Origin of the sequence: Desulfovibrio cuneatus DSM 11391 (assembly GCF_000430005.1) — a bacterium.
GTDB classification, from domain to species: domain Bacteria; phylum Desulfobacterota; class Desulfovibrionia; order Desulfovibrionales; family Desulfovibrionaceae; genus Frigididesulfovibrio; species Frigididesulfovibrio cuneatus.
In genome coordinates, this window is sequence record NZ_AUCY01000017.1 from 1 (window position 1) to 57,108 (window position 57,108).

63 protein-coding genes and 1 pseudogene (1 of these 64 only partly in view) are annotated in these 57,108 nt (G+C 52.1%); 14 read left to right on the forward strand and 50 right to left on the reverse strand.

Going from position 1 to position 57,108, the window contains the following annotated elements; all coding sequences use genetic code 11:
• Positions 1–808 precede the first annotated feature (808 nt).
• Positions 809–3,292, forward strand: a complete 2,484-nt coding sequence (locus tag G497_RS18980; RefSeq protein ID WP_169726970.1) for an ATP-binding protein — start codon at positions 809–811, stop codon at positions 3,290–3,292.
• 142 nt (positions 3,293–3,434) lie between these two features.
• Here G497_RS18980 and zupT read toward each other — a convergent pair whose 3' ends face one another.
• Entirely contained in the window at positions 3,435–4,268 is an 834-nt protein-coding gene (gene zupT, locus G497_RS0104760) for a zinc transporter ZupT (protein ID WP_027187292.1), read from the reverse strand.
• Positions 4,269–4,678: 410 nt separating this feature from the next.
• On the opposite strand from zupT, the gene G497_RS0104765 reads away from it, so the two are divergent.
• The 5 genes from G497_RS0104765 (at position 4,679) to polA (ending at position 11,048) form a co-directional block, all read left to right on the forward strand.
• Complete coding sequence (locus G497_RS0104765) at positions 4,679–6,190, forward strand: histidine kinase N-terminal 7TM domain-containing diguanylate cyclase (RefSeq protein WP_027187293.1); 1,512 nt, start codon at positions 4,679–4,681, stop codon at positions 6,188–6,190.
• A gap of 264 nt (positions 6,191–6,454) precedes the next feature.
• Entirely contained in the window at positions 6,455–6,700 is a 246-nt protein-coding gene (locus tag G497_RS16780) for a hypothetical protein (protein WP_034636695.1), read from the forward strand.
• A gap of 196 nt (positions 6,701–6,896) precedes the next feature.
• Positions 6,897–7,493, forward strand: coding sequence for an N-acetylmuramidase family protein (locus G497_RS16785; RefSeq protein WP_051257847.1), 597 nt, complete (start codon positions 6,897–6,899; stop codon positions 7,491–7,493).
• Between the two features lie 123 nt (positions 7,494–7,616).
• Entirely contained in the window at positions 7,617–8,120 is a 504-nt protein-coding gene (locus G497_RS0104785; protein WP_027187296.1) for a phage holin family protein, read from the forward strand.
• 123 nt (positions 8,121–8,243) lie between these two features.
• On the forward strand, positions 8,244–11,048 hold the full coding sequence (polA, locus tag G497_RS0104790) for a DNA polymerase I (RefSeq protein ID WP_027187297.1): 2,805 nt from the start codon (positions 8,244–8,246) through the stop codon (positions 11,046–11,048).
• Between the two features lie 141 nt (positions 11,049–11,189).
• Here the strand turns inward: polA and G497_RS16790 are convergent, their stop codons facing one another.
• The 34 genes from G497_RS16790 to sat all read right to left on the reverse strand — a co-directional run bounded on the left by G497_RS16790 (position 11,190) and on the right by sat (position 31,955).
• Positions 11,190–12,362 (reverse strand): class I SAM-dependent methyltransferase, encoded by a 1,173-nt coding sequence (locus tag G497_RS16790; protein ID WP_051257848.1) that lies wholly within the window; start codon positions 12,360–12,362, stop codon positions 11,190–11,192.
• A 210-nt stretch (positions 12,363–12,572) separates the two neighbouring features.
• Complete coding sequence (gene fusA / locus G497_RS0104800; RefSeq protein WP_439328858.1) at positions 12,573–14,603, reverse strand: elongation factor G; 2,031 nt, start codon at positions 14,601–14,603, stop codon at positions 12,573–12,575.
• 59 nt (positions 14,604–14,662) lie between these two features.
• Entirely contained in the window at positions 14,663–15,133 is a 471-nt protein-coding gene (gene rpsG, locus G497_RS0104805; RefSeq protein ID WP_027187299.1) for a 30S ribosomal protein S7, read from the reverse strand.
• 11 nt (positions 15,134–15,144) lie between these two features.
• The gene (rpsL, locus tag G497_RS0104810) at positions 15,145–15,516 is read right to left on the reverse strand and encodes a 30S ribosomal protein S12 (RefSeq protein ID WP_027187300.1); all 372 of its coding nucleotides are present in this window, start codon (positions 15,514–15,516) and stop codon (positions 15,145–15,147) included.
• Between the two features lie 174 nt (positions 15,517–15,690).
• Complete coding sequence (gene rplQ / locus G497_RS0104815; RefSeq protein ID WP_027187301.1) at positions 15,691–16,092, reverse strand: 50S ribosomal protein L17; 402 nt, start codon at positions 16,090–16,092, stop codon at positions 15,691–15,693.
• Positions 16,082–17,125 carry a DNA-directed RNA polymerase subunit alpha gene (locus G497_RS0104820; RefSeq protein ID WP_027187302.1) on the reverse strand — a complete coding sequence of 348 codons (1,044 nt, stop codon included), beginning with the start codon at positions 17,123–17,125 and terminating at the stop codon, positions 16,082–16,084. Before G497_RS0104820 ends, rplQ begins: the two co-directional genes overlap by 11 nt.
• Before the next feature lie 10 nt (positions 17,126–17,135).
• Positions 17,136–17,762: a 30S ribosomal protein S4 gene (gene rpsD, locus G497_RS0104825; protein ID WP_027187303.1), complete on the reverse strand. Its 627-nt coding sequence runs from the start codon at positions 17,760–17,762 to the stop codon at positions 17,136–17,138.
• A gap of 17 nt (positions 17,763–17,779) precedes the next feature.
• Positions 17,780–18,169: a 30S ribosomal protein S11 gene (gene rpsK, locus G497_RS0104830; RefSeq protein WP_027187304.1), complete on the reverse strand. Its 390-nt coding sequence runs from the start codon at positions 18,167–18,169 to the stop codon at positions 17,780–17,782.
• 72 nt (positions 18,170–18,241) lie between these two features.
• The gene (gene rpsM / locus G497_RS0104835; protein WP_027187305.1) at positions 18,242–18,610 is read right to left on the reverse strand and encodes a 30S ribosomal protein S13; all 369 of its coding nucleotides are present in this window, start codon (positions 18,608–18,610) and stop codon (positions 18,242–18,244) included.
• A 17-nt stretch (positions 18,611–18,627) separates the two neighbouring features.
• Positions 18,628–18,741 carry a 50S ribosomal protein L36 gene (rpmJ, locus tag G497_RS19765; RefSeq protein WP_084515990.1) on the reverse strand — a complete coding sequence of 38 codons (114 nt, stop codon included), beginning with the start codon at positions 18,739–18,741 and terminating at the stop codon, positions 18,628–18,630.
• Positions 18,742–18,862: 121 nt separating this feature from the next.
• Entirely contained in the window at positions 18,863–19,627 is a 765-nt protein-coding gene (gene map, locus G497_RS0104840; RefSeq protein ID WP_027187306.1) for a type I methionyl aminopeptidase, read from the reverse strand.
• The gene (gene secY, locus G497_RS0104845; RefSeq protein ID WP_027187307.1) at positions 19,627–20,946 is read right to left on the reverse strand and encodes a preprotein translocase subunit SecY; all 1,320 of its coding nucleotides are present in this window, start codon (positions 20,944–20,946) and stop codon (positions 19,627–19,629) included. Before secY ends, map begins: the two co-directional genes overlap by 1 nt.
• Positions 20,947–20,949: 3 nt before the next feature.
• Positions 20,950–21,399: a 50S ribosomal protein L15 gene (gene rplO / locus G497_RS0104850; protein WP_027187308.1), complete on the reverse strand. Its 450-nt coding sequence runs from the start codon at positions 21,397–21,399 to the stop codon at positions 20,950–20,952.
• Positions 21,399–21,569, reverse strand: coding sequence for a 50S ribosomal protein L30 (gene rpmD / locus G497_RS0104855; protein WP_027187309.1), 171 nt, complete (start codon positions 21,567–21,569; stop codon positions 21,399–21,401). Before rpmD ends, rplO begins: the two co-directional genes overlap by 1 nt.
• A gap of 45 nt (positions 21,570–21,614) precedes the next feature.
• Entirely contained in the window at positions 21,615–22,106 is a 492-nt protein-coding gene (gene rpsE, locus G497_RS0104860) for a 30S ribosomal protein S5 (RefSeq protein WP_027187310.1), read from the reverse strand.
• 17 nt (positions 22,107–22,123) lie between these two features.
• A complete protein-coding gene (gene rplR, locus G497_RS0104865) occupies positions 22,124–22,486 on the reverse strand; it encodes a 50S ribosomal protein L18 (protein ID WP_027187311.1) in 363 nt (120 codons plus the stop codon).
• An 11-nt stretch (positions 22,487–22,497) separates the two neighbouring features.
• Positions 22,498–23,037 carry a 50S ribosomal protein L6 gene (gene rplF / locus G497_RS0104870; protein WP_027187312.1) on the reverse strand — a complete coding sequence of 180 codons (540 nt, stop codon included), beginning with the start codon at positions 23,035–23,037 and terminating at the stop codon, positions 22,498–22,500.
• Positions 23,038–23,046: 9 nt separating this feature from the next.
• Positions 23,047–23,427, reverse strand: a complete 381-nt coding sequence (rpsH, locus tag G497_RS0104875) for a 30S ribosomal protein S8 (protein ID WP_027187313.1) — start codon at positions 23,425–23,427, stop codon at positions 23,047–23,049.
• 21 nt (positions 23,428–23,448) lie between these two features.
• Positions 23,449–23,634, reverse strand: coding sequence for a type Z 30S ribosomal protein S14 (locus G497_RS19770; RefSeq protein ID WP_084515992.1), 186 nt, complete (start codon positions 23,632–23,634; stop codon positions 23,449–23,451).
• A 12-nt stretch (positions 23,635–23,646) separates the two neighbouring features.
• Positions 23,647–24,186, reverse strand: coding sequence for a 50S ribosomal protein L5 (rplE, locus tag G497_RS0104880; RefSeq protein WP_027187314.1), 540 nt, complete (start codon positions 24,184–24,186; stop codon positions 23,647–23,649).
• On the reverse strand, positions 24,183–24,548 hold the full coding sequence (gene rplX, locus G497_RS0104885) for a 50S ribosomal protein L24 (RefSeq protein ID WP_027187315.1): 366 nt from the start codon (positions 24,546–24,548) through the stop codon (positions 24,183–24,185). Before rplX ends, rplE begins: the two co-directional genes overlap by 4 nt.
• A 10-nt stretch (positions 24,549–24,558) precedes the next feature.
• Positions 24,559–24,927 carry a 50S ribosomal protein L14 gene (gene rplN, locus G497_RS0104890; protein WP_027187316.1) on the reverse strand — a complete coding sequence of 123 codons (369 nt, stop codon included), beginning with the start codon at positions 24,925–24,927 and terminating at the stop codon, positions 24,559–24,561.
• Positions 24,928–24,936: 9 nt separating this feature from the next.
• Positions 24,937–25,203, reverse strand: coding sequence for a 30S ribosomal protein S17 (rpsQ, locus tag G497_RS0104895; RefSeq protein WP_027187317.1), 267 nt, complete (start codon positions 25,201–25,203; stop codon positions 24,937–24,939).
• Between the two features lie 2 nt (positions 25,204–25,205).
• Entirely contained in the window at positions 25,206–25,424 is a 219-nt protein-coding gene (rpmC, locus tag G497_RS20550) for a 50S ribosomal protein L29 (protein ID WP_439328859.1), read from the reverse strand.
• 130 nt (positions 25,425–25,554) lie between these two features.
• Complete coding sequence (rplP, locus tag G497_RS0104905) at positions 25,555–25,968, reverse strand: 50S ribosomal protein L16 (protein WP_027187319.1); 414 nt, start codon at positions 25,966–25,968, stop codon at positions 25,555–25,557.
• On the reverse strand, positions 25,968–26,609 hold the full coding sequence (gene rpsC, locus G497_RS0104910) for a 30S ribosomal protein S3 (RefSeq protein WP_027187320.1): 642 nt from the start codon (positions 26,607–26,609) through the stop codon (positions 25,968–25,970). Before rpsC ends, rplP begins: the two co-directional genes overlap by 1 nt.
• Positions 26,610–26,617: 8 nt before the next feature.
• Positions 26,618–26,965, reverse strand: coding sequence for a 50S ribosomal protein L22 (gene rplV / locus G497_RS0104915; protein WP_156907945.1), 348 nt, complete (start codon positions 26,963–26,965; stop codon positions 26,618–26,620).
• A 71-nt stretch (positions 26,966–27,036) separates the two neighbouring features.
• Complete coding sequence (gene rpsS, locus G497_RS0104920) at positions 27,037–27,318, reverse strand: 30S ribosomal protein S19 (RefSeq protein WP_027187322.1); 282 nt, start codon at positions 27,316–27,318, stop codon at positions 27,037–27,039.
• Between the two features lie 14 nt (positions 27,319–27,332).
• Positions 27,333–28,157 (reverse strand): 50S ribosomal protein L2, encoded by an 825-nt coding sequence (rplB, locus tag G497_RS0104925; protein WP_027187323.1) that lies wholly within the window; start codon positions 28,155–28,157, stop codon positions 27,333–27,335.
• A gap of 3 nt (positions 28,158–28,160) precedes the next feature.
• Positions 28,161–28,460: a 50S ribosomal protein L23 gene (gene rplW, locus G497_RS0104930; protein WP_027187324.1), complete on the reverse strand. Its 300-nt coding sequence runs from the start codon at positions 28,458–28,460 to the stop codon at positions 28,161–28,163.
• 11 nt (positions 28,461–28,471) lie between these two features.
• Entirely contained in the window at positions 28,472–29,095 is a 624-nt protein-coding gene (rplD, locus tag G497_RS0104935; RefSeq protein WP_027187325.1) for a 50S ribosomal protein L4, read from the reverse strand.
• Positions 29,096–29,110: 15 nt separating this feature from the next.
• The gene (gene rplC, locus G497_RS0104940; RefSeq protein ID WP_027187326.1) at positions 29,111–29,740 is read right to left on the reverse strand and encodes a 50S ribosomal protein L3; all 630 of its coding nucleotides are present in this window, start codon (positions 29,738–29,740) and stop codon (positions 29,111–29,113) included.
• A 10-nt stretch (positions 29,741–29,750) separates the two neighbouring features.
• Positions 29,751–30,068 carry a 30S ribosomal protein S10 gene (gene rpsJ / locus G497_RS0104945; protein ID WP_027187327.1) on the reverse strand — a complete coding sequence of 106 codons (318 nt, stop codon included), beginning with the start codon at positions 30,066–30,068 and terminating at the stop codon, positions 29,751–29,753.
• 609 nt (positions 30,069–30,677) lie between these two features.
• Positions 30,678–31,955, reverse strand: coding sequence for a sulfate adenylyltransferase (gene sat, locus G497_RS0104950; RefSeq protein WP_027187328.1), 1,278 nt, complete (start codon positions 31,953–31,955; stop codon positions 30,678–30,680).
• Positions 31,956–32,576: 621 nt separating this feature from the next.
• Here sat and G497_RS0104955 point away from each other — a divergent pair.
• Positions 32,577–33,053 carry a MarR family winged helix-turn-helix transcriptional regulator gene (locus G497_RS0104955; protein ID WP_027187329.1) on the forward strand — a complete coding sequence of 159 codons (477 nt, stop codon included), beginning with the start codon at positions 32,577–32,579 and terminating at the stop codon, positions 33,051–33,053.
• Positions 33,054–33,271: 218 nt separating this feature from the next.
• Positions 33,272–33,415 (forward strand): hypothetical protein, encoded by a 144-nt coding sequence (locus G497_RS20075; protein ID WP_156907939.1) that lies wholly within the window; start codon positions 33,272–33,274, stop codon positions 33,413–33,415.
• 60 nt (positions 33,416–33,475) lie between these two features.
• Here G497_RS20075 and ftsZ read toward each other — a convergent pair whose 3' ends face one another.
• From ftsZ to G497_RS0105035, 15 genes and pseudogenes are all read right to left on the reverse strand, one after another.
• Positions 33,476–34,744: a cell division protein FtsZ gene (gene ftsZ, locus G497_RS0104965; RefSeq protein ID WP_439328857.1), complete on the reverse strand. Its 1,269-nt coding sequence runs from the start codon at positions 34,742–34,744 to the stop codon at positions 33,476–33,478.
• Between the two features lie 124 nt (positions 34,745–34,868).
• On the reverse strand, positions 34,869–36,095 hold the full coding sequence (gene ftsA / locus G497_RS0104970) for a cell division protein FtsA (RefSeq protein WP_027187331.1): 1,227 nt from the start codon (positions 36,093–36,095) through the stop codon (positions 34,869–34,871).
• Between the two features lie 51 nt (positions 36,096–36,146).
• Positions 36,147–37,031: a cell division protein FtsQ/DivIB gene (locus G497_RS19775; RefSeq protein WP_084515994.1), complete on the reverse strand. Its 885-nt coding sequence runs from the start codon at positions 37,029–37,031 to the stop codon at positions 36,147–36,149.
• A complete protein-coding gene (murB, locus tag G497_RS0104980; protein ID WP_027187332.1) occupies positions 37,022–37,918 on the reverse strand; it encodes a UDP-N-acetylmuramate dehydrogenase in 897 nt (298 codons plus the stop codon). The genes G497_RS19775 and murB overlap by 10 nt, the downstream gene beginning before the upstream one ends.
• A 2-nt stretch (positions 37,919–37,920) precedes the next feature.
• Positions 37,921–39,282 (reverse strand): UDP-N-acetylmuramate--L-alanine ligase, encoded by a 1,362-nt coding sequence (murC, locus tag G497_RS0104985; RefSeq protein ID WP_027187333.1) that lies wholly within the window; start codon positions 39,280–39,282, stop codon positions 37,921–37,923.
• 421 nt (positions 39,283–39,703) lie between these two features.
• On the reverse strand, positions 39,704–40,837 hold the full coding sequence (gene murG / locus G497_RS0104990; RefSeq protein ID WP_027187334.1) for an undecaprenyldiphospho-muramoylpentapeptide beta-N-acetylglucosaminyltransferase: 1,134 nt from the start codon (positions 40,835–40,837) through the stop codon (positions 39,704–39,706).
• A gap of 2 nt (positions 40,838–40,839) precedes the next feature.
• A complete protein-coding gene (gene ftsW / locus G497_RS0104995) occupies positions 40,840–41,955 on the reverse strand; it encodes a putative lipid II flippase FtsW (protein ID WP_027187335.1) in 1,116 nt (371 codons plus the stop codon).
• Positions 41,955–43,237, reverse strand: a pseudogene (murD, locus tag G497_RS0105000) (UDP-N-acetylmuramoyl-L-alanine--D-glutamate ligase); the annotation flags it as partial. The pseudogene murD and the gene ftsW, both read right to left, overlap by 1 nt.
• Positions 43,238–43,272: 35 nt before the next feature.
• Positions 43,273–44,349, reverse strand: coding sequence for a phospho-N-acetylmuramoyl-pentapeptide-transferase (gene mraY / locus G497_RS0105005; RefSeq protein ID WP_027187337.1), 1,077 nt, complete (start codon positions 44,347–44,349; stop codon positions 43,273–43,275).
• Between the two features lie 233 nt (positions 44,350–44,582).
• The gene (locus G497_RS0105010; RefSeq protein WP_027187338.1) at positions 44,583–46,067 is read right to left on the reverse strand and encodes a UDP-N-acetylmuramoyl-tripeptide--D-alanyl-D-alanine ligase; all 1,485 of its coding nucleotides are present in this window, start codon (positions 46,065–46,067) and stop codon (positions 44,583–44,585) included.
• Positions 46,064–47,584 carry a UDP-N-acetylmuramoyl-L-alanyl-D-glutamate--2,6-diaminopimelate ligase gene (locus G497_RS0105015; protein ID WP_245576345.1) on the reverse strand — a complete coding sequence of 507 codons (1,521 nt, stop codon included), beginning with the start codon at positions 47,582–47,584 and terminating at the stop codon, positions 46,064–46,066. The genes G497_RS0105010 and G497_RS0105015 overlap by 4 nt, the downstream gene beginning before the upstream one ends.
• Positions 47,581–49,578, reverse strand: a complete 1,998-nt coding sequence (locus G497_RS16800; RefSeq protein WP_245576346.1) for a penicillin-binding transpeptidase domain-containing protein — start codon at positions 49,576–49,578, stop codon at positions 47,581–47,583. The genes G497_RS0105015 and G497_RS16800 overlap by 4 nt, the downstream gene beginning before the upstream one ends.
• Positions 49,579–49,791: 213 nt before the next feature.
• A complete protein-coding gene (locus G497_RS0105025; protein WP_051257851.1) occupies positions 49,792–50,139 on the reverse strand; it encodes a hypothetical protein in 348 nt (115 codons plus the stop codon).
• Between the two features lies 1 nt (position 50,140).
• Positions 50,141–51,184, reverse strand: a complete 1,044-nt coding sequence (gene rsmH, locus G497_RS0105030; RefSeq protein ID WP_084515998.1) for a 16S rRNA (cytosine(1402)-N(4))-methyltransferase RsmH — start codon at positions 51,182–51,184, stop codon at positions 50,141–50,143.
• Between the two features lie 2 nt (positions 51,185–51,186).
• Positions 51,187–51,636, reverse strand: coding sequence for a division/cell wall cluster transcriptional repressor MraZ (locus G497_RS0105035; RefSeq protein ID WP_027187342.1), 450 nt, complete (start codon positions 51,634–51,636; stop codon positions 51,187–51,189).
• A gap of 682 nt (positions 51,637–52,318) precedes the next feature.
• On the opposite strand from G497_RS0105035, the gene G497_RS18995 reads away from it, so the two are divergent.
• From G497_RS18995 to G497_RS0105075, 6 genes are all read left to right on the forward strand, one after another.
• Positions 52,319–52,879 (forward strand): cytochrome c3 family protein, encoded by a 561-nt coding sequence (locus G497_RS18995; protein WP_027187343.1) that lies wholly within the window; start codon positions 52,319–52,321, stop codon positions 52,877–52,879.
• Positions 52,880–52,891: 12 nt separating this feature from the next.
• On the forward strand, positions 52,892–54,055 hold the full coding sequence (locus G497_RS16810; RefSeq protein ID WP_051257852.1) for a 4Fe-4S dicluster domain-containing protein: 1,164 nt from the start codon (positions 52,892–52,894) through the stop codon (positions 54,053–54,055).
• Between the two features lie 108 nt (positions 54,056–54,163).
• On the forward strand, positions 54,164–55,129 hold the full coding sequence (locus tag G497_RS0105060; RefSeq protein ID WP_027187344.1) for an RnfABCDGE type electron transport complex subunit D: 966 nt from the start codon (positions 54,164–54,166) through the stop codon (positions 55,127–55,129).
• A gap of 1 nt (position 55,130) precedes the next feature.
• Positions 55,131–55,703: an RnfABCDGE type electron transport complex subunit G gene (gene rnfG / locus G497_RS0105065; protein ID WP_027187345.1), complete on the forward strand. Its 573-nt coding sequence runs from the start codon at positions 55,131–55,133 to the stop codon at positions 55,701–55,703.
• Positions 55,704–55,860: 157 nt separating this feature from the next.
• Entirely contained in the window at positions 55,861–56,532 is a 672-nt protein-coding gene (gene rsxE / locus G497_RS0105070) for an electron transport complex subunit RsxE (RefSeq protein ID WP_027187346.1), read from the forward strand.
• Between the two features lie 34 nt (positions 56,533–56,566).
• Positions 56,567–57,108: the 5' portion of an electron transport complex protein RnfA gene (locus G497_RS0105075; RefSeq protein ID WP_027187347.1), read on the forward strand. 31 nt of this gene lie beyond the right edge of the window; 542 of the gene's 573 nt are visible here — the first part of the coding sequence; the start codon lies at positions 56,567–56,569; its stop codon lies beyond the right edge, outside the window.

Consider the following 57,108-nt stretch of genomic DNA (forward strand, 5'->3'; position numbering starts at 1 on the left):
GAAGATGTTAACATAAGCCTCCATGGCAATACTCCCGACTCCATATTGGTCCCCTGTCTGCCAAACGCGGCCAGGGGGCTTTTTTATTGGCCATAAAGGAAGGGAGTTGCCTTCACCCTAGGTTATTCATTACGTACGCTAGCATTAATTGCCAAGTTTATATACATTTCAGACAATAGTACTCCATAACCATTCACGTTTTCACAATGTTGTCACCTTGCTTTATATCTATTTATTGAGTAAGTTACAGCCAAGAACAGCATTATTGTTTTTGTCTCAAGCTCTTCTATGTCAAATCCAGTATTGCTTCTTTCTCGAGTGACTATTCCACTCAACTCCATGCGGTTTTTCTGCTTCACGGAGGAGCAACATTATGTATAGCTGGGCCCCACTTTTTCAGGCATCCAATGCTCACTGCATCATGAACACTCTGGCAGGACTTTACTCACTGCACACAACAGAGGGTATTTTTCTTTCCTGTACAGAAGATATGGCAAGTCTGTTCATGAAAAAACGAAGCAGTATCATTGGATCGAATTTATTTTCAGCATTGCCTTCAGCTATTGCCACAGAGTATAAAGCGGTATTTGCACAATGTATTGCCCAGAAACAGCCTATCTCGTTCAACAATCAAGCTGAATTTCCTGTAGGAGCGAGGCAGCTCACCCTAACAGCGCACCCATTACTGAATGAACAGCAAGAAGTTACTGCGATTTTTCTCTCCCAAAGCACACAAGACTCTGCAAAACTTGTTGAAGATTTGGCCCGGCGCGATGTTCTGCTCCAAGTAACAAGCAAAGCCGCACAGTTGCTTCTTTCTGAAGAAGATAATTTTGATGTAGTTATTAATCAGGTTTTGGGCTTGCTTGGCGAAGCAACCAACGTTGACAGAGTGTATATATGGAGCATCCACCCCAGCCCAAACCCATCAGTGAACCCTGAACTGCACACCACGCAACTTTATGAGTGGTCCGTGGGCGCAGAACCACAACAAGACAGCGAAATTTGCACCAACAGGCCCGTTTCTGAAGCTATCCCCACATGGATTCCCACTTTTATTGCAGGACACTGTGTAAACAACCTGGTGCGAAACATGCCCTGGGAAGAACAGGAACAGCTTTCTCCACAGGGCATCATTTCCATTCTTACAGCACCCATTTTTTTTCATGGTGAACTGTGGGGATTTATTGGTTTTGACAACTGCCATTCAGAACACATGTGGAGCGAACCTGAAGAAAGTATTTTGCGTGCAGCAGGTACCCTGGTGGGAACAGCCATTCACAAACGCCTTGTCAACCAGGCGCTTTTGCAATCACAACAGCGATTTTACAATGTTGCAGAAGCCACGGGCGAAGTTTTATGGACACTGGATAGCCAACATCGTATCGCCTACATTTCTGAAAGGGTTCAATCCGTTCTTGGTTATGCCCCTCAGGAACTGATTGGCAAAGACTGGCGTGTGCTTTTGGCCAATGCTTCCCAATATACTCATAATCCTTTCCTGCAAAACGCTTCTCCCGTGTTCAAGGAAATCAGCATCCAAATGCTGCACAAAAACGGTAGCCTGCGCTGGATGCGTACCTCAGCAAAGTCTGTATTTGATCTTGCCGGCAACATTATTGAAACCAATGGGACCAGCCTGGATATTACTGAAGTTCATGAAGCAAATGATCGTTTACGGCAAGCCAACGAAGCCCTTGAAGAAGCCAACACAAATTTTGCCATGGCAGCCTCCAAGGCCAGCACCCTTGCCCTGGAGGCACAGCAAGCGAACAAAGCAAAGGGCGACTTTATAGCCAACATGAGCCATGAAATTAGAACACCCATGAATGCCATTATGGGTATTATGCACCTTGTGCTGCGTACCGAGCTTTCGGAAAAGCAACGCAACTATCTTGATAAAATTGATTTTGCCTCCAAGGCCCTGCTCCACACCATCAACGATATTCTCGACTTTTCCAAGGTGGATTCCGGCAAGCTTGAAATGGAGCATATTCCCTTTAGCGTTGAAGACATTATGGTCCGAGCACACGACATGGTTCACGCCAGCGCCACAGAAAAGAACTTGCATCTGACCATGAACATTGCCACCCCCACAGGCATTTGCTATTTGGGCGACCCTTTGCGGCTTAACCAGGTGCTCACCAACCTACTGACCAACGCTATAAAATTTACGGACAAGGGCACCATAACCATGGAGGTGTCCATAAAAGAAGAGTGTAATGGTGAGAGAACCCTTCACTTTTCTGTACAAGATAGTGGAATTGGCATTTCCAAAGAACATATGGTGACACTCTTCGACGCTTTCTACCAGGCAGACACAACTGCAACACGTCGCTACGGGGGTGCCGGGCTGGGCCTTACTCTTTGCAAAAATCTTGTCACCCTCATGGGGGGCGATATTCGGTGTGAAAGTACCCTTGGGCAAGGTTCCACATTCCACTTTACAGCCCGTTTCCCCATAGTGGAAAATTCTTCCGGCACCACCATGGGGGGACTGGGAGAGCTCAAAATACTTATACTTAGCCCTGATGGAGCAGAAGGAGCGCTACTGCGTGAGCTGCTGCATTCATTTGGCTGCCAGCAGGTTGTGCTGGCGACCAGCCTTGCCGTGGTGCAGTCGTTACCCATAAGCACCGGGGCTGGTGAGTTTTCCCTTATTTTCATCAGCGATAAATTGAAAGGCTCCCTGCATACTATCGCAGAACAACTGGTAGCTGGCCAGCCACACGTTGTTCCCATCATCATGGCCCTGGCCAGGGAAGCAAACCCCCTGGAAGCAGAAGAACCCATTCATGCTGTGCTACACAACCCTCTTTCTCAGTCCTCCTTATATGAAAGTATAATTCGTGCTTTTGGCAACATGTTGCACAGGTCAGGCAGGCAAGAGGAAGACAACCGTATCCACCAACTCACCCAAGGGCTTTCAGGAAAACGTATCCTGCTGGCCGAGGACAATGACCTGAACCAAATGGTGGCAGAAGATTTGCTCACCCAGTATGGCCTTGGTCTGCACATTGCCAATAATGGAGCCGAAGCCATTCGTGCCCTGGAACAACAACCGTTTGACCTGGTACTTATGGATATTCAGATGCCTGAAATGGATGGCTTAACTGCCACCAAAAAGATTCGGGAGCAAATACGGTTTGCTTCGCTGCCAATTGTTGCCATGACAGCCCACGCCATGCAGGAAGACAAGCAAAAAAGCCTTCACGCTGGCATGAATGACCATATAACCAAGCCAATTAATGCACTTGAGCTCTTCACTTGCCTTGCCCGCTGGCTTAAATAAGCACCCCGCGTAAGCGCAATCCCTCAATACTTATGCCCTTTACACCAATAAACCGCCACAAGGCCTTGTGCCTGTGGCGGTTTATTGTATTCACCGGTTACCCAAAATTTACATTTTGTAAGGCAAGGGAAACAGCCCGCGCTTACTCCAACAAAAGAAGGGAAAACGCCATAACAGCCATGCCAGCAACCAGGCCATAGGTGCAAAGATGATGTTCACCATATTCTTCTGCTGCGGGCAAAAGCTGGTCCAGGGAAATGAACACCATAATGCCTGCAACTGAAGCAAAAAGGACGCCAAACACTGCCGGAGAGAAAAACGGCATAAGGAGAAAATAGCCCACCATTGCCCCCACAGGTTCTGCCAAGCCAGAAAGCAATGAAAGGAAAAAAGCCTTTTTACGGCTTCCTGTGGCATAAAAAAGGGGCACTGAAACGGCTATGCCTTCTGGGATATTATGTATGGCCACGGCCACCGCAATGGCAAACCCAAGTTCCGGGTCTGTAAGCGCGGCAGTGAGTGTTGCCAGCCCTTCTGGAAAGTTGTGAATGGCAATGGCCAGGGCTGCCATCATGCCTGTTCGCTTCAATTTTGCAAAGTCATGCCCTTCATTTTTGGGCAACTGCTCTACCCCGGAATCCATTTCTTCCACGGAATGCAACATGTGCGGGTTTTCATACTCCGGCACGAATTTGTCTATGCCGGCAATAAGAAGAAGACCACCAAAAAAACCCGCCACCGTATACCAGTAAGCAAGGTCTGGGCCAATTTCTGCCCCCAGTGCTGCCCGTGCCTTGGGGAATATTTCTACAAAAGAGACATACAACATGACCCCGGCTGAAAAACCCAGAGCGAGGGAAAGAAAGCGGGTGTTTGTTTGCCGGGTAAAAAAAGCAATGCCAGAGCCTATTCCAGTGGAAAGCCCCGCGAGGAGCGTAAGCCCAAATGCATAAAGCACTGTATCAGTTTCAAACATAGTCACATCCCCAGAGCATTGTAACTTTGAAAGTATACATTGATTTATCAAGTAGCGCATTGGGTTATCAAAGTAACAATCTGGTATAATAAAAAAAACGGCACGCTTCGCGGGTGCCCGCGCAGCGTCCACTAGAAAGCGGCATGCCTCCCTGTTCTATTATACTTTACACAGCCCATAGCCTTTGTCAATTTACGCCCTCCCCTTCCCCCTTGCAGTCAATGGCTGCACCTGCGTTCCTGCGGCATCATTTCTTCTAAAATTAGTAAAAGCCAGACGTACAAAAAAGCTTGCTGCAAACGGCCTGAATACTGTATCATAATCTCTACTTTCGCATAAACCCACACTCTAGCCCCCGGCGCAATTTTTTATTGCCTACAGGGGATCATTATAAACAGGGTTCCAATTTTATGGTCATTCTTTCCGGTTTAGCCGCCTTGGGGGCAATTGCAGTTTGTGTTGCTTCAATCTTCAAGCGAGATACGCTTAAATCGCTCTACTTCAGCTTGCTGGCCCTGGCCGTGGTATTCTACCTGCTGGGCAACTTTTTTGAAGTTGTCAGCACTACCTATGACGCCGCAAAAGTGGCTATGCGCATCACCTACCTTGGTGTTCCCTTCATCCCTACCATCTGGTTTTTTTCCGTTAGGGAATATTGCGGCAAGCCGTTAAAAAATAGTACCATGCTGGCCATGCTGGTAGTGCCCATTTTTTTCGCCTATCTTGCCTACACCTGGGAAAGTAACAGCCTACTGTTCACCGGCATACAATTTTATGGCGAACCAGCCATTAGCCAGCTTGGCTTTATTCCCGGGCCACTTAACCCCTACCGCCTGTTCTATCAATTCGGCATAAACGTCGCTGGTATTCTTACCATTGTGCAGCAATACCGCCACGGAACTCCGCGTTTTCGCAAACAGGCATCCCTTTTTTTGGTTTCCGGCCTGATTCCCTTTTTCACCACAGGCACATTTTTACTGCTCATCGGTTCACGGGTGGTAGACATCACTCCCTTTGGGCTGGTCTTTACCCTGCTGTTGCTTTTTTTCACCATGCAGCGGTATGGCATGCAAAACTTTTCTTCCATCATTAAAGATAATGTGGTGGAAAATATGCTTGAAGGGGTACTGCTGTTTGACCAGGATGGCACCTATATGATGAGTAACAGAACCAGCAAGGTGCTGTTTCCCGAACTGGAAAAAACACCCATAGGCCAGCACCTGGACGCCATGGCCTTTTTGCCTTTTACTGCCAGCGCATTCAGTGCCAATGACGGTGTGCAACAAGAATTTACCCGCAGTTATGACGGCACATTGCGCACCTATAATGTTTCCATAAACCGCGTAAATGCCCGGGGCAAGCTGCTGGGCTACAGCATTACCATTTACAACATCACTTCTTTTAAAAACATTGTAAATGAACTGGAAGTACAGGCCAACCGTGACCCCCTTACAGGAGTCTACAACAGGCGCTTTTTCTTTCAGCGCGGGCAGCTTACCCTTGAACAGGCATGGCGCACAAGAGCCCCTTTAAGTGTCATCATGTTTGACCTGGACTTTTTCAAACGACTCAACGACAGCTATGGCCACCCCTATGGCGATTATGTATTGCGTACAACGGCTGCCTTATGTGTGCAAAACTTGCGGAAAACAGACTGGTTATGCCGCTATGGGGGAGAAGAATTTTGTATTTTACTGCCTGACACTCCTTTAAAGGGAGCCCAGGCAAAAGCAGAATTTATTCGTAATGTCATAAGCCAGCACCCCTTTGAAGAAGAAGGAATACGCAGCACCGTTACGGCCAGCTTTGGTGTTGCTGCCTTGCAGGAATCTGAAATTCCCGAAAGCCTGGAAGACCTGATTAAACGGGCAGATGCAAATTTATATAAGGCAAAAGAGCAGGGAAGAAACTGCGTTGTATAGCAGGAAAACCGCTGAATAACAGTTCCCCAAAATGCCCTTCTCCTCGAAAAGCAGGAAGAAGGGCATTTTTCATTTAGAGAGCCAACTCTTTGTAAAAAGTCCCAAGCGGATTATTGACAAAGACACGCTGCCCAAAGAGCTACGAGAGACCCAGCAGAAGCATACCTTGCCAGAGTGGTGCATTCACCGTGGGACGTGTATCACACAACCAGAACCTGCATGATGCATACCCAGCACTATCCAATTCCCCAAGGAGCTTCCCCCATGGTACGAACCGTTGCCAAGCGTGCCCCCGCACAAAATAACTGCGCACAGTCCATTGAAGGTATCACTGTAGTGATGCAACCCACTCCCCTGCGTTCATTGGCAGAAATTCAGGCTGCATTTGGAGTGAGCCGTGAAAAAATTCGCCAGTGGCACGAATACGGGGCCCCCATCGTCATAAACGAAAAAGGAGGCTACTCTGCTGAATACATGACCCTACACCTGTGGCGATTGACGGGGCAATAGCCACGCAGCCCCCAATCGTGCTTTCCCCTTGCTCCCCCCTGCCCAGCAGGGGTTTTTTATTGCAATAACTAGGTCACGCTAATGGCCGTCAAGCGTTGCAAGGCCCCCTACATCACCCTCCTCTTCCTCCCAGCTTCCCTCCCCCCCCCGGCAAAAGCCCCCCTAGGCTGGCATCAAACACATAAGGAGAGTTTTGATGCCAAACAGCCTTACCATGCCCCACATTCGAACTGCGGCAAAACAACTGCAATGCGATGCCCCTGCGGTGCAGGCCGTGCTGCGTGTGGAAAGTACAGGACGCGGTTTCTTACCAGATGACCGCCCTACCGTTCTTTTTGAAGGACACATTTTCTACCGTCAGCTCATCATGCGGGGAGAAAATGTAGCTAGCCTTTGCAAGGCCTACCCAAGCCTTGTGTTTCCTCACTGGACAAAAGCGCACTACAGCACCAGCACTGGGGAATGGGGTCGCCTTACCACAGCACGGAGCATTCATGAAGAAGCGGCTCTGTGTTCAGCCTCATGGGGGTTATTTCAAATTATGGGGCACAACCACAGGGCATGCGGTTTTGCCACGGTTGGTGCCTTTGTCACTGCCATGCATAAAGGGGAAGAAGAGCACCTTGCCGCTTTTGTGCAATTTGTGAAAACACACGGCCTGGCTGGGCACCTTGCCTCACATAACTGGACAGCCTTTGCCCGCGCCTATAACGGCCCCGGTTATGCCCAGAATGCCTACCACCAACGCCTTGCACAAGCCTATGCCAGCTATAAGGACCAGAACACCCAATAGCCCCGCGGCTGATATTGCAGCCCTGTTGGAATGAATGACGACTATTGCACAACCGCGCCATGCCACGGCTTGGCATACAAACAGATTTCAAGCCAAAGCAGCACAACCCTGAAGGAACTTCCCATGATGCGTGATATCAACACCCTTATAGAAGCCATTGCCGCCCCTGCCATGCTTGCCATGCTGGGCGGGCTGGCACGAGCATGCCGTTTTGGCGCAACCTCCTGGAAGCAATTTTCCGGGGGCATTATCATTTCCGGCTTCACAGGGGTTGTGGTGCACCTGCTGTTGCAGGACATTGACCTAAGTCCCTCCATAAAGTCGGCTATTGTTGCCACGGCAGGCTATTCCGGCGGGGCCATTATGGATGCCCTGGTAGACAAAATACTTTCCGGGGTACGTAACCTGCCAGTGCCGGGGGCTGAAGTCCCCCTCCAGACAACGCAACAATCAATACACCAACAACCCCAGCAAACCGCACAGGAGTGCCCAGAAGCCGCGCACCAGCCTGGGGCCACTCCTACCCCCCAAGAGGCAGCAATGCCCTGGCAAGACTACCCTGTTCAACCTCTGGGCCAAACTCTGAACCAGCCAGTGGCCACCCCTTCCAGCATACAGCAGCAATAAATTACCCCTGAGCCACCATTTCCTGCCAGTATCGCCACAAACCCACCCTTGCGCATTGCCAAAAGTTGCGTTCCCATTTAAGGGTACTCAACACGCTCACTCACTTTTCCCAAGGAACGTATTATGTCTTTACGCAAACGGCTTGGCTTGGCAGGCGAACCACTCTACCTCATGGATGGCTCCGCTTTTGTATACCGGGGGTATTATGCTTTTCAGAACATGGCCCGGTCTGATGGCTTCCCCACCAACGCCCTGTACATAGTAACCCGTATTCTTCTTAAGATGCTGCGGGAAGAACGCCCCAAGCACTTTGCGTTTGTTCTGGACGGCAAAGGGCCTACTTTCCGTAAAGATCTTTTTGAAGCATACAAGGCCCACCGTTCAGCCACACCAGAACCGCTTGTGGCCCAAATAGAGCCCATCAAGGCACTTATGGAACTCTTGGGCGTGCCCTTGATTGTAGCCAACGGTTTTGAGGCGGATGACTACATCGCTTCCTTGGCCTGCCGCTTTCGTGAACAACAGCCTGTGGTTATTGTGGGGGCGGATAAAGACCTGAAGCAATGCCTGCACCAGCAGGTGGTAATGTGGGACCCGGCCAGTAAAGATGAACGCGTCACCACCCTGGCTTCGTTCATTGAAGAAACAGGCATGCAGCCAGATTCCTGGCCAGACTACCAGGCTATTATTGGCGATAGTAGCGACAATATTCCAGGGGTCCCGCAGGTTGGCCCCAAAACGGCCCAGGGCATTATTGATAAATTCCCCACGTTGGAAACACTGTTTGCAGGGTTGGCTTCCTTGCCAGCCAAAGTGCAGGCTCGCTTTGCAGGCATGCACGACGTGTGCTTCATGTACCGAGAACTCACACGCCTGCGAACGGATGTGTGTACAGAACCAACTCTGGAAGATTTGAGCGTTCGTCAACCAGACATGCACAAGCTGCTCGACTTTTTACAGGAATATGAGTTGCGCTCTCTCATGCGGGAAGTGGCTTCCATGGAACGCACTGGCCTTTTTGGGCCAGTAACCTCCCCTCTTGCGGAACAAGACCCCTTTGCCTCACAAGAAGAAACAAGACAAAAACACAGCACCAAAAGCAAGGCAACTTCGCGCCGGGGAACCGCTGGCGGACAAGAACAGGGGCTACTGCTCTTAGCCGCTCCTGCTTCCCATGGGGCGCAGCCTTCCCCCGGCCACGCCCCGGCCCAGCAACCCATGGGCCAAGGTAGCCTGCTGGACATGGCTTCTGCACCTCCTGCGGCCCCTGTGGTACCTGTTACTGTTGCAATTGCCAGTACCACAGCTCAACTGCCACAAACAGGCAAGCGCATTGCCCTGTTGCCCCAGGGGGAGCATATGCTGGTGGCTTCCACAACATGGCAGCGAATATATACCGGCCCTGCACACGACCTGGCCCAATGGCTGCACGAAAGCAGCGCACACGTTCTGGGGGCAGATACCAAAGCCCTGTGTACCACATATTTTACCTTGAACGGCGTTGCCACGCTTCCATGGTTCGACCTTTCCCTGGCCGCATATTTGCTCAGCCCGGAAGAACGTACCTATGACTTTACCCAACTTGTTCACCGCTATGCCGAGCAAAGCGCCAGCCTGCATACAGTGGAAGAAGCCCCTGGCTTGCTGGCCCTGGACCTGGCAGAATACCTGCAAGAACAATTGCTGGCCCTGGACCTGATGCCTGTTTTTACTGGCTTGGAAATGCCCCTGGTGCCTGTTCTGGCCCGCATGGAAGAACGGGGCATTACCCTGGATACAACTGCCTTCAGCGACTTTTTACAGGAAGTGCAGCAAAACCTAGAACAGCTTACCCTACGTATTTACCAACAGGCTGGATTCCCCTTTAATATTCGTTCCAGCCAACAACTGGCCGATGTGCTGTTTACCAGCCTGGCTCTGCCCAAGGCAGGCAAAACAAAGGGGGGGGCCATGTCCACCTCGCAGGAAGCACTGGAAAAACTCCAGGGAAAGCACCCCATCATCAACTCGCTGCTGGAATACCGCAAGCTGGAAAAATTGCGGTCGACCTACCTTGAACCCCTGCCACGCCTGGCAGATGCCGCAGGCCGCATACACACCACATTTAACCAAACAGCCACGGCAACAGGCAGACTTTCTTCCAGCAACCCCAACATGCAGAATATTCCTGTGCGCGGCGCCTTTGGTAGCCGCATGCGGGCATGTTTTATTGCAGCTCCGGAAAAAGTGCTTGTGTGTGCTGATTATTCGCAAATTGAGCTGCGGGTACTTGCACACCTCTCCCAAGACGCGACCCTGCTTTCAGCCTTCAGAAACAATGAAGACATTCACACCCGCACTGCTGGCTTACTGTTTGACACCCCCTTGCAGGAAGTGACGCCAGACCAGCGGCGTAATGCCAAAACTATTAACTTTGGCCTTATTTATGGCATGGGGGCGCAAAAACTGGCGGCTGAATTGCAAATCCCCATGAAAGAAGCCAAAGAATTTATAGAGCGCTATTTTGCCAGATTCCAGCGCCTGAAAGAGTTTTATGACTCTATAGAAGAAGAAGCGCGGGAAAATGGGTTTGTAGCCACCATGGCAGGGCGGCGCAGGCTTACCCCTGACCTGGTTTCAAGCAACAACCAGCTACGTTCTCAGGCCCGGCGCCAGGCCATTAACACCCGCATTCAGGGCAGCGCAGCAGACATTATTAAACTGGCCATGATTGCCGTGGAAAACGATGCCGCGCTTGCAGCACTGGAAGCACGCCTGCTCTTGCAAATACACGACGAATTGCTGCTGGAGGTTGCCCCGCACAACGCCGAACCCGCAGCAAAGCGCCTGGCAGAGCTAATGGAGGCTGTCACCCCAGGGAGCGAAACCCTTTCTGTGCCCCTGCTGGTTGAAGCTGGCATTGGCCACACCTGGGCCGATGCCCATTAAGGAATGAGGAGAGAGCAATAGAAATAGAGGCCGCGCAAGCAACATGCGGCCGTACTCACCATACCTGCAATAACAGAAGCGCCGCAGATCTCTTTGAACGGGGAACTGCGGCGCTTGCTTATGGCAGAAAAGTGAGAAAAGCTACTGGCCTGGACGGAGCCTGCGTTTTTGCTCTTTACCAAAATACCAGTGATGGTAGCTGGCGCTGGGCATTGCCCCATCAGCCACGGCTTGCGCCACATCCGGGTTTGCCGCAAGGTACGCTTCTTCATCTATCAGGTATTGTCGTTCAAGATACTTGCTATAGGCTAGATAATGGGCATAGGGCGGGCGTTTAGTGACCCAGTTCCTACCTCCATAAGCAGAGAACAAAGCCACATCCACCACGAAAAAACCTGCATCTTGGCAAACGCCAGCCACCTCAAGGCGATATTCTTCTGGAATATACTGTTCCAGCACAAAATCCTTTCCACCAGCCAATGAACAGCATAAGCGCACAAACTCTGGGAGCAGGCCACTTGCAGCAATGGCACGTGTAATTTGCGGGGGAATCATGTGCCGGGTCCCTTCCACAAACACCATATGGGCTTTCAAGGCATCACTCGTGGCAACGCCGCCATCAGCTATCTTGTGGTACAGTGCCTCGCCGAATATTCGCGGGATTTCGGGGCGTAAGAGCGCGCTGGCAACACTGCTTTTACCCGAATAATGGGCGTCCATGAACAACACAGCCAGGGGCCGCTTGTGCTGCACATGGAACACGTGGCGGCCTAATGGGTCACCTGCCTGCTGTACACTGGGCCCCATATATTTAAAGGCATAGGAAGCCAGCATGCTGGAAACTTTGGCAAACGTAGGGAACAGGCGAATATCATATTCCCCTTGTCGCATGGCTCTTTTTACAGGAACAAAGGAGTCTTCCTCACTTTCAACCACCCCGATTTCCAAAACAAGTACACCGCTGGGGTCAAGCCGTTCCATTAGCCTGTGAATAAACGCTTCCTGGTCCGGCGCATAATGCAGGGCGGAAAGGCATAAAATAACGTCATACATGCGGGAGCCAAGAGAATTCCAGTCTGAGCAGGAAAAGGAACACGAAGGGAACCATGCCTTGGCATTGGCAATAAATTGCGGGCTATAATCAATGCCGTGTACATAAGATGCCTTCTGGAATGCAGCCCAGCCGCAGAAATAGCCTTCATTACAGCCAACATCGAGCACCCGTTTGCCCTGTAATACAGGAAGGGAAAGGGAGAGAAGTTTATGAAAGCTGTTTGAAGAACCTTTTTGCCAGGGAAAATCATGATACGCCATTGTATACCTCAATGACAAAAAAAGATTGATGGTGAGTTCAATGCCTGGGCAATGGAACGGGGCACCAATAAGAGTCAACGGAATTCATGGGCAAGACTCTGCCTTGGTTCTTACCGAGGCAAAACTTGCCCTAAAACATGCTATCCTCTTAGTAATACAAAAAGCGCGCCACATTGCTGCGGCGCGCTTTATTAGAAGAGAAAAAAAGGATTAGTTTTTCTTCTTCACAACGTCTTCTGCAAGGTTTGCAGGCAAACGTTCGTAGTGATGGAACTGCATGGTAAAGTTAGCACGGCCTTGTGTTTTGGAACGAAGGTCCGTTGCATACCCGAACATTTCAGAAAGCGGCACCTGGGCGCGAACGCTTTGTGAACCGACGCGGGCTTCCATGCTTTGTACACGGCCCCGGCGGCTGTTCAAGTCGCCCATAACTTCGCCAACATAGTCGTCTGGGGTAACAACTTCCACATCCATGATGGGTTCAAGCAGCACAGGGCCGCTTTTTTGCATAGCTTCTTTAATAGCCATGGAACCAGCAATGTAGAAGGCCTGTTCGGAGGAGTCTACCTCGTGGTAGGAACCGAATGTCAGGGTTACCTTCACGTCTACTACGGGGAAGCCAGCAACCACACCGCTCTTCAGGGCGTCTTGAATCCCTTTATCAATGGCAGGAATGTATTCCTTAGGAATAACACCACCACTGATGCTGTTCACAAACTCGTACCCTTTTTCAAAGTTCGGCTCGATTTCAATGACGCAATGGCCGTATTGACCGCGACCACCAGACTGCTTGGCATACTTCATGTCAGACTTGCCAGGCTTGGAAATGGTTTCGCGGTAGGCAACCTGTGGTTTCCCAACGTTGGCGTTCACGTTGAATTCGCGGGTAAGGCGGTCAACAATGATTTCAAGGTGCAATTCGCCCATACCAGCAATCAGAGTCTGGTTGGTTTCTTCGTCACCTTTTACGCGGAAGGAAGGATCTTCTTTGGCAAGCTTGTTGAGTGCAGCAGAAAGGGCATCACGGTCAGCTTTTGTTTTGGGCTCAATGGCCACTTCAATTACTGGCTCGGGAATATTGAGGGACTCAAGCTTCACAGGGCGATCAACGGAACAAATGGTATCGCCTGTGGAAACCTGCTTCAAACCAACAATAGCAACAATGTCGCCTGCGCCGGCCCATTTCACTTCTTCGCGCTTGTTGGCATGCATCTGCAGCAAACGACCAACACGGTCTTTTTTCCCGGTGGTTGTGTTCAGCACAGTTTGGCCAGACTCAAGCATCCCGGAATAGATACGGAAGAAGGAAAGGTGCCCGATGTAGGGGTCGGAAAACAGCTTGAACACAAGCCCTGCAAGGGGTTCATTGTCATCGCTGTGGCAAACAATTTCTTCTTCTTCCTTATCAGGGTTTATACCTACCATCTGCTCAATATCAAGCGGGGAAGGCAGGTAAGCTACCACAGCATCCAGCAAAGGCTGCACACCAAGGTTACGGAAGGCAGAACCGCAAAGAACAGGGACAATTTTCTGGCCAATGGTTGCGCGACGAATGCAGGTTTGAATTTCTTCGACGGTAAGCTCTTCACCACCAAGATATTTTTCCAGCAAAACCTCATCTTCTTCAGCAACGGAGTCCAACAGCACAGCACGCATTTCAGCAACCTTTTCTTTCAGGTCGTCTGGTACTGCAGTTACCACAAGCTCTTTGCCTTTTGTGCTTTTATCAAACACAATGGCCTGCTCGGTAACCAAGTCCACAACACCTTCAAGAAGGTCTTCTGCGCCGATGGGAATTTGGAGCACAACCGGCTTTGCTTTCAGGCGGTCGCGAATCATATCAACACAACGGAAGAAGTTCGCACCAACACGGTCCATCTTGTTTACAAAGCAAAGACGGGGAACACCGTAGTTGTTTGCCTGGCGCCAAACGGTTTCGCTCTGTGGCTCAACACCAGCCACAGCATCAAAAACAGCAATGGCACCATCAAGCACGCGCAGGGAACGTTCCACTTCCATTGTGAAGTCAACGTGCCCAGGGGTGTCAATGATATTCAGACGGTGATCTTTCCAAAAGCATGTTGTGGCAGCAGAGGTAATGGTAATACCGCGCTCCTGCTCCTGGGCCATCCAGTCCATGGTGGCTGCACCATCGTGTGTTTCGCCAATTTTATGGGAAACACCGGTGTAATACAAAATCCGTTCAGTTGTAGTGGTCTTGCCAGCATCAATGTGAGCCATGATGCCGAAGTTACGCTGATTTTGAAGTGAGGTTTGTCTGGACACTCTTCAACTCCCGGCTACCAACGGTAATGGGCGAAGGCTTTGTTTGCTTCGGCCATACGGTGGGTATCTTCACGTTTTTTCACTGCACCACCACGGCTGTTGTATGCATCAAGAAACTCAGCAGTGAGTTTGTTAACCATACCTTTCTCACCGCGTGCACGGGAGTAAGAAATAAGCCAGCGAAGTGCAAGGGAAATTTGGCGGTCAGGGCGCACATCCATAGGCACTTGGTACGTAGCACCGCCAACGCGGCGAGCTTTAACTTCAGACTGGGGCTTAACGTTTTCAACAACCTTTTCAAAAGCCTTCAAAGGCTCATCATTGGTTTTTTCGCCAAGCTGGGCAAGGGCACCGTACAGAATTTTTTCTGCAACGCCTTTTTTGCCGTTATACATGAGACGGTTAATGAAACGAGCTACAAGACGGCTATTATAAATAGGATCAGGCAGCACTTCTCTTCTTGGAACTGGACCTTTACGCGGCATGGAATAACTCCTTATTTAGGACGCTTGGCACCGTACTTGGAGCGGCTTTTACGACGATCCGCCACACCGGCGGTATCAAGGGTGCCACGCACAATGTGGTAGCGGACACCAGGAAGGTCTTTTACCCGGCCACCGCGGATCATTACCACGGAGTGCTCTTGAAGGTTGTGACCTTCACCAGGAATGTAAGCTGTCACTTCAAGGCCGTTGGTCAAGCGAACGCGGGCAACTTTACGCAACGCAGAGTTTGGCTTCTTCGGCGTTGTTGTATACACGCGAGTGCACACGCCGCGCCGCTGCGGGCATTCTTGAAGAGCAGGAGTCTTCTTGCGCTTCAAAATTGCCTTGCGCTCTTTACGAATGAGCTGATTAATGGTGGGCATTATGCTCCTCCGGTATTATCATAGGTGTTCAAAACAAAGCAGGACTATTTAAACCATATAATGGCTGCTGTCAAGCAAGCTCACTGAGCCTGCCCTTTTTCACCCTGCCCTGTTCAGGGAGTGTAAAATGAAAGAGCCCCGCAGGGCCCTTTCATTTTTGAAAAGCGCTTAAGACTAAGCCTCTTCTTTCGCCTCTGCCCCTGCTTCACTTTTGGCGGCAGGCTGCTTTACAAACTCAATAATGGCTAGAGGGGCAGCATCGCCCTTGCGTGGCTGAGCAAGCTTAACTACACGGGTGTAACCACCTGTGGAGGTAAACAGCGGACCAATCTCGTCAAAAAGACGGGCAACAAGGGTTCTGTCACCAAGAGTTGCATAGGCTTGGCGTCTTGCGTGAACGTCGTTGCGAAGCGCAAGGGTAATAAGGGGTTCAACAACGCCGCGAAGGGTTTTAGCCTTGGCAAGGGTAGTTGTAATACGCCCATTTTTTACCAGTGCGATAGCAAGGTTTTTTAACAGTGCCTTTCTATGGGAGGGCGTTCTGTTGAACTTCCGGCCTGCTTTCTTATGTCTCATTTTGCTGCTTCCTCTTCCATTCCTGATATTTCTTTTCGAAGTTATCCAACTTCATGCCGAAATCAAGGCTCATTTCATCCAGCACACGGCGGATTTCATCCAAAGACTTCTTGCCAAAGTTCTTCGTCTTCAGCATGTCAGCCTCGTGGCGCTGTACAATTTCGCCTACCAGCGTAATGTTGGCGCTTTTCAGGCAATTGGTAGCGCGAACAGAAAGCTCAAGCTCGTCAATGGACTTGAACAGGTTTTCGTTCAGTTCGCTCACGCCGCTGCTGCTTCCTTCCGCAGCGGCAGAAATGCCCTCATCAAAGTTAATGAACACAGTAAGCTGGTCTTTCAGTATCTTAGCACTATAAGACAAAGCGTCTTCAGGGCTAACAGACCCATCGGTCCAAACTTCAAGAAGGAGCTTGTCGTAGTTGGTCATTTGCCCAACACGAGCCTGCTCAACTGTGTATGCCACTTTCCGTACAGGAGCAAAGCTGGCGTCAAGGGCAATCAGCCCAATGTCCTCGCCGAGCCCTTCATGCATATCAGCAGGCACATAGCCTTTCCCCATACGTACTTCTAATTCAATTTCAAGCTCAAGGGGCGAAGTTACTGTGAACAGGTGCAGTTCCGGGTTCAGCACTTCTACATGCTGTGTGCATTTAATGCCAGCAGCAGTCACAGTGCCTGTTCCGGAAACGGAAAGGGTCAGACGCTGCGGTTCCTCCGTATCCATGGCAAAGCGTATTTGTTTCACGTTCAGTATAATATCTGTAACGTCTTCAAGTACGCCTTCTATGGTGGTGAACTCGTGCTGCACACCGGAAAACTTGACGGAAACACACGCTGCGCCCTGCAAAGAAGAAAGAAGTACACGGCGCATCGCGTTGCCCATGGTCGTACCATAGCCCCGCTCAAGCGGTTCGCAGACAAACTTGCCGTACAGACGGTCTTCTGCACCGGAAGCACGTATAACGTGCTCCGGCTTTACCAGTTCCGACCAGTTCCGTGCGTTGATGAGCCTGTCACCATGTTTAAAGATCATGATTCACCCGTTATTTGGAGTAGTATTCGACGATCAGATCCTCGTTGATGGGGCTCTGAATGTCCTCACGTTGCGGCATCGCTTTCACAACACCGCGGAAAGCCGAGGCGTCAGCTTCAAGCCATGCAGGGCAACCGCGACGGGCAATAGCACCCTGAGCGTCTGCAATGACAGCAATTTTACGCTTCTTCTCAGGCACTTCAACGATGTCACCAACGTTAACAAGCTGGGAAGGAATGTTGGCCTTGTGGCCATTCAGCGTAAAGATACCGTGGCGAACAAGCTGGCGTGCCTGCTGGCGGGAATGGGCAAAACCCAAGCGGTATACTACGCTGTCCAAGCGGCGTTCAAGGCTTATAAGCAGGTTTGCACCTGTAACGCCTTTTGCCATGTCAGCTTTAGTGAAGTAGTTAAGAAACTGCGTTTCAAGAACGCCGTACATGCGGCGCACTTTTTGCTTTTCACGCAGTTGGGTTGCGTAGTCTGTTGCCTTTTTACGGGTACGACCATGCTGCCCAGGTGCATAAGGGCGACGATCAAAGGCGCATTTATCCGTAAAGCAACGGTCGCCTTTAAGCATTAACTTGCTACCTTCACGACGGCAAAGGCGGCATTTGGATTCATTATACTTGGCCAAGGGTCTTCCTCCTTAGCTTAAACGCGACGCCGCTTTGGAGGGCGGCAACCGTTGTGAGGAATGGGAGTAATATCACGGATAAAAGCCACTTTAAAACCAGCGTTGTTAATTGCACGCATGGCAGATTCCCGGCCAGAGCCAGGGCCAAGTACATAAACGCCTACGGTACGCATGCCGTTTTCCTGTGCTTTACGTGCAGCTTGTTCGGCAGCAACTTGCGCAGCAAAAGGAGTGGACTTACGGGAGCCCTTGAAACCGGCTTGGCCGCAGCTCGCCCAGCTAATGGCATTGCCGCGCGTATCGGTAAATGTAATTATGGTATTGTTAAACGTTGCCTGAATATGGGCAAGCCCCACAGGCACGTTTTTCTTTTCCTTCTTTTTCACAGAACGTTTGGCTTTTGCCATGTCACACTCTCGATGGATTGCGATTAAATAACGGTTCCCCTAGCTGTGCATGGAAGCACAGGGGGTGCGCCCCTATTTTTTCTTGTTTGCTACAGCGCGGCGCGGCCCTTTACGGGTGCGTGCGTTAGTTTTTGTACGCTGCCCGCGCAGGGGCAAACCCTTGCGGTGGCGCAGGCCACGGTAGCAACCTACGTCCATCAAACGCTTGATGTTGGCTGCAACCTCACGACGAAGGTCACCTTCGACCTTGTAGTTTTGTTCAATTTCTTTACGAAGTTCATTGACTTCATCAGAGGAGAGGTCATCAATACCTCGCGCCCAGTCAATTCCTTTCGCGTCAAGAATACGCAAAGCTGTGGCTCTGCCAATTCCAAAAATATAGGTAAGAGCGATATCGGCACGCTTGCCGCGTGGCAAATCTACACCTGCGAGTCTGGCCACTGGAAACTCCTCGTTGCCTAGCCCTGGCGCTGCTTGTGCCGGGGGTTATCGCAAATTACACGCAAAATGCCATGGCGACGAATTACTTTGCACTTAGCGCAAATCTTTTTCACCGAAGGCCGTACTTTCATGACATACTCCACAAACTGTTTATTCATTCTGTCAAGGGGGGGGATTCACGTTAGAACGGAAATTACTAGCACCGCTCAAAAAGCGAGTCAACCAAAAAATCCCAAACAGAACGAGGCATGATTAAGCCAGGCTTAATATTTCCGGGCCTTTTGCCGTAATGGCCACACTGTGTTCAAAATGGGCAGAAATTTTTCTATCCCTGGTCACAGCAGTCCAGTTATCCGCAAGAATGTCCACTTCGTGGGTTCCCAAGGCTAACATGGGCTCAAGGGCCAGCACCATGCCCACTTTTAACGGCAATGAAGCCCCAAAAGCGGGAACAAAATTGGGCACTTCTGGCTTTTCGTGCAGGCTACGGCCAATGCCGTGCCCAACAAAACGCCGGATTATTGCCAAATTATGCTTTTCAGCATGTGTCTGAATGGCTGCTGAAATATCGCGCAGGTTGCCACCAGGTTTGGCTGCATCAACGCCAGCCATCAGGCATTCCTTTGTAACACGCATCAGCCTTTCAGCCTCGGCGCTTACCGCCCCCACTGCAACAGTGCGGGCGGAATCGCCGATAAAACCTTGGTACTCAACACCCATATCAAAGCTAACAATGTCTCCCTCTTTCAGGAGCCGCTGGGATGGGAAGCCGTGTACCACTTCTTCATTCACCGAACAACAAAGGGCAAAAGGAAAACCTTGATACCCCATAAATGCTGGGCGAACATTATACGTTCTGCAAAGGTCCTGGGCTATTTCTTCAAAGCGCATGGTGGGCACGCCTGGGGCAGCTTCCTTGCTCATTGCTTCAAGAATTTGAGCAACAAACCGGTTGGCCTCACGCATTACACCAATTTCATTCTCGTTTTTAAGAAAAACGCCGCGGAAAACCTTCACTATTGATACCGTCCCTTTATCTTTGTCTTGCCAAGAATGCCTTCATACTGCCGGGAAATAAGGTAAGAATTTACCTGACTCATGAAGTCCATGGCTACCCCAACCACAATCAGTACACTGGTTCCTCCGAAAAGGAACGGAATGCCGAATTGTGTTTGCAGAATAACCGGCAAGATGCAGACAGCAGTAATATACATGGCACCCCAAAGGGTAATGCGGGTAAGCACTGCGTCAATATATTCTTGTGTTTTATCACCAGGACGGATGCCTGGTACAAAGCCACCCTGCTTTTTCAGATTCTCAGCAATATCTTTGGGATCAAAAATGATAGCTGTGTAGAAATAGCAGAAGAATATAATGAGAGCCACGTAAAGGAGGTTATACACAAGGCTTGTATGCCGGAACATCTGGGCGATGTTCTGCAACCATGGGGCAGAGGCAAACTCGGCCAGGGTTGCAGGAAACATAAGCAAGCTACCTGCAAAGATGGGAGGAATAACACCCGCAGTGTTCAACCGCAAGGGTAAGTGCGTGGTTTGGCCACCAAATACCTTGCGCCCCTGTTGCCGCTTGGCATAATGCACGGGAATGCGCCGTTGGGCACGTTCCACAAAAATAATCCCAAGCATAACCACAGGAATAAGCACTACAAGAGCAATTCCAACTAGGGGTGAAATTGTTGCCCCGATTTGTGAAACAGTATTGATCACAGCCCTGGGAATGGAGGCGACGATACCTGAAAAAATAATCAAGGATACGCCGTTCCCAATGCCCTTGGTCGTAATCTGTTCCCCAAGCCACATAAGCAACATGGTACCTGTTGTCATGGTGAGTACGGTAATGAATTGGAACATAAGCCCCGCTTCAAGTACAACACTCATTCCAGTAACAGGACTTTTCTGCCCCTGAATAAGATTGGCAAGACCAAATGCTTGCACAGCGGAAATAAGCACAGCAAGGTATCTGGTGTACTGGGTGACCTTCTTCTTCCCGGCCCCCCCTTCCTCACGCGCCATGCGCTTGAGGTCGGGGTTAAGCACCTGCATCAATTGCATGATGATGGAAGCCGAGATGTAAGGCATTACCCCCAGCGCAAAGATAGAAAACTGGCTAAGCCCACCGCCGGAAAACATATCGAGCATGCCGATAAGGTTATTGGAGGCAAATTTCTTGAAGAACTCTGCCATTGCTACCGGGTCAATACCGGGCAGAGGTACGTGAATACCCACCCGGTATGCGAGCAGCAGCATAAACGTCCAGCCAAGCTTTTTCCAAAGCTCAGGCATGTGCGCCAAGCTTTTCGCCCCTTGCGCAGACACGGCTTAGCCTTCCAATGCGCTGGCTGCGCCGCCTGCTTTTTCAAGCTTTTCACGTGCCTGGGCGCTGAACTTGTGAGCTTCCACCTTCAGGGCGCGGGTTACTTCCCCATCGCCAAGAATTTTTACGGGGGAACCGTTCACAGCAAGGCCGCGGCCATAAATGGCTTCAAGGGAGATTTCAGTTTCGCCTTCAAAAGCTTCCAACAAGCGGGAAAGGTTCACCACATTGTAGGTTGTTTTAAAGGGGTAGTTTTTAAAGCCGCGTTTAGGAAGACGGCGCTGAAGGGGCATTTGGCCGCCTTCAAAGCCTGCTGGCACACCGCCGCCGGAGCGAGCGTTTTGCCCTTTGTTCCCTTTACCCGCTGTACAACCAAGACCGGAGCCAGAGCCACGGCCAACGCGTTTACGAGTTTTACGCTGCTCTGGGAAGGGGAATAAGTTATGCAGTAACATTATTGTACCACCTCCACCATGTGCTTTACTTTTTCAATCGCACCACGAAGGGCGGGACCATCTTGGAATTCTCTCACCGCATTGATCTTTCTCAGCCCAAGCCCATCCAGCACAGCGCGCTGTTTGGGTTTGGAGCCAATACGGCTACGGATCAGTTTTATTTTAATCATCTGAATGCACCTTTGGTTGACCGGAGCCAAGCAATAACCGCTGGCTTACTTCCGGGGGGTGGTAAGCTTTTTGCCGCGCACTTCGCTTACGGATTCTGCACTGCGAAGAGAGGCCAGGCCTTCTACAGCAGCGCGGAGAACGTTGTGCGGGTTGTTGGTGCCAATAGCTTTTGCAAGCACGTCTGAAACACCAACTGCTTCCATAACGGCGCGCACAGGACCGCCAGCGATGATACCAGTACCACGGGAGGCGGGCTTTAACAGCACGCGCCCGGCACCGAAGCGCCCCAGCACTTCATAAGGCAGGGTGCCTTCCACAAGGGGAATTTGCACCATGGACTTGCGGGCGCGCTCTGTGGCTTTACGGAGTGCTTCGGGCACTTCCTGGGCTTTGCCAAGGCCGAACCCAACAGCACCCTTACCGTCGCCAACAACTACAAGAGCTGAAAAGCTGAAACGACGGCCGCCTTTTACCACTTTTGCCACACGATTGAGGGAAACTATTTTCTCAATCAAGCCAGATTCGTTAAGTTCCATGAAACTACCTGCTGCCGTTAAAATTCAAGGCCGGACTCACGAGCGCCGTCGGCCACTGCCTTGACACGCCCATGGTAGATGTAGCCGTTACGGTCAAATACAACGCTGGAGATGTTCTTTTCTTTCGCCAAACGTGCAATTTCCTGGCCCACCAGGGCAGCACCAGTTTTGTTGCAACGGGCTGTCTGGCCATTTTTTACCAGACTGAGAGTGGAAGTAGCTACCAGCGTAGCGCCTTGTGCGTCGTCTACTATGGCGGCGTACAGGTGCATGTTGGAACGATACACTACCAGTCGGGGGCGCACAGCGCTGCCCGTGATCTTTTTGCGAATGCGAACCTTACGGCGCTTTCTAGCTTCTTCTTTGGTAAACGTTGCCATATGCTTCCTGCCTACTTCTTACCGCCAGATTTGCCGACCTTGCGGCGAACCTGCTCGTTTTCATAACGAATACCCTTGCCTTTGTAGGGCTCGGGCTTCCGCAAGCGACGGATCCGGGCAGCGATTTCGCCGACCAGTTCTTTATCAACACCGCTCAGGGTCAACTTTGTGCCTTCTGCCTTGGCTTCGATGCCTTGGGGCAGCTCCATCAATACTGGGTGGGAAAAACCCAGGGCCATTTCAAGGGTGTTCCCTTTCACAGCCACTTTGTAACCCACACCGATAACATCCAGGGTTTTTTTGAACCCTTCCGTTACGCCAAGCACGCAGTTGGCAAGCAGGGTGCGGCGCAAGCCGTGCTGTGCGCGTGTTTCCTGCTCGTCATTCTTGCGGGTAATGGTTATTTCTGCTGTTTCAAAAGCGTACTCAAGGCATGAAGCTGCGGGTGTGCCGATGCTTCCCTTGGGGCCTTTGACATTGATCATGCCATCAACAACGTTAACTTCTACACCTTTCGGTACAGAGATCGGTTTTTTGCCAATACGGGACATAGTACCACCCTACCAGATCGTGCAAAGAAGTTCGCCGCCCACCTTGCGCTCTGCTGCGGAATTCCCGTCGAGCAGGCCGCTGGAGGTGGAGAGGATGCAAATGCCGAGGCCGTTCTGCACTTTAGGAATATGAGCAGACCCAACGTATACACGTCTTCCGGGCTTGCTTACCTTCTTGAGGCCCGCAATTGCGGGTGTCCCTTTGAAGTATTTCAGTGCCAGGGTGATGGCCCGCTCGTCAACGCGGACATCATCAATATAGCCTTCCTGCTTCAAAATGCTGGCGATTGCCTCTTTCATTTTGGAGCGCGGCACACTTACTTCCTTGTGCAGGGCCATGTGTGCGTTGCGGATACGCGTGAGCATATCTGCAATGGGATCGGTTACCATACGGTTTCTCCTTCGAAATGATTACCAGCTAGATTTGCGTACGCCCGGAAGTTCACCGCGCAGGCTCATATTCCGGAAGCAAATACGGCAAAGTCCAAATTTACGCAGAAAAGCGCGGGGCCGACCGCAAATGGGGCAACGGTTGTAGCCCTGGGTGCTAAACTTCGGCTTACGCTGAGCTTTAACTTTAAGTGATGTGCGTGCCAAGGCGGTTTCTCCTTACTTTCTAAAAGGCATGCCCAGGTGTTCCAGGAGCAATTTGCCTTCTTTGTCGGTGGCCGCAGTGGTAACAATAGTAATGTTCAGCCCTTTGGGGTTGTCCATTCTGTCAGCTTCCACGTCCGGGAAAATGGTGTGTTCTTTAATGCCAAGCGTAAAGTTACCACGACCATCAAACCCACGGTCAGAAATACCGCGGAAGTCGCGCACTCGAGGCAGGGCAAAGTTCACCAGCTTGTCCAGGAAGTCCCACATTCTTACGCCACGTAGTGTAACGCGGCAACCAATGGGCATACCTTCACGCAATTTGAAGGCAGCAATGGACTTCTTCGCGCGAGTGACAACAGCTTTCTGGCCTGCAATGGCGGTTAATTCCGCCACTGCTTCTTCCATCAGCTTGTTGTTCTGGGCTGCCTGGCCAAGACCAATATTCAGCGAAATTTTTTCTAGCCCCGGTATTTGCATGGAGGATTTGTAACCAAACTCCGCCTGCAATGCAGATGCTACTTTTTCGCGATAGTGCTTTTCAAGGCGTGTCATTTCTTCTTACCACCCTGCCCGATGATTTCATTGCACTTTTTGCAAAAACGTGCCTTAACCACTTTCGTGTTGCCGTCTTTGCCTTTTTCTTCAACATAGCGGTAACCCACACGCACTGTTTTCAGGCAGTGGGGGCAACACAGGCCTACGTTGGAAATGTCAAGAGGCATTTCTTTTTCAATTCTGCCGCCGGGTTGCTGCAGGTGGGGGTTCGGCTTAGTATGGCGAATAACCATATTGACACCTTCCACCAGCACTCGGTCGTTTTTGCGCAGAATTTTTTTAACGGTGCCTTTCTTGCCTTTATCTTTGCCGGCAAGCACCTCAACCAAATCATTTGTATGGATACGGAATTGTTTCATATCGGGGCTCCTACAATACCTCAGGGGCAAGGGAGACGATTTTCATAAAGTTCTTGGCGCGCAGTTCACGGGCCACAGGCCCGAAAATACGTGTGCCCACCGGTTCGCCTTGCTTGCTCAAAAGCACAGCGGCGTTGGTGTCGAACTTTATGTAGGAACCGTCGGGGCGGCGCAGTTCTTTCACCGTACGTACGATGACTGCGCTCATAACGTCGCCCTTTTTCACTTTGCTGTGGGGCATGGCGTCTTTCACGGAAACGATTATGACATCGCCAACAGAGGCATAACGACGCTTGGAGCCGCCAAGCACCTTGATGCAGGCAACAGTTTTGGCCCCAGAGTTATCAGCCACTTCCAAATGTGATTCTACCTGTATCATGGCTGCTCCTTAGACGGCTTTTTCCACAATGGAAACGAGGTGCCAGCGCTTGTGGCGGCTGAGTGGGCGCGATTCGATGATTTTCACCTTATCGCCAATATTGCACTCGTTTGCAGGGTCGTGGGCCATAAACTTTTTATGGCGACGAATGAACTTTTTCAAAAGGGGGTGTTGCACAAGTGTTTCAACACGCACCACAATTGTCTTATCTGTTTTATTGCTTACAACCGTGCCAGTAAGGGTACGGCCAGCTCTTTTGGTAGCATCTGCAGTCATGTCTAGGCTCCCAGGTCTTTCTGCCCAATCAGGGTGAGAATGCGGGCAATCTGGCGCTTGGTGGCGGGAATAGCCGCAACATTTTGCAGTTGCCCTGTGGCATGCTTGAAGCGCAGGTCGAAAAGTTCCTTGCGCATTTCGGCAAGTTTCCCTTTCAGTGCTGCTACATCAAGACCAGCCAGTTCCGTAACGGCTTTGCCGGATACTTTTTGCTTTTGCAGTTCAGCCTTAATATTAAGAGCTTTTGCTTCGCGGGCAAGTTTTTTTCCGCAGCCCTGCTTTTCAGTCACTTTCAGCACGTTCTTTGAAGAGCGAAAACGCTCCAGGCGGCGAGAGGCACACTTTTTCATGTTAGAGACCCTCCCGAACCACGATATGCGTCTTAATGGGGAGTTTATGGGAAGCTCGTACCAGTGCTTCTTTAGCCAGTTCCAGGGAAACCCCTTTTACTTCATAAAGAATGCGACCAGGCTTTACAGGAGCGTACCAGCCAGCAGGGGAACCTTTACCGGAACCCATCCGCACTTCAAGGGGCTTTGAGGTGAATGGATGGTCGGGGAATATCCGAATCCACACTTTCCCACCGCGCTTGATGTGGCGCATCATAGCGATACGCGCAGCTTCAATTTGCTGGTTAGTAAGTTTGCCATGTTCCATTGCTTTCAAACCGATATCGCCGAAAGCAATTTGTGCACCGCGCAGGGCGGGGCCTTTAAGGCGACCCTTCTGCCATTTGCGGAATTTTATTTTTTTAGGAGAAAGCATTACTGATTCACCTCATTGTCAAGGATTTCACCCTTGAAAATCCACACCTTGACACCGATAATGCCATAGGTGGTCTTTGCCTCTGCATAGCCGTAGTCAATGTCGGCACGCAAGGTTTGCAGGGGCACTCGACCGTCGCGGTACCATTCGGTACGGGCAATTTCAGCACCAGCAAGGCGACCAGAACAGGTAATTTTAATACCTTCAGCACCGAACTTGCGGGCCATGGAAACGGTACGCTTCATTGCGCGGCGGAAAGCCACGCGCCGTTCAAGCTGCTGGGCAATGTTTTCTGCCACAAGCTGAGATTCCGTTTCCGGGCGACGGATTTCGTTTACTTCAATGGCAAATTCACGACCATACTTCTTGCGCAGATCGCCGCGAAGTTTTTCAATTTCCACACCTTTGCGCCCAATAACAATACCGGGGCGAGCAGTGGAAAGGATAAGCCGCACTTTACCGCCAGCCCGTTCAATTTCGATGCGGGCAAGGCCAGATGCAAACAGCAGCTTTTTTACATATTTACGGATGTTGTGGTCTTCAAACACAAAGGCCGGGTATTCTTTTTTACTAAACCAACGGGACTGCCAGTTTTTATTGTACCCGAGCCTGAAGCCGTAGGGATGAACTTTCTGACCCATGAGTTTTCCTACCCCTCAGCGAGGATAACGGTTATATGGCTGGTGCGCTTGATAATCTGCGTTGCGCGGCCTTGGGCACGAGGCATAAACCGCTTCCAGCTCGGACCTTCAGAAACAATGACTTGTTTTACAACAAGCCCGTCCACATCAATACCCGCCTTTTGGTGGGGGTCGTTATTGCTCGCATTGGAAAGTGCGGAATACATCACTTGACGGATGAGACCAGCAGCTTTCTGCGGAGTAAACTGCAAAATATTAAGAGCGTCACCCACTCGCTTGCCCACCACGTTACGAGCCACCAAAGAGGCTTTACGGGGGGAAACACGAACTGCTTTCAGGCTAGCTCTTGGCATCAGCGCAGCCTGGGCTGCTTTAGCCTGGCTTTGCTCTTCACGTTTTCTGGCATTTTTACCCATAACGTTACCCTTTACTTCTTGGCTTTCGTCTTTTTATCGCCAGCATGGCCGAAAAAGACGCGGGTAAAGGAAAATTCACCAAGCTTGTGTCCTACCATATTTTCGGTAACAAACACAGGGATGAATTTTTTCCCGTTGTGCACTGCGAAAGTAAGACCGACCATTTCCGGCACGATAGTGGACCGACGAGACCATGTTTTGATTACACGGCGGTCGTTGCTTTCAACGGCGGTTCCCACTTTCTTCATCAAGTGGTCATCTACAAAAGGACCTTTTTTCAGCGATCTTGGCATTGGTCAACTCCTACCTACTTCCGCCGGTTCACAATAAGCTTGGAAGAAGCTTTTTTCCGGTCACGAGTCTTATACCCCTTAGTGGGCACACCCCAAGGTGTAACAGGGTGGCGACCACCGGAACTACGACCTTCACCACCACCAAGTGGGTGGTCGACCGGGTTCATGGCAACACCACGAACTTTCGGACGACGGCCAAGCCAACGGTTACGCCCTGCTTTACCCAGGGAAATATTTTCATGCTGCACGTTACCAACCTGGCCAACAGAGGCCATGCCCGCAGCAAGCACTTTACGCACTTCGCCAGAAGGCAGACGAAGAAGAACGTATTTGCCTTCTTTTGCAGCTACCTGGGCGTAAGTACCAGCAGAGCGGCAGAACTGGCCACCGCGACCGGGGTACAGTTCAATGTTATGCACCAGTGTACCCACAGGAATGCGGCTAAGGGGCAGCGAGTTGCCGGGTTTAATGTCGGCACCTTCGCCACTCAGCAGCACGTCGCCCACATTAATGCCCACAGGAGCAATGATGTAGCGCTTTTCGCCATCTGCATAACGCAGAAGAGCAATGCGGGAAGTACGGTTAGGGTCGTATTCAATGGTGGCTACTGTGGCAGCCATGTTCATTTTATCACGCTTGAAGTCGATAATACGATACAAGCGTTTGCAACCACCGCCACGACGACGGCTGGTAATACGCCCGTTGTTATTGCGGCCACCCGTTTTGTGCAGCGCTTCAGTAAGGGAGCGCTCGGGCTTATTCGCAGTAATTTCCTCGAAGGACGATACCGACTGGAAGCGGGTACCGGAGGAGGTGGGGTTCAGCTTACGAATGCTCATTGCTTACACTCCCTCGATAAAGTCGAGCTTGCTGCCGGGGGCCAGCGTGACGTAGGCTTTTTTGTAGCCGGAAACAGAGCCAAAAAGGCGCTTGCGTCCACGGCTGAAGATTTTCTTCAGCGGCTTTTTAACCACTACGTTCACAGCGCGAACCTGCACTCCGAATGCTTCTTCCACGGCGGATTTAATCTGTACCTTGTTGGCATCCTTATGGACATAGAACGCCACCTGATTTTGTCCTTCTTTAAGGAAGGAGCCCTTTTCGGTGATAAGGGGCTTGATCAATATTTGTGTGTAGTCCATGACAAGACCTCTTATGCCGTAAGCCGAGCTGTTACTTGCTCGACTACGCTTTCCACCAGAACCAGGTGGTTGTGGTTCAGAATGTCGTACACATTGAGCTGCTCAGGGGTGATTATAGTCACGCCGGGGACGTTACGTGCGGCGAGCATCACCTCGATCATCTCTTCAGGGGCAACCACCAGGGCTTTCTTCAGGCCAAGGGCTTCCTTAACCTTCACAAAATGCTTGGTTTTTGCTTCGGGCAGCGTAATGGTGTTCACCACAATCAGCTGCTCGCCAGCCAGGCGGGCGGAAAGGGCCATTTTAAGGGCCAAGCGCCAAACCTTTTTGTTAACCTTGAAATCATATGTACGGGGTTGGGGGCCAAATATAACGGCACCACCACGCCACAAAGGAGAATTATTGGAACCAGCGCGAGCGCGACCAGTGCCTTTTTGTCTCCAGGGCTTTGCACCGCCCCCTTTCATAAGGGTACGGGTAAGGGTAGCGTGTGTACCACTGCGCCAGGAAGCGCGTTGGGCACGTACCACAAAGTGAAGGATTTCAGGGCGTACCGGAACTTCAAATACTTCCGGATCAAGGGAAAGAGTTCCCGCCGCCGTTTTATTCTGATCGAAAATTGTTACCTCAGCCATGAGCTTCTCACCTCGCTACTGCTTACGCACCATGACAAGGCCATTCTTAGGGCCAGGAACGGCACCTTTGACCAAGATCACGTTATCTTCCGGACGAATGGCGACGACTTCAAGGTTCAGAACAGTAACCTGACGAGCCCCCATGTGACCTGCCATTTTCTTGTTCTTCCAGACTTTGCCAGGTTCGGTGTTGTTACCGATAGAACCACCACTACGGTGCACTTTTTCAGCCCCGTGGGAGGAACAAGCTCCGCTGAAATTCCAACGCTTCATAACGCCCGCAGTACCCTTACCGATGCTTTGTCCGGTAATACGCACGTGGTCGCCAGCAGCGAAAAGAGTGGCGTTCAGCTCATCACCCACATTGCAGGAAGCTGGCCCTTCAAGGCGCACTTCCTGGAGGTTGCGGTAAAGTCCCTTGCCTGCTTTGGCAAAATGCCCAACTAGCGGCTTGGTAATGTGCTTTTCTTTGGCTTCATCCAACGCAATTTGTACTGCGTTGTAGCCGTCCGTTTCTTCTGTTTTAATTTGAATAACAGGGCACGGACCAGCTTTGATAACGGTTACGGCTATTGCGGAACCGTCGCTGCCAAAAATGCGAGTCATGCCGACTTTGCGACCCAAAATTCCCATTTGTTCAGCCATGACTTCCTCTCTACAGCTTGATTTCTACGTCAACGCCGGCAGGCAGGGAAAGCTTGCCAAGGGCATCTACGGTTTGCTGCGTTGGCTCAAGAATGTCCATGAGCCGCTTGTGCACACGCACCTCGAACTGTTCGCGAGATTTTTTGTCCACGTGCACGCTGCGCTGCACAGTGTACTTGTGTACATTGGTTGGCAGCGGAATGGGACCAGCCACGCCTGCACCTGTGTTACGAGCCGTATCAACGATTTCCGAAACGGCTTTATCCAGAATACGGTAATCGTAGGCTTTGAGTTTGATTCTTATACGATCACTACCGACTGTCGTCATCGCTCAGTACTCCGTAAGAATAATAAAAAAAGGCCGGCTCCTTGCGACCAGATTGATGTCGCCTGCTTACCGGCCAAGACCACTTCCTTGCGGAATGGATAACTTTGCAGGTAAAGCAAGAATTTCTTGCCATTGATCTGACACAGCCCTGGAGCATAGGCTGTGTACTGTGTGAGACATTGATTGGGTATCTACTACCTGCAAATGTCAAACCTAATTGGCTTGTGTACAACTAGGCGCAAGAAAGCGGGCTCAACCCGCCTTTGAAAAACACCCCGAAAGGCGCAAACCTCTTGGGAAACGAATAGATACACCCATCGCATAGGGTCGTCAAGGCTTTTTTCGATTTTTAAGTAATCTTTTACTAATTTTCCAAAACATTGCCATTGGGGCTGCCCCACTCGCTCACATAGACTGCGCAACATGGCGTAAAGGCCGTGCCAGCTCCCCCTCACTATTTTTTGGCTCTTATATAATGATACCCTCTCAACTTCACATTGACACACCCTACATGACTTACACATGGCCAGCCGTTCAGCCACCCCCAGCAGGGGCATGAAAAAGGGGTACCCACTGGGCACCCCTTTCAATCATACTATTTTAAACGAATTACATTTTAGCGCCGGAAGCGGCACCCTGCATTTTCACTTCAACCTTTTCAGTCAGGCTGGCATAGTAAGCACGCAGAATCACGAGAACTTCCTCGCGGCCAAAGTGGTCCGGAATTTCGCTGCCATCAGAAAGCATTTTGCGCAGCTTGGTGCCGGAAAGAATGACGCGGTCTTCTTTTTCGTGCGGGCAGGTACGAAGAGAAGCCATGCCGTCACACTTTTTGCAGTAGAATGTCCAGTCAATCTTCAAAGGCTGGCACAGCAGGTCTTTTGCCTTATCGCCTGTTACAGGGATGCGGTCAAAAATATCCTGTGCTTCAAACATACCATAGAAGTCGCCAACGCCTGCGTGGTCACGACCAACAATAAGGCGGTTCATGCCGTAGTTTTGGCGGAACAAGGCGTGCAGCAAGGCTTCACGTGGGCCAGCATAGCGCATATCAAGCGGGTAGCCTGCCTGAATTACGTTTTGCTTAACAAAGTATTTTTCCACCAGGGTGTCAATAGCCTTTACGCGCACTTCTGCAGGAATGTCACCCGGCTTCAGGTTGCCGATAAGGGAGTGGATAACAACGCCATCGCATACTTCAACGGCAATTTTTGCCAAATATTCATGGGAGCGGTGCATGGGGTTACGCAGTTGCAGTGCAGCAACAGTGGCCCAGCCGCGCTTATCCAGCTCGGCACGCAGCTCAGCAGGACGCTTGTACACATCCTTATATTTTTGGGGGTAATCGCCTTCAGAAAGGACCTTTACAGGGCCGGCAAGGCACACTTCTTTTTGTTCCATAACCATTTTCACGCCTGGGTGGTCGGCTTCTGCAATGGTCCAGAACTTGGCGTCGCCAGAATCTTCCCCGGCGCCCTTATAAATCTTTTCGCATTCCCACTTCTTTTCAGCAGCTGTCAGCGAAAATTTTTCTGTCACCTTCATGGTGGCATATACTTCGCCTTTGCGCATCAAAGCAACTTCATCGCCCACTTTTACTGCGTCGGTTTCTGCCTTGCTCGCATCAAGCACAACAGGCACAGGCCAGAAGGTGCCGTCTGCAAGGGTAAATTTGTCGCATACGCTCTTCCAGTCAGCCTTGGTCATGAACCCGTTCAGCGGAGAAAAACCACCGATACCCATCATGATGAGGTCACCCTTTACACGGGCGCTAATTTCCACTTTAGGCAGGCCTGCGGCTTTCTTCAATTCGTCAGCGCGAGCCGAACCTTCAAGCAGACTGCAAACCAGACCTTTGCCACCATGCGGGGGAACAAGTTTGGACATAACGACTCCTCAAGATTTTTTGAGTGACTAAGTGTGCAATAAAACAACAAATATTAATTGCGCTGTTCACGCAGAGTGCACCATGCACAACTCCACTTTGTGAAAAAATATACAAAAAGTCAAGCCCTCAAGTAACTTTTCATAGGAAAAGACAATAAATATTTTGTAAACATACACTATGTATTTAATATACCTATGAAAACAATTCACAAACACATTCATTCAAAACAATCCGACAAGAGCAAGCATACAACATAATTATTTCCAGGCGTTGCGTTTCAGGCGTACAGTGTAGTTTTCCAAAGAGCATCCCCCACAGCCCGCAACTTCTTCCCTTATACCAACTCCGAATATATACATTCATTACTCTACTCCCGAGCCATTGTGCGTTATTTACTTCTGGATTGTAAGCACCCAGTAAGCAATAATGTGCAATGCTTCCCAGCCTTTTCCGTTTCTGTTGCAGGCTAAAATAATTCCAATCACTATAAATAAAAGCACTGCACAAAAAGGTAAAGACTGAAAACCATTGGGAATTGCCAAGTTTAGTGGTATGCTCTATGCAAATGAGACTAAAATGACCAAAGTATCTGTTTTCGTTACTGAGTAAAAGGAATAGGCATGCAAAAAACCACCCTAGATATTATTTATACCATAGAAAAAATTACTAACTACCAGTGGCTTTACAACCTGAGCAAACGCCAATACAACACAGAAGAACGATATTACGAAAGTGAATTGCACGTTCTTTCTCATATTGTGCGGGACAATACCATTACGCTGAAAGACACTGCTTCCCTTCTCTACAAAACAAAAAGCTACATCTCACAAATTGTCAGCGCCCTGGAAACTAAAGAACTGATTGTTAAAAGTCGTTCCGCCACTGATGCCCGCAAAAGCATTTATCGGATTACAGACAAAGGCAGAGCCGTGTACCAGGCCCATATTGATTACGATTCCCGCCAGTCTGAACAGCTTGCTCAAGCCATGCGTGAATTCAGCCCGGAAGAACAAGTTCTCTTCCTACGCCTGTTGCAATGTTACCACGACTTCCAGCTAATCGATTCCAGCACCAATAATAAGGCAAACAGTCGGTAGGTGCCTCCTGCAACACGCGCCACATGAACTCGCCGCATCACGGTGAGCAACGCGAGTTTACACAGTTTCCCTGCCTCTATTCAGCGACCACCTTCAGTCGCCTCTTCTTCCATTCGTCTACCCTGTGCCATTGCTCTGCTGCGCCCTGCCTTCTCCTTCTCTTTTTTTGAAAGCCTCATCACACCCTTTGATTGCTCCACGTACCGAACGGCGATAAAATGGTCACCCGGCGGGCTTTGCTGCGCCTGCACATTAGCCTTGAAGATGTGGAAGACCTGAGAATAGACTTGAATGACGGCTTTGCCCAACTCCGGGCCACACGGTGGCCTATTACAGTAAACACAAAAAAAACCGACTGGTGAGGCAACCAGCCGGTTTTTTTGAAAGCATGCAGTGGCACGCCTTCACGAAAAAAACAATACCTAATTGGCTTGCTTACGAATGAATGAAGGTGTTTCGAAGTCGTCTTCACCAAAGACAAAATCATCTTCACCCGGAGCATAACTGGAGCCGCGCACAGGGGCAGGCGCTTGTGAGCTATTTTTACGAATGTACGCAGGCACGTTAAGATTCCCCCCAATGGGTGCACCAAGGGGTGCTTGCGGGGCAGTGGCTTTTTCAAGCCCCCCCAAAGAGCTCACTGTAGCAGCGGCAGGAGCCGGGGCAGCCCCTGGCTTGCGCAGCGGGGCAACACTTGCGGCTTTACTCCCTTCCGTGGCAGTAACAAAATTACTTTCAATGCCCGTAGCCACAACAGTAATGCGCATTTCATCGCCAGCGCTTTCGTCAGTAACAGTACCGAAGAACACATGCACGTCATCGTGAGCAGCTTCCTGCACAATGCTGGCGGCTTCACTTACTTCATCAATGGTCAAATCCGGTCCACAAGTTACGTTCATCAATACGTGGCGGGCACCGTCAATGGAAACACCTTCCAGCAGTGGGCTGGTAATGGCCTTCATGGCGGCTTCGCGGGCGCGGGATTCGCCAGAAGCAATACCGGTCCCCATCATGGCCAGGCCAGATTCGCTCATAACAGCGCGCACGTCTGCAAAGTCCAGGTTAATCAGGCCAGGAATCATGATCAGGTCGGAAATACCTTTCACGGCGTAATAAAGCACTTCATCGGCTTTCTTCAGCATTTCAATGAAAGTGGCTTTTTTGGGGGCCAGTTGCAGTAGGCGGTCATTGGGAATGGTAATGAGGCTGTCTACATGCTGGCGAAATTCGTTAATGCCAGCTTCGGCTGCTTCCAGGCGTTTTTTGCCTTCAAAAAAGAATGGCTTGGTCACAACGCCAACAGTTAATGCACCCATTTCTTTAGCAATTTGAGCAATTACCGGGGCTGCCCCTGTGCCTGTGCCGCCGCCCATGCCTGCGGTAACAAACACCATATCCGCCTCCCCAAGGGAACTGCGAATTTGCTCAATGCTTTCATGGGCCGCTTCACAGCCCATGCGTGGGTTGGCACCAGCACCAAGCCCTTTGGTAAGCTTTGCGCCCATCTGAATTTTATATTCAGCTTGGGAACGGCCAAGCGCCTGCACGTCTGTGTTGGCAGAAATAAACGTGACGCCTTTAAGACCAGCGGTTATCATGTTGTCTACAGCGTTGCCACCGCCGCCACCAACACCCACCACTTTAATCTTAGCGTTAATTTCTTGGTTGAACTCAAAATATTCCAAAGACATGGTGCCTCTCTCCTTGTCGTTACCACTGTGGTACTGTACCTTACTTGCGCGCTATTGCCAATGGCAATTTTTCTTAATATCGCAGTTTTTTAACTGGAGCAATTTCTTTTAGTTAAGACCTGCTCTAGGCTATGTCTGCAAACCACTTCTTCATACTTGAAAGAACACGGTCAAACATATTTGTATCCCGAATACGGAACTTGCGGTCACGCCCTTCTTTTTCTGCGCCGTAACACAAAAGCCCCACAGCGGTGGCATATTTAGGGCTATTCACCACGTCGCGCAGGCCACCCACGTTACGGGGGTAGCCAATGCGGGTAGGCAAGTTAAAAATTTGCTCCCCAAGTTCCTGGCAGCCATCAATGAGGGATGTCCCCCCAGTTAACACTACCCCTGCTCCAATCTGGTTCTTGCAGCCAGAACGCACCAGTTCCTGGTCCACCAGGGCAAGAATTTCTTCCATGCGCGGCTGGCAAATTTCAGCCAGCAACTGGCGGGAAAGGCGGCGCGGGGGCCTGTCGCCTACACTGGGAACTTCAAAAATTTCATCATTCTGCACAAGGTCCATCATGGCGCAGCCGTATTTAACCTTAATGCGCTCAGCAGAGGCCATGGGGGTGCGTAAGCCAAAGGCAATGTCGTTGGTCAGGTTTTGCCCACCAAGGGCGAGCACCCCGGTGTGACGAATGGAGTCGTTGGAAAAAATAGCAATGTCGGTGGTACCGCCGCCAAGGTCAACAATGGCAACACCCAGTTCACGCTCTTCTTCTGTGAGCACGGCCTTGGCAGAAGCAAGCGCTTCCAGCACAATGTCTGCCACATCAAGGCCACTTTTGTGGCATGAGCGCACAATGTTCTGGGCGCTGGAAACAGCCCCGGTAACAATATGCACTTTCACTTCCAGGCGTACACCGGCCATTCCATAGGGGTGCACAATACCGCGCTGGTCATCCACAATATATTCTTGCGGTATGGTGTGAATGACTTCACGGTCAAGGGGAATGGCAACGGCGCTTGCCGCTTCCAGTGCGCGTTCCACATCTTTCTGGGTAACTTCCCCACCCTTGATGGCAATAACCCCGTCGCTGTTAAAGCCCTTAATGTGGCTGCCAGCAATGCCTGCATACACGGAACGGATTTCACACCCGGCCATAAGCTCAGCTTCTTCCAATGCCCGCTGCATAGACTTGACGGTTTCTTCAATGTTCACCACCACGCCTTTACGCAGCCCATTGGAAGGGCTGTTGCCAATGCCTACAATGTCCACTCCGTCTTCGGTCGCTTCCCCAACAACGGCACAAATTTTGGTAGTGCCAATGTCCAGACCAATAATCAGTTCCGACTTTGCCATATATTTCTCCTTAACCAGCCAACCAGCCAGTTATACCGCATTGCGGAAAGCCTACACACCCGAAGGTTTGGATTTTTCTACCCACACATTGCTGCCGTAGGCCTTAATTTCACGTACTGCCTGAATTTCCTTGCGGCGGTTCAGGTCTTCCAACGTCAGGCTTAACCTGTTCAGGTTGTCCAACCATTCTTCCAGCCCGACACTTAATTTCAGGCGGCTGTCATCTATATAAAGTTCTACCCCCCGTGAAGCGGAAAGGCGGACAAACGTAATGTTTTTTCCACCAAGGGGCAAGCCCGTTTCACGTATGTGCCGAATAAGTTCCGGTAAATAAGCGGTAGAAGTTTCCGCTCCTTTTTCCACCTCAAGCGTAGGAAGAGGGGTAAACTGATTTGGAGTAACCGGGGCAATAATGCTTCCCTGTTCATCAGCATAATACATGCCGTTTTGCAGCAGAACAAGAAAAGCAGGTTCGCGTTCGCTAATGCCAATAACCAGGCGGTCTGGCAAAATACGCTTAATCGATACTTCTTTTACCCAGGGGTCGCGGGCAAGGTGCTGCTCCACATCCGCTATGGAAAGCGCCAATGTGTTGGCCCCTTCACTTAAGGATGAATTATCTAGAATTTCTCTAGAACTCAATCTGGAATTACCCTGAATCTCCACATACTTCAAGGTAAAATATGGACTTGTCGTTAAAAAACGGTAGCCATAGAGCAGGCCAAGGCTTAATGCAACTACACAAGAAATGGAAAAAATAGTTACTGCGGCAACGGGGAAATAGCGTGAAACCCCTGGCAACCAGCGCTTTTTTTTCCTTGCAGGTTTTATTTCGCGCCGGGTATTTTTTTGTGCTTTTGCCCCTTCAGCGCCCTTGCGGAGTAGTGAAACTCCCCTTTCAGGACGCACAGGTGCTCGCCTGCGTTTTATCGCCATATTTTCACTTCCGGCTCCAGAATTACACCAAACCGCTTGAAAACACGTGCTTTGCCTTCATCCATAAGCCACATGGCATCTGCAAACGTGCCCCCGCCGCTATTCACCAGAAAGTTGGCATGCTTTTGAGAAAATTCCATGCCCCCTCGCTTAAGGCCCTTGCACCCGGCAGCGTCCAGCAATTGCCCGGCAGAACGGTTGTTGCCAGGGTTTTTGAACACACAGCCTGCACTTTTTGCCGTGACTGGCTGGGACGTTTTTTTCAGAATAACCACGTCGCGCATACGGTGGGAAATGTGCTGCCTAGCTGCACGCTCTAGCGCAAACACAGCCCCCAGCACCATAAACCAACCGTCATGATCGCGCAATGTGCAGGAACGGTAGGCAAAAGTAAACCGCATTGCAGGCAGGGAAACAACCCCCAAGGAAGGAGAAAAAATACGAATGGAGTGGACAATATCTGCCACATTCACTCCATAAGAGCCTGCGTTCATGGCAACGGCCCCACCCACACTGCCAGGAATGCCACACATGCCCTCAAGGCCTGTAAGCCCATGCGAACAGGCAAAGCGCAAAAGCCCAGGCAAACGGGTGGAAGCATGGCACTGCACCAGCACCTTGCCCTGCTCCTCCCCCACCACTTCCGGCTTGCCCATGGGGCGCTGGCGCACTACAACAAGAGAAGGAAGAGATTCTGCTGCAATAATATTGGTGCCTTCGCCCAAAAAAGCCACAGTGCCTTCCAGCCCGGACAAAATTTCAGGCAGTGCCGCGCATGCTTCGGGGGAATACACGTCCACCAGGGCACGGGCCATGCCCCCAACCCCCATGCTGGTATAGCATGAAAGTAGTGGGCGCTCCACAATGGTCACATCGTCAAAGCGCACGGCTAGGCCTCCAGCCAGCGTTGGCCCACAGTGTAAATGGGGCCAGCACCCATGGTAACAAGCACGTCACCTGGACGTAATTCTTCCTGAAGGCTTTCAAAAAGACCCTCAAAGTCACCCACATAGTGCACTTTTGTTTTGCTTACCTGCCGTATGCCCTGGGCCAAACTTTCACCGCTCACTCCGGGCAACGGCGCTTCAGAAGCGGCGTAAATATCGGTTACCAGCAATTTATCGGCATTTTCAAACGAAGTGCAAAAATCCCCAAACAAAGCCTGAGTACGGGAAAAACGATGGGGCTGAAAGGCCACCACAAGCCGCCTGCCAGGAAAACACTGCCGGGCAGTGGCAAGGGTTGCCTTAATTTCCGTGGGGTGGTGCCCATAGTCATCAATTACCGTTACGCCCCCGCGCTCTCCTTTCAGTTCAAAGCGCCTGCCCACCCCGGTGAACGATTCCAACCCGGCGATGCAAGCTTCCATGGGCACGTCGGCATGCAGGGCAAGGCCAATGGCCCCCAGGGCGTTCAAAATATTATGCCTGCCGGGCTGTACCAGGCGCACTTCCCCCAGGCGGCAGCCTTTCAGGCGCACCACAAAGCGGCTGTGGTCAGAACATTCCAGCACTTCGGCGGTAAGGTCGTTGTGGGTTCCAAATCCATAGGTCAGCACAGGGCGGTTAATGTGGGGCAGCACGCGCCGCACGCCCACATCGTCACCGCACACCACGTTAATACCGTAAAACGGCACACTGTTCATAAAGCGCACGAAGGCTTCATCAATGGCAGCAAGGGTGTCGTAATGGTCTACGTGGTCCAGGTCTATGTTGGTGACTACGTTCATGATAGAGCGCAAACACAAAAAAGACCCGTCTGATTCGTCGGCTTCTGCTACCAAAAACTCGCCGCTGCCAAGGTGCGCATTAGCGCCATAGGCATTGAGCCGCCCCCCGATAATAACCGTGGGGTCCAGCCCGGCGGCATGAAAAATTGAAGCCGTAAGGGACGTGGTGGTTGTTTTACCATGAGTGCCGGCAATAGCAAGCCCCGTGCGCAGGCGCATAAGTTCTGCCAGCATTTCCGCACGGGGAATAACGGGAATACCCAGTTCACGGGCTGCCGCCACTTCCGGGTTTTCATTGCCCACAGCAGTGGATTTCACAAGCACATGGGGGGTTCCCAGGTTTTCCCGGTTGTGTCCGATGCAAATATTGGCACCCAATTCACGCAGCCGTGCCACCACCGGGCCTTCCTGCAGGTCTGAACCCTGCACCTTGTACCCAAGGTTCAAAAGCACTTCCGCAATGCCGCTCATGCCTGAGCCGCCAATGCCTACCATGTGAATTGTTTGTATTTTACTGTGCATGCATATCAATTCTTTCCGGTTACCTTTTTGTTCTTTGGCAGGATTGCCCCCAAAAAAGACAAAAAGAGGTGATTGTAAAGGCAAACAACACGCAATGCGCGCAATTTTACTCGTAAAGTCGTCTCAATGCTCACCGGCTTCTTGCCGTGCAGCATTGCATGCATATTTAGAAAAACACTGCGGTGCAACACGTTTATTACTGTCATTCTCACTGCGTGCCACTTGCCATGGCACGCCAGAACATTCGTGCGGGGGAAAACACAATATGCGTAAATAATAGCACCGTGCGTTGATGAAAACAGCCTAACATAAAAGGGGCATGCCTGCATCAATTTTGTAGCCCATTCGCAGCAGGAGGCAAAAAATATATTTTGCCGCCAAACGCTGCCCCCCCTTGCCCCACAGAGTACAGAGCCTCTCTCTAGGCAAATTGGTTTGCAATAGCCTCCGCAAGTGTTTCTGCAGCTTCTGGTTTTGCAGCTGCACGGCTTGCATTCGCCATGCGCGTACACACGCCTGGGGCATTCAAAATTTCAGTTATGGCGGCAAGCACCAGGGCGTTGCCATCCGGCCCGGCTGTTATGCGGTTTTGTTCTAATAACACCGCGCCACCTGCGTCTACCAACGCTTTGGCATTAAACCACTGGTGGTTATGCGTGGCAAAAGGAAACGGCACAAGAATGGCAGGCACGCCAGCGGCTGTGAGCTCGGCCAGGGAAGACCCCCCCGCCCGGCAAAAAGCAAGGCTGGCCCAGGCATATGCTTCGGCCATGTTGTCCACAAAGGCATCCACCCGCGCATTGATTACTCCGGCCATGGCATAAGCCGCCCGTACACGGGCCACATCTACCGGCCCGGTTTGGTGCCACAGGTGCACGCCAAACTGAACCAACTGGGGCAATAAGGCAATAACAGCATCATTAATAGCTTTGGCCCCCTGGCTGCCCCCCATAACAAGCAGGTGCCGCCTGGGGTTGGCATCTTCCTGGACAACCGCATCACCTTGCGGAGCAGCTTCCGCCCTGGCATAGGTTTGGGCAGCAATGCCCTGCCGAATGGCAAGGCGCACCGGGTTGCCCACAAGCCTTGTTTTTTCAGGGGAAAAGCCCTCTGCCACAGGCAGAGAAAGGTAAATACGGCGCACCAGCCGCCCCAACACACGGTTGCTTTTTCCCGGCAAGGCATTTTGTTCATGAATGGCCGCAGGCACGCCCAAAAGCACAGCCCCCAGTACCCCGGCAAAGGCGGCGTAGCCACCAAAACCCAACACACATGTGGGCTGAAAGCGGCGCAAAAAGCCCATGGCCTTGGCCAGCCCGCGCACCATGGCAAACCCTGCCCCCACGCCGCGCAAGCCACGGCCAATAACCCCGCGCACAGGCAGACCTACAAATTCAAGCCCAGCCTTGGCTGCCAGTTCTTTTTCCGGGCCATACAGCCCGCCAAGCAGTACCACCCGGACATCCGGATGGCTGGCCCGCAACGCTTCCGCCACGGCCAGGGCTGGAAAGATGTGCCCCCCGGTGCCGCCAGTGGCCAGAACAACGCGCAACATAATCAGGCCTTACCTGTGCGGGAAAGATTCAACAGCAGGCCAACGCAAATCATGGAAGTGAGCAGACTACTGCCGCCATAGCTTAAAAAAGGCATGGGAACACCCTTTGGCGGGGCCCAGCTCATAACCACGGCAAAATTCAGCAACATGGAAAGGGCCACCACAAGCAAAATGCCAAATGCAGTAAACCTGTCTTGCAGTCGTTCCTGGCGAATGGCAATAAGCAAGCCGCGCCAGAAGAAAAACAAAATACCCGCAAACAGCAGGGAAAGGCCTATAAATCCGGTCTCTTCCCCAAGTACCGCCACAATAAAGTCTGTGTGGGCTTCCGGCAGGTAAAACAGCTTTTGCTTGCTGGCCCCGAGGCCCACACCACTTATGCCGCCAGAGCCAAGGGCATACAGCCCTTGCACCAACTGGTAGCCTGCGTCATCGGCCACGGCAAAGGGGTCACGAAAAGCCAGCAACCGCCGTGAACGGTAAGCAGCCTTGGTAATGAGCAAATACCCGGCACCACCTGCAAGCAGCGCAGAAATAAACAGGTAGATAAGACGGGTGCCCCCCACAAGGCACATGAAAAAAAGCAGCAGGGAAAGAATAACAGCGCCGCCAAAGTCAGGCTGTAACAGCAGTAAAAAGCACATCATGGCAGTCATGAGGAAAGGGGGAATAACGCCTTTGTCAAAGGTTTTAACCACTTCCTGCTTGGTGCCCATAAAATAGGCCAAGTATAACACCAGGGAAATTTTAGCAAATTCCATGGCCTGCAAGCGAAAAGCCCCTACCCCCAACCAGCGCTTTGCACCGTTCACAGAAATGCCCAGGGGCGAAATGGTAATAATAAGCAGGCAAAATACAATAATCAGGGCCGGGTACAACATTTTATAAATAACGGCCCGCGGGGTGTACAACACCACCGCAAGGGCAATGCCCCCCACACAGGCAAACAGCACCTGCCGCTTGAAATAATAATAGGCGTCTGCCTGGCTTCTATCTGCCACAATACCACTTGCGGAAAACACCATGAGTAGCCCGGTGGCCACAAGTAAAAGCGTAATGGCAAGCAGCCACCAGTCTGGCTGCCCAAGGCGCTGGTTTCCTGTAGGTGATTCAGCCATTATTCCCCCCTGGCAAGGCTACGGAATGCCGCACCCCGTGCCATGTAGTGCACATATTGATCGTAACTTGCCGTTGCCGGGGAAAGCAGCACAACGTCACCTTGCACGGCAAGGCCACGCGCTGTTGCCATGGCTTCGGCCATGGTTTCCTGCCAGGAAACTGGCGCGGCACCGGTAAAAGCCTGTTCAAAGGCTTCTCGGCAGCCGCCATACAGGCACACATGCTTCACCCGCTGTTGCAGCAAGGGGCGCAGGCTGGCAAGGTCGCCCCCCTTGAACTTGCCCCCGGCAAGCAAAATTATGGGCCGCTCCACACTTTGCAACGCAACGCGCAAAGCGTCTACAGTAGTGCTTTTGGAGTCGTTCACATACAGCACGCCGCCCTGTTCACACACAATTTCCAGGCGGTGTTCCAGTGGGGCAAAAGCACTTGCTGCTGCCACGGCCTGGGCCTGCGTAACCCCAAAAGGCCTGCACGCCAAGGAAGCGGCAGCAGCATTTTTGCGGTTATGTTCCCCCAAAAGTTGCATATGCCCAAACGCTTCCCCAGCATCAATCAGCGCAACCTGCGCCTTGTAGCCCCGCTTGCGCCATTCTGGTTCCAGTTCAGGGTCCAGCACAGCATAATCCGCCCCGGTTTGCGGGCTGAACATGCCAAACTTGGCGTCTTCATATTCTGCCATGCTGGCGTGGTAGTCCAGGTGGTTTGGCGCAAGGTTAAGCAGTACCGCCACATGGGGGTGAAAATTGGGGGCCCCTTGCAACTGAAAGCTGCTCACTTCCAGCACAAGCACGTCTGCCCCGCCCCCGGCCAGCACATATTCTGATAGCGGGGTGCCAATGTTGCCCCCCAAAAATACTTTTTTTCCTGCGCTTTCAAGCATGGCAGCGGCAAGGCTGGCAGTGGTTGTTTTCCCGCTGGTGCCCGTTATGGCAAGAATGGGAGCATCCACAAAGGGCAAAGCCAGGGCCAGTTCTCCCTCGCATGGCACCCCCGCCTGCGCGGCATGGGGGGCAACATCGGCAAGGCGCACCCCAGGGCTGACCACCGCAACGCAGGCCCCGGCAAACTGGGCAGCACTATGGGGGCCATACACCGCTTCCAGCTTCCCCGCAGCTTTCAAGGGGAGAAGGTCTTCTGGCAAGGGGGTTTCTTTCTGGTCTATCACCCGCACCCGCAGCCCCATGGCAGCAAGCAGACGCGCCGCCGCACGGCCTGATGACCCAAGCCCCACCACAACCGCCAGGCTGCCCACGGGGAAACGCCCCTGTAATGTTGTTTTCTGGCTCATACTATGCCCTGCCCTTATTGCCGCGCTAACGCAATTTCAAAACGGAGAGTGCTGCCAGCCCCAACAGGGCAGACATTATCCAGAACCGGATAATAATTTTTGATTCCGGGGTGCCTTGCAGTTCAAAATGGTGATGCAACGGTGCCATGCGAAAAATGCGCTTGCCACCGGAAAATTTGAAGTAACCCACTTGCAGCACAACGGAAAGAGTTTCCACCACAAACAGGCCGCCCACCACCAGCAACATCAGCTCCTGCTTGCACAGCACTGAAAGAAAACCCAGCACGCCCCCAAGGGGCAAGGACCCTACATCGCCCATAAACAGCTGGGCCGGGTAAGCGTTATACCATAAAAACCCAAGGCTTGCCCCCACCAATGCCCCGCAAAATACGGTAACTTCCCCCACCCCTGGCACATGGGCCACTTGCAGGTAGGCTGCCATGTTCACGTTGCCAGCCACATAAACGAAAATACCAAAACACAACCCGGCCACAATCATGGGGCCAATGGCTAGGCCATCCAACCCATCGGTAAGGTTTACACCGTTGGAAGTACCAATCATGACAAACAGGGCAAAGGGGATATAAAACCAGCCAAGGTCCGGGGTAAAATTCTTGAAAAACGGTACTACCAGCTTTGTGGAATACACGGGCATGGCAAACAGAATGCCCATGGCTATACTGGCCACCACCACCTGCCCCAAAAATTTGGATCGTGCGGAAAGCCCTTTATTGTTCTTACGGCGAATTTTTGTAAAATCGTCCAAAAAACCCACCACAGCAAACCCGGCAAACACCATCATGGTAAGCCATATATACGGGTTTGCCAGATCGGCCCACAGCAACACGCTGACCATAAGGGAAAAGGCAATAAGCAAGCCGCCCATGGTGGGGGTGCCTGCCTTTTCCAGGTGAATCTTTACATCATCCTGAATGTATTGACCAAACTTGATGCGCTTCAACATCTGTATAAAATACGGCCCCACTAATATAGAAATAATGAGTGCCGTTAACAAGGCCCACACAGAGCGAAACGTAATGTAACGGAACACGTTAAAGAACGATATATCCGCGCTGAGGGGGTAAAGCAGGTGATACAGCATAGAAGCCTCATGTTCCTTTAGTCAGACGCCACTTTTGGGCAATTTTACGTACACAGGCTGCGGACCCGCCACGTGCTGTTACGGATATGTGAACTCCCCACTGAGTGGGGCGGCGCTTGGTGTAGCACAAACGCCATGCAAAGCAAGAGGTTGCCAATGATTTTTTTGAGGTGGTGACATGAGAAAGGGACCACTGGAATGCCACCAAGCTTGTAACAACGCGGGGCGTTACCCTATGCTCCAAACTGGTTGGTAAAGACCTCCACCAATCGTTCTAGCCTGTTCATGCGCGAGCCTTTGAACAAAAACACGCCATGCTTCAACTCCAGTTCTTCCAGCAAGCCAAAAAAATCCTGCCCGCCCAAAACCGGATAAAAATGTCCATGGAAGTCGCCCTGCTTCAAACCTGCCCGCACATTTTCCCCGTAACCACCCTTCCAGAACACCAGGCAGGCACCGCTGGCAGCAATGGCTTTTCCCAGCGCTTCATGGGCAGAAGGAGCAACACTGCCTAGCTCACCCATTTCCCCCAGCACCAAAACCAGCGGCACCGCGGCATTTTTTGCCATGAGCGTTGCCGCTTCAATCATACGGCTCATGGAAAGAGGGTTGGCGTTGTAGCTGTCGTCTACCAGGGTAAAAGGACCAACCTGACGCTTGGTAAAGCGCTGTTCCGGCAACGTGGCCTGGGAAAGCCCTTTCACAATGGCTTCTGGTTGCAAACCAAGCAATGTTGCCACTGCAAAAATGGCCGCAACATTTTCCGCCCCATAAGGCCCCATAAAGGGAGCAGCTACAGCCACTCTTTTGCCATCAACCTGTAAAGCATACTGCCCTGGCTGTTCCGGTACAAACCGGGCACAATAGGCAGCCTTGCCTGCCGTACCGGAAAAGGCCTGGGCAACAATACTTTTAGATTGAAGAAATCCTTCCATGGCACTCACTTCGGCCACCAAATCCGGGTAGTCCGCATTGTACAAAACAGTGCCGCCTTTTTCCACATACCGGAACAGACGTGATTTGTAGTGGGCTACCCCTTTATCGCCAAGGCCCTCAGTATGTCCGGCTCCCACGTTAAGCACCAGGGCAATGTCTGGTTCCAGCAATTGTCCAAGTTCGTCCATATCATGCGGCTGGCTGATGCCCACTTCCATAACCCAAAAGGTAGCCTCTGCTGAAGCATTCAGCATGGAAAGGGGCAACCCGATGCCATTATTGAAATTTTTACGGTTACATGACGTTTGGGCATGGCTTGCCAGCACTTGCACCAGCACATCTTTAACGGATGTTTTCCCTGCTGTACCGGTAATACCCACCACCTTGGCCAGGCTGGTTTCCCTATGGCTTTTAGCAAGGCGCTGCAAGGCAACGGTTACATTGGGCACCACCAGCACCGGGGGCATACCGTGTTCCACATTCCCCAATGCATCAACAAAGGGGTTGTGTTCCGCAACAATGGCCAGGGCACCATTTTTTGCTGCGTCCCTGGCAAAATCGTGGCCGTCTACCCGTTCCCCGCGAAAGCAAAAAAACAGGCACCCAGGAGTGACTTCCCGGCTGTCTATGGCTGCCCCTGTGGGGCATACATGGTGCAAGGCTTCAGGCAACAGGCCAGATTCCGCCAAGGCCTCACAGGCAGCTCCCCCCCAGGCGTCAGCATTTTCAAGAACAGTGCCACAACCAAGGGCAAATGCAATTTCAAGCAGGGTCAGCCTCATGCCAAAAGCTCCCGAAGAATGGTTACGTCACAAAACGGGTGCTTCTCATGGCCAATAATTTGGTATGTTTCATGCCCCTTGCCCGCCACAAGCAAGGCGTCGCCAGGGCGCGCCATGGCCACTGCCAGGGCAAGGGCCTTACGCCTGTCTGGTTCCTGCACCACTTCTACAATGCTGCCCACCCCTGTCAGCCCTGGCAGCACCGCTGCCATAATGGCTTCCGGGTTTTCCTTGCGGGGGTTATCAGATGTCAGTACGGCAATGTCGCTGAATGCAGCCACGGCCTTGCCCATAAGCGGACGCTTGGTAGCATCCCGATTGCCACCGCAGCCAAATACCGTAATAATTCGGTGAAAACCCACTTCCCGCAGGGTGGAAAGCACATTGATCAGCGCATCAGGGGTGTGGGCGTAGTCCACAAAGGCGCTAATTCCCTGGGCGCTAGGCACCCGTTGCAGCCGCCCCGGCACACCGGGAAAATGGGAAAGGGTCTGAAACAGTGCCGCATCAAAGCCAAGACCAAGCAAAACTGCCTGGGCGGCTAGCAGGTTGGAAGCATTAAACGCCCCCACCAACGGTGAATGAATTTCCCAGCGCTGGCTGCCAAACTGCATACCAAGACGCAGGCCAGAAGGATTGTGTTCCAGCACAGTGCCGTGCAGGGTGCGCTCGGCCTGTTCCCCAACAGGGTGGGTTAAACCAAAGCCAATGGCCGTGGGTACTTCCCGGAATAACCGCAAGCCGTGGGCGTCATCTATATTGCAGGCCAGGGTTTTGCCTGCCAGGGGAGTGCCGCCAGCTTCCGGGGTGTGGAACAGCCGGGCCTTGGCGGCAAAGTAATGTTCCATGTCCGGGTGGTAGTCCAGGTGGTCTTGCGTAAGGTTGGTAAACAGCCCCGCAGAAAAATCAATGCCCGCCACCCTGCTTTGGTCCAGCGCGTGGGAGGAAACCTCCATCACCGCATATTCCACGCCACTTGCCCCCATGCGGGCAAGCAGTGAATGCAGGGCCAAGCACCCAGGAGTGGTAAGGGGGGCTTCCTCATAATGTCCTGGCCAGCGGTAGGCCACGGTGCCCAGCACCCCGGCAGATTTTCCCGCCTGGGTTAGCAGATATTCCAGCAGGTAACTGACGGTAGTTTTACCATTGGTGCCCGTAATGCCAATAACTTTAGGCAAACCGTTATGCTTGGGAAACCCCAGGCGGGCCATTTGCCCAAGGGCTTCGCGCACGTTATCCACCGGCAGTACCTGGCAAGCAGGAAACGCCTCCAGCGCAGCACGCAGCAACGGGGCAACGGCCACACGGCACACCACGGCCACGGCCCCGGCTTGGGCTGCCTGCACAGCATACCCTTCTCCCCCGCTCAACCCTTCGGGCAACGTGGTGCCATTAGGCTGGGGGGCTGGCAGGGCTACAAACACGGTATCAGGCCCGGCAAAGCGCGAACTGTCTGTTACAGTCAATTCCCCTTGGGCAAGGCGCTGACAAAGTTGTTGCATTTCCTGGTTTGTCATATGGAAGTATCCTCCAACCACAGCACACAGCCCTGCTTGTTTTCCGGCCACGGTGAACCGGGGGTAGGCGTTTGACGCACCACAAACCCGCCCTTTCCTTGAAATTCCGGCACAACCCCCTGGGCGGAAAACACTTCCGCCGCTTTGCTCACCCCAAGGCCAATGACGTCTGGCACCGTGGCTGAGGGTTTGGAAGAAACAACACGGCGCATTACCCGGCGCTGGGGCTTTTGCTCCACTGAAACAGGACCAGCAGCAGTTTGCAAATCGGTTTCAGCCTGGGCTGTGGCATTTTCAGCACCAGGTGTTTTGGCTGCCTCGTTCTTGCCAAAGGCTTTTTTGCGGCGTTGTTGTTCCTTTTCTGCCACGGCTTTTACCAGCGGGTCGTCAGAATCTGGCAGCAACCCATGGTAGGCCATGGTGCGCAGGGCCACATCGCGGAACACAGGGGCGGCAATAATACCACCGTACTGGTTCTTGGTGGGTTCATCCATAAGCACACACACAAGGTAGCGGGGCTGGTTAATGGGCAACATGCCCACAAAAGAACCTACGCGGCCAGAACCGTATTTGCCGGAACGGTCTGCCTTTTGCGCTGTGCCTGTTTTCCCCCCCACAATGATGCCGGGAATACGCGCAGCCTTGCCTGTGCCCCCTTCTTCTTCCACCACCTCACGCAGCATGGCGCGCACCTGACGCATGGTTTCCGGTGAAAAAATGCGCTCTGCATCTTTTCCTTTCTCTGCCACGGGCTTACCATCAGTAGAACCATCTTCCTGGTTTTGGGAAGCGGGATCATTGATAACAAGACGCAATTTTTTGTCCACACCATCGTTGGCAAGGTACAGGTAAGCCTGGGCCATTTGGGCAAGCGTAGCGGAAAAGCTTTGGCCGAAAGAGGCTGTGGCGGTATCAATTTCATGCCATTTGCTGGCCGGGCGCAAAATACCACGCGACTGCCCGGCAAGGGGCAAATCAGTAACCTGACCAAAACCAAGGCGACGCAGGTAATTATAATACCGCTCCGCCCCAAGTTTGAAACCGATTTTAGCCACCCCAATGTTGCTGGAAACGTGCAAAATTTTGCTCACCAGCAGTGCGCCGTAGGAGTGCGTGTCATGAATAGTGTAGCTGCCAAACTTCCATTTACCGTTTTCACAGAAAATTTCCGTTGTGGGGGTGACCACCTTTTCTTCAAGAGCAGAAGCAATAAGGAATGATTTGATGGTGGAACCTTGTTCCAGGGCATCGGTAGCCAGACGGTTTTTACGCACGGCTTCGGTAAAATCCCCTGGCTTGTTGGGGTCGAAAAACGGGTACTGCGCCCAGGCCAGAATATCCCCTGTGGGCACGTCCACCACAAGGCAGCCGCCCCATTTGGCACCGTACTTTTCCACCCCTTCGGCCAGGGCTTCTTCTGCAATGAATTGTACCTGGGAATCAATGGTCAGGCGGATGTCGTCACCGCGCAGGTCACTGATATCACCCCCGGTGCTGCCAAGCCGCCGCCCCACAGCGTCGCGCTGAATAATCTGGCGAATGCGCGAGGCGCTTAAGGTTTCTTCCAGGGCTTTTTCCAACCCTTCAATGCCCTTATCGTCCACGTTCACAAACCCAAGCAATTGCCCTGCCAGGGTTTTGTAGGGGTAAATACGCTCAAACTCCGGGGAAAGGCCAATGCCTGGCAAGGAAGCTTCCTTCACCTGCTTTGCCACGGTGTCATTCACTTTCCGCACAATCCACACGAAGCGCTTGCGCGGGTCCAGCAACTTTTCTACCCGGCCAGGTTCCACTTCAAGTATTTTTGAAAGTACCGCTACGGTGGTGGCCTTGTCTTGCACCAGTTGGGGGTTTGCCCAAATGGAAGAACTGTCCACACTGCGGGCAAGGTAGTTACCATTTCTATCGAGAATGCTCCCGCGCACTCCCACCAGGGTTTCCTTGGCGGTGTGCTGGCGGGTTGCCTTGGCTGCTAGGTCTTCCCCCATAATCACTTGCAATTCAAAGGCTCTGTACCACAACGCAACAAACAATATGCTAAATAAAATACCAACAAGCCAAAGCCGCCGCACGCTGCTTTCTACAGGTGCTCTGGGGGCTTCAGCCTTTGTTCTGTTTGCTGTTTGGGCACGGGAGGGGCGTTTTGCCTCTCGGGAGGGACGTTTCGTCTCTCGGGGGGGGCGTCGCTTCAAAAAAACCATTGGTATTTACTTTCCTTGCAAGGATGTTTTGTTTGCAGCAGGGGAAGGGTCCATGCGCCGAATTTGCCCTGGTTTGGCAATTTGCAGCCCCATGGTTGCCGCCCTGTTACCCAGTTGCTGGGGGGAAAGCAGGTGGTCTCGCTCCACCAGCAATTTGCTTTGCAATTCCCAACGGGCGTCTACTTCATTTTGCAACGTCTGTACGCTGTACGCCAGTTTTGTACGCTCAATGTTCAACCATACCAAAAAAAGAGCCAGGGCAAGAAAAAACAACACAGCAAGCACCAGGGGTAAAATGCCCCTGTGGTCAGCCCCTGTGGCCTCGGCTTCTGGCTGCAACTGCTTAAGGGCCATACTACACCCGTTCCGCCACACGTAACTTAGCTGAAGAAGCGCGTGGGTTTGCCGCAGCTTCCGCCGGTGCGGCGCACACAGGCTTGCGGGTAAGCACCTGTAAGGTGGGCACCTTGCTGCACGCACACACCGGAATGTGCGGTGGGCATACGCAGGCTATTGCTTCATCACGGTAAAAATGCTTTACGATGCGGTCTTCAAGGGAGTGGAAGGTAATAACAGCCACCCGCCCCCCTGGGCGCAAACGCGGCACAATGCCATGCAAAAATCGCTCAAGTTCGCCCAATTCGTCATTTACCACCATGCGCAAGGCCTGAAAGGTGCGCGTTGCGGGGTGGTTGCGGGCCTTGGCACGCCACTTTGCCGGGTAAGCTTGTTCCACCACACGGGCAAGGTGGGCTGTTGTTTCAATGGGGCCTATGCTGCGGGCATCATCAATGGCCCGTGCAATTTTCCCTGCCATGGGCTCTTCCCCATATTCCGCAATAACCTGGGCAAGGCGGGCCACCGGGGCCTTGTTCACAAAAACGGCAGCATTTTGCCCAGCGCCCGTGTCCATGCGCATATCCAGGGGGCCATCATGCACAAAGCTGAACCCACGCTCTGCCGTGTCAATTTGCAGGGAAGAAACACCAATATCCACCAGAGCAAAGTCCACCAAGTCCCACCCGACTTCGTCCAGGGCTTCTTCCACCTGAGAAAAACAGCGGTGCATGGTGCGCACTTGCCCTGCGTATGCGGAAAGACGCTGCGCCGCTAAAGAAATAGCTTGTGTATCCCTATCCAGAGCCAACAAGGAAGCGTCGGTAAAGCCCTGGGCCGTGGCCCGCCCCAGCAAGCCGGAAGAATGCCCCCCCAGCCCCAGGGTGCCGTCCACAATGCGCAAGCCTGCGCGCAAAGGCAAAAAGGAAAGTACTTCTTCATACAGCACGGGAATGTGCGCAGAACCTTGAAACAGCTCCACTGCCACCGGGGTAGTTACCGAAGTGGCTGGCGTGGCGGCTGTTTCAGCCGTGCGTGAAGAGGGAGTGCGTTTTTTGCCCATTTTTAGAATCCAAAATCGATACCAGAAGCAGCTATCTGCCCGGCAACGTCGTCAAAACTTTGTTGTAAAACTGGTGCCAGGCGTTCTGGTGCCCAAACCTCAAAACGAGGCCCCTGGCCCATAAGCACCACTTCCTTGCCAATGCCTGCATACTGCATATGTTCTCTGGAAAGGCGTATGCGGCCTTGCGGGTCCAGTTCCATTTCTTCCGCCCCGCCAAGCACCAGCCGGCGAAAATCGCGTACGCTACGGGCCGGGTTGGCAATGCGGTTTATCTTCTGCTCAAATTCTTCCCACGCAGGAAACGGAAACCCCACCACGCAGTCATCATAAGTGGTAAGCACCACTCGCCCCTCCGGGCTATGGGCTGCCACCGCACTGCGAAAGTCCGGTGTAAGCATAAGCCTGCCTTTGGGGTCTAACTGACGAAGTGAACGGCCTCTGAAATACATGCCTTGTCCTGCTCGTGTGGGAGTTGGTGTGGAAGATTCAGGGTAGGTAACAAGAAGGCGAACAGGCCTTCACTTACCACTCTTTACCACTTTTCCCCACTTATTCCCCCATTCTTGCTTCCATGTCAAGTAATTTCACCTGAAATTGGGGTGCTGCTTCCCCCTGCAAACACACACTGCCAATGATTTCACAGGGCAGCATAATAAGTGGCACTCCCTGCTATAACATGCTGTGCCCAAGGGCACTGGATGGCAAAAGCAACGGGCAGCCACGCGCATCATTACTATAGGTTAGGAAAGAACACGAAAGCCCTAGGCCGGAAGTCTGCTATGCCTTGTTCCTCCAAAACTCGGCTGATGTATGCCACAAGTACTCCCTGTGAATTCATCATCCTTTCAGACCAATCCAAAACTGCGTTTGCGAACTACGTTCATTACAGGAAGCCGCCCAAGGCTATTTTGCAATAGCTGTTATTTAGTATTGATTAAAACCCCTAATCACCGTAGTATACACCAGCAACTAGGGATATGCATTGCCACTTCCCGCCCCGGGCGGGCATACCCCTGCCTGTGCCATGGTGCCCTCTATGTGCGCCTGCACGTTCACTTTTATTTCCCTGGCTCTCCTTGTTTTTTTCCTGAAACGTGCAAGCCTGCTCTTGGTATTGCTGAAGGAGGCGTTTTGAAAAAGCAGTCAAAACAAATGGCTATTCTGGGTTTGGCGCTGGTTGCAGTGGCGCTGGTTGCCTATGCCCTGCCAACCCCCACCCCCGCGCTGCCGCACCGCATTTTGCTGCCCAACAGTGGCGGCTTTGTTGTGTTTACCCATGCTGCCCATACCAAATATGAGGCAAGCACATGCGCCACCTGCCACCACGACCTCAATATTCCTGAGCGGGAACTGAGCGACGCACAAAAGCAAGACCCCTCCAAGGTTTTTGCCTGTGCAGACTGCCACGGCGCAGCCGAAAACCCGACCTTTAAAGAAAGCCACAAGCAACGCTTTGCCAACAAAAATGACGGCGGCGCCACATGCGTGGCCTGCCACCACACGGAAAGCCTGCCCACAAGCGACGCTACCCTTTCCCCCCAGGCTGTGGCCAAGTTGGAATTTAGCGGCTGCAAGGAATGCCACGCCGAAATGCCAGGCCGCATGGATGCCTTCCACGCAAGTTGCGCTGGTTGCCATGAAAAAGTGAAAAAAGGGCCGCCCAGCAAAGCCTGCCAACAGTGCCACATGTAGGGGGAAAGCACCATGAAGTTACCGTTTATTCTTACTGTACCAGACAAACGCCCCCTGGAAGAACTGCACGGCATTACCACCCTGCTTGTTCCCCTGCGCGGGCATACCCCAGCCCCTGGCATTAAAAAACGTGTGGCCGTTGCAGCCAACACACTGCTTGCTGTGCACCCTGATATGTCCCTGGGTGAAATACACGCCCCCTGCCATGGGGTAATAAAAGATATTACAACCCGGCATATAGAAATTACCTGCTCCGAAACACCACCGGAAGGGAGTCAGCCAGTGGCCCCCGTTGACCTTTCCGGGTTGGACGAACAAGCCCTGTGCAGCGCCTTAAAAGAGCTTGGGGTTTCCGTGCGGCCCTTTACCCGACCCTGCAAAACCTTTGTTATTAACGGGCTGAACCCGGAACCGGGCATGGTGTACGCAGAAGAAGTTTTAAGCAGCCACAAGGAAATTCTGGAAGCAGCACTTGCCCTGGTCAAACGCCTTTCCCCCGCCACCGAATATGTGCTGGCCCTGCCTGCGGGCAGCCACAGCAGCCTGGATGGCGTCCGCAACCACTTTGTGAAGCCGGAATACCCCATCAGCCTGGCCCGCCCCCTTATTAAAAGCCTCACAGGCAAGGAGAGCAGCGCAGACATAACCATGGTGCGCCTGCACGACCTGTTTGGCCTGGGCCTTGTTGCCAGCTCCGGGTTGCCGCGCACCCGCACGGTTCTTTCCGTGCAAGGCCGCAACTTTCTGGTGCCTGTGGGCACCCCTGTGCAAACACTGCTGGACGCTGCCCTGGTAAGCGTAAAGCCCGGCGACACGGTGGTACTTGGCGGGGCCATGCGCGGGCAAGCGCTTTCTGTTCTGCGCCGCGGTATTGATAAAGACAGCGAAGCGTTGCTGCACATACCCGCCAAAAGCAAACCCCCGCTGGAAGATAACCCCTGCATTAACTGCGGTGCGTGCATTTATGCCTGCCCCATGCGCCTGCGCCCCAACATGCTTAGCCGTTATGCGGAATTTGAACAGTATGAAGGGTGCACCAAGGAATACCTGAACCGCTGTATTGAATGCGGGTTGTGCGGCTATGTATGCCCTGCCTGCCGCCCTATGCAGCAGTACTTCCGCAACGCCAAAAAGGCCCTGGGAATTGAAACGCTCCAGCGCAGGTTGCCGCTGTAGCCACTGCCTTACAGTAACAGCGCACCTAGCGGCAACAGACGCACAACGTAACATGCTCTGGTTTGATACCACCGCCGCATGCACGACTACGGGAAGGAGAACAGGATAATGCCTCAAACAGACATCACCTCCCTCAAACCGCTTTTTGTGGTAGAAACACCACCATACATACATAATGGCGTCACCATTCATGGTATGATGCGCGACACCTTGCTGGCCCTGGCACCAGCCATGATTCTGGCCCTTATGGCCCACGGGGTTGCGGCATTTCGGGTAATGGCCCTGGCTGCCGGGGTAAGCGTGCTGGTAGAAGCCATGTGCGTACGCATTGCTGGGCAGAAATTGCGCATTGAAGACGGCACAGCCCTTATTTCCGGCCTGCTACTGGCCTTTATGTTACCAGTCCAGGCCCCCTGGTGGCTGGTTACTGTGGGCGCTGCGCTTTCCATGATTTTGGGCAAACATGTGTTTGGGGGCCTTGGGGCAAACCCGTTGTGCACCCCCCTGGTGGGCTGGGCCTGCCTCAGCATTTCCTGGCCCAAGTACATGAACCCAAGCGCCATGGTGCTGAATACCGACTTCCTCGACCCCCTGCTACGCCTGAAATTTTTTGGCACCCAAAGCATTTCCCCGGAAACATACAAAGCTCTGCTTATGGGTGAACAGCTTGGCGGCCTTGGCAGCGTCTATATTGGTGCCCTGCTGCTTGGGGGTATTTTTCTGGTGGCCCGCAGGGCCGTGCGCTGGGAAATTCCGGTAGCCTACCTGCTTACCGTGTATGCCCTTGGCTTTTTACTGTGGCACATTGACCCTGCCCGCTACATTGCGCCAGAGCTGTACCTGCTTACCGGCAGCACTGTATTTGCCGCTTTCTTTCTGGCAACCGACCACCCCTCCTCCCCATTTTCCATATGGGGCATTGCCCTGTTTGGTGTTTTGGCAGGGGCCATGACAGTGCTTATTCGGGCCTATGGCACACACCTTGATGGTGCCCCCTTCGCCATTTTGCTGGCCAACCTGTTTACCCCGTTGCTGGACATGATTCGCCCTGTTCCCTGGGGCGGGAGGAAGTAGCATGCGTGAAATAGCAAGCATGATAGTGGTGCTTTCTGTTATTTGCGGCATTTCCGGGTTTGCTCTTTCCTACTTGAAGCAAACCACACAGCCCATTATTGAAAGCCAGGTGCTGAGATATGTCCAGGGGCCAACCATACGCAATGTGTTCCCCGCTGCCACCAACAACCCCATTGAAGAACGCAAGGAAGTGGCCCTCAGCACTGGCCTTACCACCGTGTTTCCCTTTCGGGTAGAAGGTAAACTGGTGGGGGTTGCCCTGGAAACACAGGGCAAGGGCTATGGCGGCAACATTGGCGTTATGGTGGGTTTTGATGTGCAGCGCGATGTGTTGCTTGGTATTGGCATTACCCAAATGAAGGAAACCCCCGGCCTGGGCACCAACGTGGCCCAACCTAGGTTTACCGGGCAATTCCCCGGCAAAGGGTTGGAAATAGCGTTAAAGTCTGCCGGTGGCACCATCGACGCTGTTTCTGGCGCAACCATTTCTTCCACGGGCACGGTGCTGGCTGTGCAACAGGCCGCAACGCTGTATAAAGAGCTGAAACCGCAAATCAGCCAGCTTTGGCCTTAGGGCATTGCAACGTTAAAATGCTCAGTGTACGCGTAGCGAACACTCGCCAAGCGTGCCGTTTTATTTTGCTACCTCACTGAATTCTGCGAGAAATTCAATCATCTTGTGAAGAGATGCATGGATATTTTCAAAGCCAAAATGCTCTCGGGAGGCAATTATGGCATCTATGTGGCAAGAATTCTCCAAAGGGCTATGGAAGGAAATTCCTCCCTTCCGGGTTGTACTTGGGCTGTGCCCCACCCTGGCGGTCACCAAGTCGGCGGAAAACGGGTTGGGCATGGGCGTTGCCGTTATCTTTGTGCTCGTTCTTTCCAACGTGCTCATTTCCGCCGTGCGCGGCATTATTCCCAAAAAAGTGCGCATTGTGTGTTTTATTGCCATTTCAGCCACCCTGGTGGTGGCGGTGGAACTGCTTATGCAAGCCTTCACCTACCCGCTTTACCAGCAGCTTGGCATTTTCGTGCCGCTCATTGTGGTAAACTGCATTATTCTTGGCAGGGCAGAAGCATTTGCTGCCAAAAACCCGGTGCACTTGGCCCTGGCTGACGGCCTGGGCATGGGCATGGGCTTTACCATAGCCCTTACCCTTATTGGTTCCATCCGCGAATTGCTGGGCACAGGGGGCATTTTTGGGCACAATGTCATGTGGAACGGGTTTGAGCCCTTTGGCATAATGGTGGAAGCACCGGGGGCATTCCTGGCACTTGGCACTGTAGTAGCCCTGATGAACTTTTACACAGCCTGGGCTGCACGCAGGGCCGGGCTTGAAGTACCTGAAAATGCTTCGTGCCAGGGTGGGTGTTCTGGTTGTGCCACAGGCCAACGCTAAGCAAACGCTGATTTAGCGGAATAAGGAGTACCCCATGGACTATTTCTTAATGTTCATTAGCGCAGTGTTTGTAAACAACATTGTGTTGGCGCAATTTCTTGGGCAATGCCCTTACCTTGGTTGTTCCAAGGAAAAAGGCGTTTCCATTGGCATGGGCATGGCCGTTATGTTCGTAGCTGTTATGGCCACTGCCGTTACCTGGCTTGTGCAAAAATATGTGCTGGACCCATTTGCCCTTGGCTACCTGCAAACCATAGTTTTTATTCTTATTATTGCAGGGCTTGTGCAGTTTGTGGAAATGTTTCTCAAAAAAATAATGCCCCCGCTGTACAAGTCGCTGGGTATTTACCTGCCCCTTATTACCACCAACTGTTGCGTGCTCGGCCTTGCCATTTTGGTGCAGCGCGACGCCATGGATTTCAGCACCTCTGTGCTCTACACCCTGTTTGCGACCCTGGGTTTTATGCTGGCCCTTATTCTTATGGCTGGCATACGGGAACGATTTGCCCTGTGCCGTGTACCACGCGCCTTGCAGGGAACCCCCCTGGGGCTGATTATGGCAGGGCTTATGTCTTT

Coding starts and splice junctions, on each gene's coding strand:
- G497_RS0105010 (WP_027187338.1), bottom strand. CDS start 46,067: ATGAGGCTGACCCTGCTTGAAATTGCATTTGCCCTTGGTTGTGGCACT.
- G497_RS16810 (WP_051257852.1), top strand. CDS start 52,892: ATGAAGTTACCGTTTATTCTTACTGTACCAGACAAACGCCCCCTGGAA.
- rpmJ (WP_084515990.1), bottom strand. CDS start 18,741: ATGAAAGTACGGCCTTCGGTGAAAAAGATTTGCGCTAAGTGCAAAGTA.
- G497_RS0104820 (WP_027187302.1), bottom strand. CDS start 17,125: ATGATCTTTAAACATGGTGACAGGCTCATCAACGCACGGAACTGGTCG.
- rplN (WP_027187316.1), bottom strand. CDS start 24,927: ATGATACAGGTAGAATCACATTTGGAAGTGGCTGATAACTCTGGGGCC.
- rpsC (WP_027187320.1), bottom strand. CDS start 26,609: ATGGGTCAGAAAGTTCATCCCTACGGCTTCAGGCTCGGGTACAATAAA.
- rplC (WP_027187326.1), bottom strand. CDS start 29,740: ATGGCTGAACAAATGGGAATTTTGGGTCGCAAAGTCGGCATGACTCGC.
- rplE (WP_027187314.1), bottom strand. CDS start 24,186: ATGACACGCCTTGAAAAGCACTATCGCGAAAAAGTAGCATCTGCATTG.
- murG (WP_027187334.1), bottom strand. CDS start 40,837: ATGTTGCGCGTTGTTCTGGCCACTGGCGGCACCGGGGGGCACATCTTT.
- rplW (WP_027187324.1), bottom strand. CDS start 28,460: ATGGACTACACACAAATATTGATCAAGCCCCTTATCACCGAAAAGGGC.
- rpsJ (WP_027187327.1), bottom strand. CDS start 30,068: ATGACGACAGTCGGTAGTGATCGTATAAGAATCAAACTCAAAGCCTAC.
- rplP (WP_027187319.1), bottom strand. CDS start 25,968: ATGCTTTCTCCTAAAAAAATAAAATTCCGCAAATGGCAGAAGGGTCGC.
- rpsK (WP_027187304.1), bottom strand. CDS start 18,169: ATGGCAAAAGCCAAACGTTCTGTGAAAAAGAAGGAAAAGAAAAACGTG.
- G497_RS0104955 (WP_027187329.1), top strand. CDS start 32,577: ATGCAAAAAACCACCCTAGATATTATTTATACCATAGAAAAAATTACT.
- murC (WP_027187333.1), bottom strand. CDS start 39,282: ATGCACAGTAAAATACAAACAATTCACATGGTAGGCATTGGCGGCTCA.
- G497_RS0105035 (WP_027187342.1), bottom strand. CDS start 51,636: ATGTATTTCAGAGGCCGTTCACTTCGTCAGTTAGACCCCAAAGGCAGG.
- rplB (WP_027187323.1), bottom strand. CDS start 28,157: ATGAGCATTCGTAAGCTGAACCCCACCTCCTCCGGTACCCGCTTCCAG.
- ftsW (WP_027187335.1), bottom strand. CDS start 41,955: ATGGCTGAATCACCTACAGGAAACCAGCGCCTTGGGCAGCCAGACTGG.
- rplQ (WP_027187301.1), bottom strand. CDS start 16,092: ATGAGACATAAGAAAGCAGGCCGGAAGTTCAACAGAACGCCCTCCCAT.
- G497_RS0104785 (WP_027187296.1), top strand. CDS start 7,617: ATGATGCGTGATATCAACACCCTTATAGAAGCCATTGCCGCCCCTGCC.
- G497_RS16785 (WP_051257847.1), top strand. CDS start 6,897: ATGCCAAACAGCCTTACCATGCCCCACATTCGAACTGCGGCAAAACAA.
- G497_RS0105060 (WP_027187344.1), top strand. CDS start 54,164: ATGCCTCAAACAGACATCACCTCCCTCAAACCGCTTTTTGTGGTAGAA.
- rsxE (WP_027187346.1), top strand. CDS start 55,861: ATGGCATCTATGTGGCAAGAATTCTCCAAAGGGCTATGGAAGGAAATT.
- G497_RS0105025 (WP_051257851.1), bottom strand. CDS start 50,139: ATGGCCCTTAAGCAGTTGCAGCCAGAAGCCGAGGCCACAGGGGCTGAC.
- rplX (WP_027187315.1), bottom strand. CDS start 24,548: ATGAAACAATTCCGTATCCATACAAATGATTTGGTTGAGGTGCTTGCC.
- rpsL (WP_027187300.1), bottom strand. CDS start 15,516: ATGCCCACCATTAATCAGCTCATTCGTAAAGAGCGCAAGGCAATTTTG.
- ftsZ (WP_439328857.1), bottom strand. CDS start 34,744: ATGTCTTTGGAATATTTTGAGTTCAACCAAGAAATTAACGCTAAGATT.
- G497_RS16780 (WP_034636695.1), top strand. CDS start 6,455: ATGGTACGAACCGTTGCCAAGCGTGCCCCCGCACAAAATAACTGCGCA.
- sat (WP_027187328.1), bottom strand. CDS start 31,955: ATGTCCAAACTTGTTCCCCCGCATGGTGGCAAAGGTCTGGTTTGCAGT.
- rpsH (WP_027187313.1), bottom strand. CDS start 23,427: ATGGTAACCGATCCCATTGCAGATATGCTCACGCGTATCCGCAACGCA.
- rpsG (WP_027187299.1), bottom strand. CDS start 15,133: ATGCCGCGTAAAGGTCCAGTTCCAAGAAGAGAAGTGCTGCCTGATCCT.
- fusA (WP_439328858.1), bottom strand. CDS start 14,603: ATGGCTCACATTGATGCTGGCAAGACCACTACAACTGAACGGATTTTG.
- rpsQ (WP_027187317.1), bottom strand. CDS start 25,203: ATGACTGCAGATGCTACCAAAAGAGCTGGCCGTACCCTTACTGGCACG.
- ftsA (WP_027187331.1), bottom strand. CDS start 36,095: ATGGCAAAGTCGGAACTGATTATTGGTCTGGACATTGGCACTACCAAA.
- rplD (WP_027187325.1), bottom strand. CDS start 29,095: ATGGCTGAGGTAACAATTTTCGATCAGAATAAAACGGCGGCGGGAACT.
- rsmH (WP_084515998.1), bottom strand. CDS start 51,184: ATGGGCAAAAAACGCACTCCCTCTTCACGCACGGCTGAAACAGCCGCC.
- rpsE (WP_027187310.1), bottom strand. CDS start 22,106: ATGGAACTTAACGAATCTGGCTTGATTGAGAAAATAGTTTCCCTCAAT.
- rplR (WP_027187311.1), bottom strand. CDS start 22,486: ATGGCAACGTTTACCAAAGAAGAAGCTAGAAAGCGCCGTAAGGTTCGC.
- zupT (WP_027187292.1), bottom strand. CDS start 4,268: ATGTTTGAAACTGATACAGTGCTTTATGCATTTGGGCTTACGCTCCTC.
- rplF (WP_027187312.1), bottom strand. CDS start 23,037: ATGTCCCGTATTGGCAAAAAACCGATCTCTGTACCGAAAGGTGTAGAA.
- G497_RS0104765 (WP_027187293.1), top strand. CDS start 4,679: ATGGTCATTCTTTCCGGTTTAGCCGCCTTGGGGGCAATTGCAGTTTGT.
- G497_RS16790 (WP_051257848.1), bottom strand. CDS start 12,362: ATGGCGTATCATGATTTTCCCTGGCAAAAAGGTTCTTCAAACAGCTTT.
- rpsS (WP_027187322.1), bottom strand. CDS start 27,318: ATGCCAAGATCGCTGAAAAAAGGTCCTTTTGTAGATGACCACTTGATG.
- rnfG (WP_027187345.1), top strand. CDS start 55,131: ATGCGTGAAATAGCAAGCATGATAGTGGTGCTTTCTGTTATTTGCGGC.
- mraY (WP_027187337.1), bottom strand. CDS start 44,349: ATGCTGTATCACCTGCTTTACCCCCTCAGCGCGGATATATCGTTCTTT.
- G497_RS0105015 (WP_245576345.1), bottom strand. CDS start 47,584: ATGACAAACCAGGAAATGCAACAACTTTGTCAGCGCCTTGCCCAAGGG.
- G497_RS20075 (WP_156907939.1), top strand. CDS start 33,272: ATGGTCACCCGGCGGGCTTTGCTGCGCCTGCACATTAGCCTTGAAGAT.
- polA (WP_027187297.1), top strand. CDS start 8,244: ATGTCTTTACGCAAACGGCTTGGCTTGGCAGGCGAACCACTCTACCTC.
- rpmD (WP_027187309.1), bottom strand. CDS start 21,569: ATGATTAAAATAAAACTGATCCGTAGCCGTATTGGCTCCAAACCCAAA.
- rplO (WP_027187308.1), bottom strand. CDS start 21,399: ATGTTACTGCATAACTTATTCCCCTTCCCAGAGCAGCGTAAAACTCGT.
- G497_RS19775 (WP_084515994.1), bottom strand. CDS start 37,031: ATGGCGATAAAACGCAGGCGAGCACCTGTGCGTCCTGAAAGGGGAGTT.